This window comes from Sulfurimonas sp. (genome assembly GCF_023228785.1).
Taxonomy (GTDB): Bacteria; Campylobacterota; Campylobacteria; order Campylobacterales; family Sulfurimonadaceae; genus Sulfurimonas.
Genome location: NZ_JALOAN010000012.1, coordinates 1 through 57,671, shown reverse-complemented (window position 1 = coordinate 57,671; position 57,671 = coordinate 1). Strand labels below are relative to the sequence as shown.

The following is a 57,671-nucleotide window of genomic DNA, read 5'->3' as shown; positions in this document are numbered from 1 at the left end:
AATATATATATAATAAATAGAGGTAAAAAACTCTCAAAAGGGCTTGATTACTATTTAAAACCATTTACACAGGAGCTCTCACAAAGGGATGGTTTTGGACTTGGACTTAGTATTGTGAGTAAAATCATAAATAAGCATAACTTTTCCTTGAGCTATTTACATAAAGATAAGGAAAACATTTTTTGCTTAGACTTTTCCTAACAACAAGAAGCCCTATGATAAAGAGCTTTAACAAAACTTACTTACTGAACAACAAATTCAGTAAAGTATATGCCTTTTATGCGACCATCTGAAGTCATTGCATTTAAAGTTTCCATGATTTGATCACTTACTTTTTGTTTACCTTTTTTAGAAGAGATCTCTTCTAGGGACTTTGATGTTAGTATTCTAATGACTCTATCTCTAATAACTGGAGACTTATTGTCAAGTTCCATACTTAACTCTTTTCCTTCAAGCTCAAGCGACATAGTAACTTTGAGATATCTACGACCTGAATCACTCTTTAAGTTTACTGTAAATGTATCTAGTGGATATAAAATACCAATATCATTCAGTTTTCTAGAGTCACTATACTCATCTGAACTTTGTCTAGTTGAAGGTGCTCTTTTTTCATTAGTTTGAGGTGCAACTTGGTTGTTTGCAGGTACATTATCATTTCCCATAAGCATAAATGCAACTATCGCACCAACGATAATAATGAGAACTAAAACAACTATGATAACTATTATCAACATATTGTTAGATTTTTTTTCTGTAACTGTATCTTGAATATTTTCTTCTTCTGCCATAATTTTTCCTTAAAATATTATTTTGCTAGTATATCGCAATATCTAAAATATTTATGAAATATCGTTCATATTAGCCAAGTCTTTTAGAGGTGAAAACTCATATGCTTCTGCATTGTAGTATTTGATCTCGCCAGTTTCTATATCATACAACCATCCATGAATAGAAAGTTCTGATGCTTCAAAAGCCTTTTTTACCAATGGATATGTTAAAATATTTTCTAGCTGCTTCATAACAGATAGCTTTTCTGTGAGTCTATATAGTTGGTCTTTGTTCGCATCAGCGCCTAGACTTAAGATTGCATTCATTTTAGCGCTATTTCCAAGTTCAAGCCACTTCTTTGTATGAATTAAGGATGGGTCACTTATATCTTTGTAAAGACTGCTAATAGCTCCACAATGAGTATGTCCACAGATAATTATTTTTTTTACATTTAAAACACCAACTGCGTATTCAATTCCAGATGCAGTGGCATGATAATCTTCATCCGGTTTGTATGGAGGAACAAAGTTTCCTACATTCCTGATAACAAAAAGATCTCCTGGATCTGACTGAATCATTAGATCTGGTATAACTCTAGAGTCAGAACAACCAATAAAAAGAGCTTTTGGGCTTTGTCCACTTGAAACTAATTTTAGTAAAGACTCTCTATTTTTTTTAAAATATGATTTGAAAAGTTCGTTGCCATGGGCATACTCTTCTAAATTCATCTATTTAAATACACTTTGTAATCTCTAAAGCTTTGATTATCTCTTCAAAGATACTTCCAGCTTCACGATTATTATCATCATGGTATTCTATTACTAAAACTTCTCTGCCACCAGAGATACTAGTTGTGTAAGTTTCAGGTTGTTTTTTATGCTTTTTAATTATATTTGCAACGCAGTAATTTACCCGTTGTTTCTCTTCATCGCTTTTGTAAGCCAATGATAGCCTAGAAAATCTTTCTTCGCTTCTAAATTCAGCATCTATCATCGATATCCTTTTTTTATATGTTTTGAAATTATAGTCAATATAGTTTTAAAAATCTACAAACGAGTAAAAAATCAATACCATTCTATAAGTTTTGTTACTTCATCTACTATAAAAACTTTCATACTACTTTTTTCAAGAGGTTTCTTCGCTACTAATGCCTTTGTAATATTTTGCATTTTAGCCTCTTTTAGTCTAACATCAAGACCATAAACATCTCTTACATCTCCAACTAGTGAGACTTCACCGATAAAAACAGTCTCTTTAGATATTGCACGATTTTTAAAACTACTGATGATGGCAGCTAAGACTGCCAGATCTGCACTTGTTTCTGTTATCTTAATGCCTCCAGTAATATTTATAAAAACATCATAACCAGATAGTGGGATCTCTAATTTTCTCTCTAGTAATGCTAAGAGCATATTTAGTCTGTTAGTATCAAAACCCGTAGCTTGTCTTTTTGAGTTTGGAGTATGAGACTCTGAGACTAGAGCTTGAACTTCAAGGATAATAGGACGAGATCCTTCCATTACTACGGTTAGAGCAGATCCAGCTTGCTCGGAATTTCTGTTGAAAAATCTTGAGGCTACATCGGTAGCTGAGACTAAACCATCACTTCTCATCTCAAAAACACCTATCTCACTAGTTGGTCCAAAACGATTTTTAAAACCTCTTAGTATTCGAAGTTCTTGAGATGAATCGCCCTCAAAATAAAGAACTGTATCGACCATATGCTCTAGCACTCTAGGTCCTGCGATCGAACCTTCTTTTGTGATGTGACCTATGATAAAAATTGCGATATTTCTCTCTTTTGCTACTCTCATAAGCTCAAACGTGATCTGTCTTACTTGTGTAACAGATCCAGGGGCAGAAGTGATGTTTTCTGAGTAGATTGTTTGTATGGAGTCGATGATTAGAAACTCATAAGATCTATGCTCGAGTTCAGATAAGATCTGCTCTAGTCTAATCTCACTTAGAAGATAGAGAGTGTTCTCATTTGATTTTAGACGATTTGCACGAAGTTTTATCTGTGAAGCTGACTCCTCTCCTGTTACATAGAGAACATTTTTACCACAAGATGCAATATTTGAGGCCACTTTTAAAAGTAGGGTAGACTTACCAACTCCAGGACTTCCACCTATGAGAGTGAGAGATCCAGGGACTATGCCGCCACCCAAAACACCATCGAGCTCAACATCTAAAGAGCTATATCTATAGACTTCATCTTCTATAATGTCGTTTATGCTTATCGCTTTTGAGGCTTGACTTGAACTAGTTTTTGTCTTTTTTACTACTTCTTGTTGATGTTCATTAAGCTCAATAAACGAATCCCATGCAGCGCAGTTAGTACACTTTCCCATCCATTTTGGAGTCGTTAATCCGCAATGCTGACACTCAAAGAGGATTTTTTTCTTAGCCATTTTACTCTTCTATAAAGATGGCATCAAGCAGAGTATCTACAAACTCATACTTATCAAAAGGAGTGAGATCTTCACTCTTTTCACCAGTTCCAACAAACAAAATAGGAAGCTCTAGCGCGTAAGCAATGGAGAAAACTGAACCACCTTTTGCAGTTCCATCTAATTTTGTGATGATGATGCCATCTATGCCTATCATCTCATTAAAAGCTTTTGCTTGTGAAATAGCGGAATTTCCTTGTGTTCCATCAAGTACTAAGATAGTTCTATGTGGAGCACCATTATGAGCTTTATCACAAATTCTTTTTATCTTTTTAAGCTCATTTGATAGGTTTGTTTGAGTGTGAAGACGACCTGCTGTATCGATGATAACATTGTCAAAACCTTTAGATTTTGCGGAGTCTATAGTGTCATATGCTACTGCTGAAGAGTCGTGCCCTTGAGATGATGCAACTATAGGTACATCTATCTTTTTTGCCCAAAGAGTTAGTTGTTCAATCGCAGCTGCACGAAAAGTATCACCAGCACCTAGGATAACTTTTTTGCCTTCATTTTTGTATTTAAGAGCTAGTTTTGAAATGGTTGTTGTCTTTCCAGCACCATTTACTCCAACTATCAGTTCAACAAAAGGAGCTGTAAACTCTGGCTCTTTGTAACTAGTGTAAGCTAGAGTTGCTAGAAGTTTTGAGCGAAGTATCTCTCTTGTGATTTTCTCTTGATAGGTCTCGTTTAAGATCTTCTCTATTAGTTCATATTCAACATCAGCTTCTAGTAAAATATCTTCTATCTCATCTTTTGAAAAAACTACTTTTTTCTTTGGTACTACGCTTTTTATGGCATCAGCAGTCTTAGATAGAGAATTTTTTATAAAGCCAAACATCTTTTTAAACCCTTACTTATTTATAGCAAGTTTGATATCACTCTCTATTAGTTCTTCTTCTATTGAGCCTATAAAGTGATTTATATATTTACCATCTTTATAGAGTGCCATTACAGGGATTGGGTATCTGTCTCCAAGTTTAAGTTCATTTACAATAGTGTCAGCTAAACGACGATTTTGATCTGAGTTTACAAGAGTATAGTTTGCGTTGTATTCATTTCTAAAGTCAAGTAGTTTAGAGTTCTCTATGCCTTCTTCTATAGATATTCCTATGACTATGAGGTCATCTTTATACTTCTCTTGAAGTGAAGTTAGATGAGTAGCAGCTCCACGACATGGTGGGCACCAAGTAGCAAAGATATCAAAAAGAACAACCTTGCCTTTTGCATCCTTGAGTATAAAGTCAGAGCCTTCTTTTTTTACAACATATTGCTTGTTATCAAGCGCAGTTAGAACAAACTCATTTTTTGAGATTAAGTTATTTGCTTCTACAGGTTTTTCATCGCTACATGCAACAAAAAACATAGCTGACGCTAAAAGAAGCGAAGTAATGGTTTTTTTGAACATTTAAAGTGCCTTTGTTGATTAATTATTGTAAAATATGCGAAATTATAACCGAAAGTTTTTATATGAGTCTTACAAAATCGATATTTAGACGCAATTGTATCAAAAAGATGAAAAATGCCCCAAGGTCAACTAAATACTATAGAGATGCAATAATAAATAAGCGACTCTTAAAAGAGATAAAGAGATTAAAACCAAAGTCTATTTTGTTTTACTATCCATTAGAATTTGAAGCAGATATAAGAAAAACACTCTTAAGCGTTCGTAAAGTTTGTGATGTTTATCTGCCATTTATGCAAGATAAAAGTTTTAAAGTAGTACCATTTAGATTACCGCTAAAGAGAAAGAATTTTGGTATTTACGAAGCGGGAAATACACTAAGAAATATAAATAAAATTGATATAGCCATAGTACCTGCGGTTGGGGTTGATGGTAAATTACAGAGAATAGGTTTTGGAAAAGGAATGTATGATCGTTTTTTTGAAAGATTGAAAAAAAAACCATATACCATCTTTGTGCAACCAGACATTTGTTTTACAAAAGAATATATATGTGATGAATATGACATCGCATGTGATTTACTATTGACACCAAAAATTATAAAAAGACGAAGTACTAAGGGCTAAGAGAACAGGAAAAAAAATGTTTAATGAGATACTAATAGGTGGCTCAGTTGCCACTATAAGTGGTCTTTTTGGTTTTTTTATCTCTAAGAAAATTACTCATGCAAATTTTGATGTTTTTGTTGATAAAGCAAAAGCAAAAGCTAGTGCTATAGAAAATGAAGCACAACACCTTTTACACAAGTCAAATCTAAGAGCTCAAGAGATTGAGTTTGAAGCTAAAAAAGAGTTTGATAGTGTAAAAGAGCGAGCGAAAGTTCACTTGAGTCAAAGAGAAGATGATGTTTCAAAAAAAGAGCAGAGTTTTAAGAGATATAAACAAAATGAAGAGAAAAGACTTCGTGATGAAGTAAGAGTTTTAGAAGCTAAAAAGATAGACTTAGATAGAAATGAAAAGTCACTAGAAGCCCTAAAGAAAAGGTATGAAGAGAAGATTGATGAAGCACTTCATGCGGTAGAAAATAGTGCGGGAATGACTCAAGATGAAGCCAAAAAAGTTTTACTTGAGAGTATAGAAGAGAAGAGCCGTGCTGATGTAGCGCACATAGTAAGGCGCTATGAAAATGAGGCGAGAGTTGAGGCTAAGAAAAAAGCAAACTATATTTTAGCTCAAGCTACAAGCAGATATGCAGGTGAATTTGCATCAGAGAGATTAACAAATATTGTTCACCTAGAAGATGATGAACTAAAGGGTCGCATCATAGGCAAAGAGGGTAGAAATATAAAGGCGTTAGAGACTCTACTTGGTGTAGATATTATTATAGATGACACGCCAAATGCTATTTTAGTTAGTAGTTTTAACTTGTACCGCAGGGCAATAGCGACAAAAACACTTCAACTTCTTATAGAAGATGGAAGAATTCAACCAGCTAGAATAGAAGAGATTTTTGAAAAAGTCTCAGAAGAATTTGAAGATAAAATATTAAGTGAGGGCGAAGAACTTATATCAGATATGGATATAGGATCTATGCATCCTGAACTTATAAAGCTTATTGGAAAGCTTAGATATAGAGCTAGTTATGGACAAAATGCATTAGCACATACTATAGAGGTGGCGTATTTAGCTGGAATTATGGCATCAGAGATGGGCGGAGATGTAAGACTTGCAAAACGAGCAGGCTTGCTTCACGATATAGGAAAATCTTTAACTCATGAGAGTGATGGAAACCATGTAGATCTAGGAGTAGAAGTTTGTAATCGTTATAATGAACATAGTGTGGTCATAAACGCTATATATGCTCATCATGGGCATGAAGACATGAACTCAATAGAGTGTGCGGCAGTTTGTGCAGCAGATGCACTCTCAGCTGCAAGACCAGGGGCAAGACGTGAAGTTTTAGAGAGTTTTCTAAAAAGGGTAACTCTCATTGAAGAGATAGCATCTGGATTTTCTGGAGTTAGGCAAGCCTATGCGATAAATGCAGGTCGTGAAGTAAGAGTTATTGTAAATGCTACTCTTGTAAACGATGATGAATCTGTACTTATCTCAAAAGAGATAGCAAAAGAGATAGAAGAAAAAGTGCAATATCCTGGCGAGATAAAAGTAAATGTTATTAGAGAGAGCCGTGCTGTAGAGTATGCTAAGTAGAGTTAAGACTTTTATGGCTTTAAAAAATCTCAAGAGACCCTGAATCAAGTTCAGGGTGACGAAGCGGTGGTTAGGATGCTGGAATAATGGAATTTATGGTGCTGGAGTGGTGACATTGTAAACTCGAGACCGTAAAATAAACTCCATAATTTTCGTCATTGCGGGCTTGACCCGCAATCTGATCAGGAACTTAAAGCCTATAGAAATTTTAAAATATATGAGACTCTAGCTACTGAGAGTCTAAAGTAGCCTATACTCAATATCGTTCTTCTTTAACTCATCTTCAAACATAGCGAAGTATTCTCTAACTTCATTCTTATCATATCCACTCAAAGACAATTCAACATTTGGTTTTTTATCTATAAACATTGGAAGTGAAGATAGTTCTATATGCGGAGGAAGTAGCCTCATTTTAGCTATTAGTGTCTCTTCGCTTGTTTTAGCTAGAAGTGTTACTCTATGCCTCAGTGGACTATTTGCACAAAGTTTTGAGATAACATCTCGTATCATTGGATGTGCCATCTCAGGAAAACCAGGAGTGAAAAAAAATCTATTTTCTAAAGAGAATCCTGACATATTATTTACTGGATTAAAAAGTAGATCTGAGTTTTGTGGTAGATCTGCCATCTGAACTCTGTTAGGATAAGCTCTCTCGCCAAATCTATCTAAGATATCTTTTAGAAATTCTTTGTGTCTCTCTAGAGGCTTTGATGTGAAAATGTCAGCTGCAATCTCTCTTGTAAGATCATCAGGCGTACAACCAATCCCACCAAATGAAAACATTACCGACTCTTTATCAGCTTTAATCAGCTCAAAACAGTTTTGAAGTAGTTTTGTCTCATCTCTTACAATAAATGATGCAAAGAGTTCATGACCATACTTTTTTAACTCATCACGAACAAAATTAAAGTGCTTATCTTCTCTTCTGCCGTTTAATATTTCAGTTCCAATAATAAGAGCGTAAAATTTCATATCTTTTAATATCCTTCTTCTGTATCATTTATCTCAGAATCATCATATGGATCCATGTGTATGAGTGTGTGTACAATTTTATCATCAAAAATAGCTTTAATCTTTGCTTCAACTCTATCGGCTACTAAATGTGCGTCATATAAAGATACGCTTACATTAAAAACAGCGTGAACAGAGACATAAACGTGAGAGCCTGATATTCTAGTTTTTAAGTAGTGATAGTCGTTTAACTCTTCTGCATCTAAAACATCTTGAATCTTTTGTATATCTTCTTGTGGAAGGGCTACATCTAAGAGCATAAGAACTCCCTCTTTTATGATAGGAATAGCAGAGTAGATCATATATATGGCTATAAGAATTCCTAAAATAGGATCTATTAACTGCTCACCAGTATATGCGATAAGACCTAGAGCTAAAAGAATGGCACCGTTTGAGAAGAGGTCTGTTTTGTAGTGAAGTGCATCAGCTCTTATAACCATGTTGTCTGTTTTTTTTGCAACATAATTTAAAAACAAAACAAGTCCTAAAGTTATAATAATTGAAGCTGCCATTACCCAAATACTGCTTTGCATAAACGACATCTCTCTAGGATGAGCAATCTTTACAAGGGCTTCATAAAAGATGAAGATAGCTGAAAAAGATATAATACTTCCCTCGACTACAGCGGCAAGAGGCTCTATCTTACTTCTTCCGTAGTTAAATTTATCATCAGGATTTTTCTCAGATGTATTTAAAGCAAAGTAGTTGAAGAGTGAAACAATAAGATCTAAACAACTATCAATAGCAGATGCTAAAACAGCGATAGAACCACTTAAAATTCCCACTGTCATCTTCATCAAAACTAAAACTGCTGCGACTGAAGTCGAGACAACAGTAGCCTTTTTTTCTAATCTCATTAAAATCCCTTAATTTTACTTTGTCACGGTATTGATAGTAATCCCGATACTTACGCCCTCTGGCTCCAACGCTCTGCGTGGGAGCCTATATATAACACCTAAAAATATAGATAAGTTCCAACGCGGAGCATTGGAACTAGCGAAGGGTTTCCTTCACTTTATTTTGTCACGCGATTTTGTATTATATTATTGTTCATTATAATTTTTGGTACAATTGTAACAAAATTTACTGATATAAAGATTGATATGAACCTAGATGAGATAAGAAAAGATAGACAAAAGTGGATGACATGGAAAAACATAAAGCCACTTCGTGATGCATTAGAGGCTTTGCCAAATGGTGGTTTTAAAGTTGAGTTAGAAGATGCTATAAAAATAAGTTCAGATAAGCCTTGTGATATTTATGAAGTTGCAAAACTTTTGATGCCGTGGAGAAAAGGTCCTTTTGATGTTTGTGGCACATTTATAGATGCGGAGTGGAGGAGCAACATCAAGTATAATCTGCTAAGAGGGCATTTTGATTTAAAAAATAGAAGAGTTGCCGATATAGGATGCAACAATGGATATTATCTTTTTCGTATGCAAGAGGACAATCCAAAGACTCTAGTAGGTTTTGATCCTTCTCCTCTTTATAAGACGCAGTTTGATTTTATAAACCATTTTGTAAAAAGCGACATTGTTTATGAACTCTTAGGCGTTGAGCATCTTGAGTTTTATGAAGAGAAGTTTGATACTATTTTTTGTTTAGGTGTTTTATACCATAGAAGTGATCCTGTTGCCATGCTTAAGTCTCTATATCGTGGACTTGATGAACAAGGCGAGGTTATTCTTGATACCTTTTATATCAAAGGAGATGAAGAGATGGCACTCTGTCCAAAATCTTCTTACTCAAAGATACCAAATGTCTACTTCGTTCCAACAATCCCAGCTCTAAAAAACTGGTGCCATAGAGCTGGGTTTAGTAATTTTGAAGTTTTAGAGACTATGCAAACAGATACAAGTGAGCAGAGGAAAACTTCGTGGATAGAGGGGCAATCATTAGAAGATTTTTTAGATCCACAAGATAATACGAAAACTGTAGAGGGTTATGATGCTCCTGCTAGAGTATATGTACGACTGATAAAATAAATAAGGTTAATTATGAATGAAGAAAATGACAAAGATCTAGAACTAGATGACTATAGAGAAGACGAACAAAACTCAGTAATACTTAACACACATGAGAATATAAATCGTGATTTGTGTGGAGAGATTATGAGGATAGAACAAGGTTATGTAGAACTTCGTCTGACTACAAGTTCTGAGATGGTTGCAGATGATCAAGGACTTATTCATGGTGGTTTTATCTTTGGAGCTGCTGACTTTGCGGCGATGGCTGCAGTGAATGAAAAGAATGTTGTCTTAGTTGGTGCTGATACTCATTTTCTCTCACCTGTAAAATTTGGAGATGAGATTAACTTTGTGGCTAGAGTTAGACATAAAGAGGGAAGAAAAAGAAATGTTTATGTTGAGGCTCATGTCTTAGATATAAAGATATTTCATGGAGAATTTAGAACAGTAATAACTGAAAAACATGTCTTAAAGCTTAAGCTTCTCGACATAGAGAAGTCTTAAACTTTAAAGGGTTTGGATCCAGTAATCTGTATAGGCTTGTTCTTGTTTTATGGTAGTAGTTCCTCCATGACCAGGATACAAAGTCTTGTCAAAATCTAGCTCTTTAAATCTTTGTAGAGATGTTTTCATATCTTCTGGTGATGAGTATGGAAAGTCTGTTCTACCGATAGATCTCTCAAAAATAAAATCCCCACTAAACATTGCATCTCCTATCTCTATCATAGAAGTACCACCACTGTGACCCGGGAAATGATGGAATTTTACCTTTACTCCATCAAAATCAAACTCTTCATTTGGTTTAACCTCTACATCTGCAGTTGATGGCGGAAGTGATGGCATCCAAGAGCTATCTTGAAGCATCATTACATCATCTTTTGGTGTATAGAGTGGTATCTTTAAACTTTTTTGCAATTCATTATTTGACCAAACATGATCAAAATGACCGTGAGTGTTAAGGATAGCTACTGGATTTTTAACATTTTGCTCTACCCAAGAAGTTGCATCAACTCCTGGATCTATAATGAAGTCTTTATTGTCAATCGTTACAATATAACAGTTGGTTTGGTAGTCTCCCATGGCTTGAACTTTTATTTTCATAATATCTCTTTTTTGTTTGGATTGTAACAAAATAATATAAAAAATAAAACTAAATATTCATTTGTGCAAATTGTGCATTATTTTTGATATAATAATTTTAGTTAAAGATTTTTAAAGGTTAGCGAAAAAAATATGAATAAATATGCCCACATAGCAGAATCTTTAAAAGGATTTTTAAGAGCTGAAGTTACAAAAAGAGGTTTTGATAGAGTCATTGTTGGACTTAGTGGTGGTCTAGATTCTGCTGTTGTTGCAGTACTAGCGCAGAGAGTTTTTAAAGATGATCTCTTGTGCGTTAAAATGCCATCTCAATACTCATCACAGAGTTCATTGACAGATGCAGATACACTATGCAAAGACTTCTCTATAAAAGCCGTTGCAGCTTCTATAGAGCCGATGCTAAGAGCATATGAAGAGTTAAATCCAGATATGGATAGGTTAAGAGTAGGGAATTTTTCAGCTCGTATGAGAATGTCTACTATCTTTGATATATCCGCTAGAGAAAATGCTCTAGTTTTGGGTACTAGTAACAAAAGTGAGTTAATGTTAGGTTATGGAACTCTTTATGGAGATCTAGCTTGTGCGATAAACCCCATAGGAGATCTATATAAAAGTGAGATCTACAAGTTAGCTAAGTATTTAGGTGTCTCAAAAGCTATTATCAACAAGGCTCCCTCTGCCGATTTATGGCAAGGACAGAGCGATGAGGATGATTTGGGTTATACTTATGCACAGATTGATATTGCTTTGAGACTTTTGGTCGATGAGAAATTAAGTAAAGAAGATATTTTAAAAAAGGGCATAGATAGAGAGATGTTAGAGATGATTACAAAAAGAGTCACAAACAATAGCTTTAAATTAGAGATGCCAAAAATTGCAAAAATCAATAGAGAAGAGTTTAGAAATTAACTTGAAGGAAGATATGATGAAAATAACTTTTAGTAGATATGAAAGTGGACGAGAAGAACATGGAAATGTAGCAGATGTTTTAGATGCTGAAGATTTAGATCAAGTATCAAAACTTGAAGATGAATTTTCATCTTATATAGGTTGTAAATATGCACTTGCAACTTCTCATGGAACTTCAGCCTTGCATTTAGCCATGATAGCACTTGATTTAAAAAGAGGCGATAAAGTAATCTGTAGTGTAAATGCTTTTGTAAATGTAGCTGAGGTTGTAAGACACTTTGATGCTGAGCCAGTTTTTGTGGACATAGAAGCAAAAAACTACAATATAAACTTAGATCTACTAGAAGCTTATTTAGAAGATAACCAATCAAAAAAATTAAAAGCAGTTATAGTTACACACATAGCTGGTTTTAGCGTGGATCTTGACAGATTATATTCTATTGCTAAGATTTATAATGTCAAAATAGTAGAAGATGCAAGTGAGGCTCTAGGTGCTTCATATCAAGGTCAAAAGATAGGTTCAACCGGTGCTGATATAACTTGTTTTAACTTCTCTCCGCATTTAAAGAAAAATGTATGTAATGGTGGAATGTTAGTTAGTGATGATGATGAGATTATAGATAGAGCTAAACTTTTAAGAAAACATGCAATAGTTAGAGATGAAGATGCACTCGAATATATCTATGATGTTGTAGATATTGGAAATGATTATATTATGAGTGAGCTTAGTGCTGCATATATTAGAGCGCAACTTAAAAAGCAAGACTCAAATATAAAAAGACAGCAAGAAATAGCGAAAATATATAGCGATGCACTTGCATCAACTGCTCATGTAACTATTCCAGATATGAGCAACGAAGAGCACCCATTTTCACTCTACATTATAAAAGTAGATAAAAATCGTGACTCTTTTGCCCTAGAGCTTAAAAAAGTTGGTGTTGAGTGTGGACTTCACTATATTCCACTACATCTTTTATCTTATTATAAATCAAAATATTCTCTAAAAATAAATAATTTTCCTATAGCACTTAAAAGTTTTCAGCAAGTTCTCTCTCTGCCAATTTATGCGAATATGAATGATGAAGAAGTTAAATTTGTTTGCCAAAAGGTAAAACAAATAGCCAAAACAAGAGTTTAAGAGAGTTGAAGAAGAGGTTAGTTTTTTGGGTTGAGAGATACTTCTACAAGCCAACTCTTTTTGATAATCTTCTCTCTTTTTTACTTCTTCCTCTTAGTTGGATCTACTGCTTTGCTATGTTTGTTCGCTTTAAGAGCAAAGAAGTAAAAGATTTTAACATCGATATAGTTAGTGTTGGAAATCTAAGTGTTGGTGGAAGTGGAAAAACTCCTCTTGTGACAGCTCTCGCCTCAAGATATGAAAATTCAGCAGTGATTCTTCGTGGTTATGGGCGAAAAAGTAGAGGGCTTTTTGTAGTAAAAGAAGATGATAAGATCTTATGCGATGTGAACATTAGCGGAGATGAAGCTATGATTTATGCAAAAAATCTCTCCTCTGCCATAGTAATAGTAAGTGAAGATAGAAATATAGCTATACAAAAAGCTAGAGATCTAGGAGCAAAGATAATTTTTTTAGATGATGCTTACTCAAAGCATGATATAAAAAAACTGGACTTTCTTATAGAAGTAGATGCAAAAAACAAAAGATGTTTGCCCTCAGGCGCATTTAGAGAGAGACTTTGGGCTAGTAAAGATGCAATAACTTTAAAAGAAAACAGAGATTTTAAAAGAGTAGTGCATCTTAGAGATAAAAGTGATAAAATGTCACTTGTAACTGCAATCGCAAGACCCTCGAGACTTGATGAATATCTACCAGCGAATGTAGTGCAAAAACACTACTTTGAAGATCATCACTCATATACAAAGAGTGAATTAGAAGATATCTTGAAAAATGATGGCTCAGAGACACTTTTAGTGACGTATAAAGATTTTGTAAAAATTGAGGCTTTTAATTTGCCTATTTCTTTACTAGATCTAGAAGTAGAAGTAGATGACGCAGTATTTGATTTTATTGATAATTATAGGATGAGAGATTGAAAAAAAAGATAGAAACAGTAAAAACACTCCTTGATGCACTACCCTTTATAAAAGAGTTTAGAGATGAGATAGTTGTTATTAAATATGGCGGTTCAGCTCAAACATCAGCACAGTTAAAAGAGAAATTTGCAGAAGATATACTGCTAATGTATTTAGTTGGGATCAAGCCAGTCATAGTTCATGGTGGTGGATCTAAAATAACAGAGATGCTAGATGCTCTGAGTATTGAGTCGAAGTTTATAGAGGGTCAAAGAGTTACAACTAAAGAAGTTATGCGAATCGCTGAGATGATACTAAGTGGAGAGATAAACAAAGAGATAGTCTCACTTTTAAACTCCCATGGTGCAAAAGCCATCGGTATTAGTGGTAAAGATGCTCATTTTATAACAGCAAAAGCAAAAGACTTTGCAAAGTGGGGACTAACTGGAAATATAAATGCAGTAAAACCTATAGTCATAACTAAACTAATTGCTGATAATTTTGTTCCTGTTATTGCTCCAATAGCAGCAGGTCAAGAGATGGGACACCCTGGATTTAACATAAATGCAGACTTGTGTGCATCATATGTTGCAAAAGCGATAGGTGCAAATAAAATCATCTTCTTAACAGATACCCCAGGTGTTTTAAACAAAGATAAAGAGCTACTAGAGACTCTAACAAGAGATGAGATAGAAGCCCTAAAAGCTGATGGAACTATCCACGGGGGGATGGTGCCAAAGGTTGATGCTTGTCTTGAAGCTATAGAGGGTGGAGTTAAAAAAGCCCATATCATAGATGGGAGAATAGAACATTCAATGATTTTAGAACTCTTCACTACAGAGGGTGTTGGAACACAAATTATTTTGTGAAAGAAGTAGTTAATAAATGAATTGTATAATCAAGAAATATATAAAAAAAACCAAGGGATTATAAAATGTCAAAATACAGTGCACTATTTGAAGATGAAGATGATGTGTTTTTAGGTTCACCTACAAGTAAATTAATGGATATACTTTTTAATGCTAATAATGATGTTGTTAGATTTGATTTGGAAAACTTTATGAAAAAAAGAGCTGCGATGGAACTACTTTTAGAAGAGCATTTAGGCGAAGATTTTCTTAATAAAGTGGATCAGTTTATACTATCAAATCAAGATGAAGTAGAAAATAAACTAAAGAGTCTTAGTATAGAGTTGATGGGTGAGATAGTATCTAAAAGTGAATAGGTTTTAGATGAAATTTTTACAAGTTTTTTTTCTTTTAGTCCTTATCTCTAGCCTAAGCCTTGGCGATGAGCAGAGAGAAAAAAGGACAATATCCCTAGCAAAGGATGAACAAAAGAAAATTCTTGTAAAATACGAAGGTAATTCAAAACTCTTTAAATTTAGCTGGACACTATACAAAAACCGAGGATTGGTAGTTCATCGCTCATATGATAAAATTGTAGCTCAAAACATACTCTATAATAAAGCGAGAAGTCGTTTCTTTAGAGTTGAGCTAAGAAGTCGTGGAGCAAATAGTTTCAATCCTCCATATCTGCTAGTTAAATTTAAAGAGTTTGATTATGAAACAAAAAAAGCCATATTTGAGCTTTTTTTGTATGACAGAGATCTTGAGATAAGACTCGAAGATCTTAATAATTCTTAAAGAGGTGTGAATGCAAAGAGTTGAGCGTGAAATTGCTAAGCTTATAAAAGAGGTTGATTATGATGAAGTTACTCATCTGTTTAATAAACTCACAGGTGGAAAAAGACTTCGTGCAAAACTAATCCTAAAGATAGCACCAGAACATGAGAAAGCCCCGCTATTAGCGGCTATAGTTGAACTTATCCACGCGGCTAGTCTGCTTCATGATGATGTTATAGATGAAGCTAGTACTAGAAGAGGCGTTAAATCTGTAAATGCAACTGATGGAAGTAAAATAGCTATAATGCTTGGCGATATCTTGTACTCGAAGGCTTTTACTGCACTAGTGGAGTTTGATAAAGAGATCGCAAAAGCAATATCTTCTTCTGTTACTTCACTTAGTAAGGGTGAGATGAAAGATGTAAAAATGGCGGAAGAGTTTAATGAAGATGAAGATAAATACTTAGATATGCTCTACCTAAAGACTGCAACTCTTATAGAAGCAGCGGCATACGCATCTGCTCTTTTAGCAAATAAAGATGCACAAAAACATGCTATATATGGTCGAAATCTTGGACTCTCTTTTCAGATAATAGATGATATTTTAGATATTACCTCAGATGCAGCTACTCTTGGTAAACCATCTATGAATGACTTTGTAGAGGGAAAATGTACACTCCCTTATATATATCTCTATAAAGAACTAGAAGACAAAGACAAATCAAGACTAAAGAGTTCACACGCAAAATCTATTGATGAAGACGAAACTCTTTGGATAAAAATTAAAATGCAAGAGCATGGAAGTATAGAAAAATCCTTTCTTCTTGCAAAAAAACTATCTTCAGATGCTATGGATGCTGTAAAAGGCGATGAAGAACTAACCAAAATCTTACAAACTATGATAAAAAGAAGTTACTAATGCACTACTTAAATATAAGCTTTTCACACAAAAATTCAACTATGGAAATTAGAGAAAAACTCTCTTACCCAGATGATGAGCATCTCCATGCTTGTTTGAGTAAGCTAAACGAGAGCGAAGCTATAAGTGAATCGATACTTATCTCAACCTGTAATAGAATGGAGATATTTTGTAGTTGTAGTGATATAGTGGCAGCTACACAACATATCTTTGAAAAACTTACAGCTCGAGCTGGGATCTCTATGGAGGAGCTAGAGGGTCGTGCTGATATATTTGATGATAGTAGCGCTATTCATCATCTCTTTAGTGTTGCATCTTCACTTGATTCTATGGTTGTTGGTGAGACTCAAATAGCTGGACAACTCAAAGATGCATTTAGATTCTCTTACGATAAGGGTCACTGTGGTCAAAAACTAGCTCGTGCAATGCATAATGCTTTTAAGTGTGCAGCACAGGTTAGAAATGCAACTGATATCTCTTCAAAACCAGTCTCAATTGCAAGTGTAGCCGTCGCTAAATTAAAGTCAGTCTTAGAGAGTGTTGAAGGAAAAAAAGCTTTAGTTATTGGTATTGGAGAGATGTCAGAGATAACTGCAAAGCATCTAGTCTCAAACGGTGCAGATGTATATATAATGAATAGAACAAAAGAGACAGCATTTGTCTTAGCTGCAGAGTGTGGCGCTAAGGTTTTAGACTTTGACCAACTCTCAAAAGTTGTAAATGAGTTTGAGATTTTATTTACTGCAACTTCAGCACCTGGAGCTATTATCACTGATGAGATTATCAAGTCTTGTGATTTTGATAGATATTGGTTTGATCTAGCACTTCCTAGAGATATTAACTATCACAAGGGAGAGAGAATAAACCTCTACCAAATAGATGATCTAAGAACTATAGTTGATGAAAATAAGGGGCTTAGAGAGGATGAGGCTAGAAAGGCTCATACAATTGTGGGAAGAGCTACGGTTGCTTTTTTTGAGTGGTTAGATACTCTAAATATTGAGCCAATGATAAAAGATATCTACTCAAAAGCATATGAAGCTGCAAAGATAGAGAGCGATAGAGTTATAAAAAACAAATACATTCCAAAAGAGTATGAACAAGAGATCCGCAAGATGTCAGAACAGGTTATAAAACGCTTCTTGCACGATATGACTTCAAAAATGAGAAGCGTATCACAAGATTCAAAATCAGACATGATAACGGGAGCGATGCAGTTCTTGATAAAAAATGAAAAACAAGAGTTACCAGATAAATATAAATGTGAACATGCACTAAATGTTGCACAAAAGGGAAGCAAATGAGAAGAAGTAGAGCTTTCATACCAACTACAAAAGAAGTACCAGCCGATGCAACCCTGCCAAGTCACCAGTTTTTAGTTAGAGCTGGCTTTATAAACAGCCAAGGTGCTGGGCTTTATAACTTTTTACCTCTTGGAAAGATTGTACTAGAGAAGATTAGAACTATAGTAAAAGAGGAGTTAGATAGGGCAGGATGTAATGAAGTTCAGCTTAGCTTTGTAACTCCTATGAGTCTTTGGGAGCGAAGCGGAAGATGCGAGACTATGGGCAAAGAGATGCTTCGCATCAAAGATAGACATGAAAACTCGTTTGTTCTTAGTCCTACAAATGAAGAGGCTATGGTTGAACTTGTTAAAAACAGAGTAACAAGTTATAAAGATTTGCCGATAAATCTTTACCAAATAAATACAAAATTTCGGGATGAAGCAAGACCTAGATATGGGCTTCTTCGAGGTCGTGAATTTCTAATGAAAGATGGATACTCTTTTCATGCATCTGAGGATGATATGATAAGAGAGTTTCATCTTATGCAAGATACTTATAAAAAAATCTTTACAAGACTTGGGCTCGATTTTAGAGTAGTTGAGGCTGATAGTGGAGCTATTGGTGGAAGTGGAAGTAGAGAGTTTCATGTGCTGGCTGATAGTGGAGAGGATACCTTAGTAGTTTGCCAGAGTTGTGAATATGGTGCAAATATAGAGACTCTTTATGAAGATGAGCAAAAAATAGATGAGTTACAAGAGAAAAGTTACGAAGATCTACAAACTCAAAGTATTGAGGAGAGATGTTCATGTGGTGCAAAGTTAAGTTTTAAAAAAGGTATAGAAGTTGGACATATATTTCAACTAGGAACTAAGTACTCAGAGGCACTAGATGCAAATTTTAATGATGAGAATGGAAGAGCAAAACCATTTGAAATGGCAACATTTGGTATTGGAGTAAGCAGGTTAATAGCTGCTGTTATTGAGCAAAACCATGATGAAAATGGCTGTATTTGGACAAAAAGTACAACTCCATATATGGTAAATATTTTAGTCTCAAATATCAAAGATGAAGCTCAGGTAGAAGCTGGTGAAGAACTTTATAGCAAGCTAGTAGATAGCGGTGTTGAAGTTATGATAGATGATAGAAAAGAGAGATTTGGTTTTAAGATGAAAGATGCAGAACTTATAGGTTTTGTTTATACTATCATCATAGGTAAAGAGTTGTCAAATGGTTTAGTTGAGATTTATGATAGAAAAACAAAAGTAAAAACATCTGTTGAAGTAAGTGATGTTTTTGCTAAGATAATGGAACTTATATAAGATGATTTATTTTTTAATATATCTTTTTTTAGAAGTCTTGATCTCTGTAAATATATCTTCAACTATTGGTGGACTTTTTACTTTTTTTGAGATAGTTATAACTGCTCTTATTGGTATTCTTATACTTCTTAACTTCAGAGAGACTCTTTTTCAAAATATCACAGCAGTCTCTTACAATGCGATAGATCTACAAGAGTTTCAAAAGCTTAACCTCTTTACAATAATAGGTGCTTTTTTGCTAATACTGCCAGGATTTATGACAGATATAATAGGTGCTTTAATGCAGTTTAGTGTCTTTACGAGTATGCTTGTTAACCGTTATAATGTACAATCCTCAGGCAAGTATAATAGTGAAGATATACAAAAAAATATAAAAAAGGATTCAGATGTCATTGATGTTGAAGTTATTACTAAGCACCCTGATAGTAAGTAGTTTTTTAAATGCAAATACAAACGCGGAGATGGAAGCTTTTTTAACAAAGTCATTTTCTGCTAACCCAAATATTCTAAAACTAGATGTAAAAGTTCACAAAAAAATTAAGCTACAGCAAGTTGATGGTTGGAGTGCTTTTATACTAAATGTAGATGCCAGTGTAAAAGATAAAACTGGTAGTAGAGATGTCAACCAAAAGATGATTTGGTTCTCAAATGGAACTACAATCTCGCCAGATCTAATAGATTTAAAAACGGGGAAATCTTTAAAAGACTCGGTATCTCCATCTTTTGAATTAACTCACTACAAAAAGCAAAACCTTATATATGGAAATGCTAATGCAACTCATAGAGTAGCAATTTTCTCAGATCCACTCTGTCCATTTTGTAGAGACTTTGTCCCAAAAGCAATAGAGCATATGAAAAAAGATCCAAAAAAGTTTGCTCTGTATTACTATCACTTTCCATTAGAATCTTTGCATCCAGCAGCTCTTACCCTTGTAAAAGCCACAACTGCAGCTGAGTTAAAGGGTGAAAAAGATGTAGTTATGAGAGTTTATAAAGTTGAAGTAGATCCAAGAGAGAGTGATGAGAATAAAATTCTTGCAGCATTTAATAAAACTATGAAAACTAATATAACGCTTCAAGATATAAAGTCAAAAGCTGTACAAGATCACTATGCTAGTGATATGAAAATAGCAAATGAGTTAATGGTAAATGGAACTCCAACAATGTTCTTTGATGATAAGATAGATAAAACAAAAATAAAATACCAAAAAGTAAAGTAGATATATGAAAAAGTTAGTAATCGCCACTAGAGTCTCAGATCTAGCCCTTTGGCAGGCTTATCATGTTAAAGCAAGAATAGAAGAGAAATATCCAGATATAGAAGTTGTGTTAAATAAAATAGTAAGTAATGGTGATAAAGTTTTAGACAAGCCATTAGCTCTAATCGGTGGGAAAGGTCACTTTACAAAAGAGTTAGAAGATGCAATGCTAGCCTCTGAAGCTCATATGGCAGTTCATTCTCTAAAAGATGTACCGACTTATATCCCAGACGGTTTGGAGTTAGTTGCAGTTACGCAAAGACAAGACCAAAGTGATGTTTTTTTATCTCATAAATATAAAAATTTAAGCGATTTACCAAAGGGTGCGGTAGTTGGGACAACAAGTCTAAGACGAAGAATGCAACTCCTCTGCGAACGACCAGATCTAAAAGTAAAAGACTTACGAGGAAATGTAAACACGAGACTAAGAAAGTTACAAGAGGGGCAATACGATGCCATTATATTAGCTTACATAGGTTTACATAGACTAGATCTACTAAAAGATATCCCATTTAAAGATAAACTATCTCTAGATATGATGATACCGCCTATGGGACAAGCTGCTCTTGGAATTGAGATAGTTTGTGGGGATGAAAAAGTAAGAGAGATCGCAAAAAGCTTAAATGATGAAGAGACTTATATTTGTACGCAAATAGAGAGAGATTTTATTTCTAAAATAGGAGCAGGATGTTCAGCACCAGTTGCTTGTAATGCCGTAGTTGAAAATAATAAAGTAATATTTAGAACTATGATAGGCTTTAGTGATGGAACAAAAATCATGCAAGAAAAACTTATAGTAGATCTTAAAGAGAGTCAAAACTTAGGTCTAGAGATGGCTAAGAAAATGATAGATAATGGAGCAATACAATTGCTCGAAGATGCACAAAAACATGCGTTTAAAGATGAGATGCCACAAAGATTATAAAATAAAATATGATTCTCGCCGAGAGGCGAATTTTAAAAGAATTTACTTCTTTTAAAAAGGAGACAAAAAATGCATAAAACTATAGAGTTATTAAAGACGCACGATGAGTTAAGAATTATTGAGGATGAACTAGATATATATCTTGAGATCCCACATTTGGCATATGCAGAAGTTAAGAAAAAAGATGGTGGTAAAGCCATTCTTTTTACAAATGTAGTTGATAAAAAAAACAGTAAAAAATTTGATGAACCTATCCTTATGAATCTTTTTGGCTCATATAAAAGAAGTGAACTTCTCTTTGGAAGAACTATAGAATCAGTTGCGGATGAGATTACAAAACTTCTACATATGAAACCACCGGCAGGATTTATGGATAAAATTTCGATGGCAGGTGAGCTTTTTTCATTAAAGAATATTTTTCCAAAGAAGACCAATAAAAAAGGTGCTTGTCAAGAAGTCGTGTATATGAATGATGATATAGATCTCTACAAAATTCCAGTTTTAACGACTTGGGAGCAAGATGGTGGTCCTTTTATAACTATGGCACAAGTTTATACACAAAGCTTTGATGGTAGTTTAGTAAATGTTGGAATGTATAGACTTCAAGTTTATGATAAAGATCATCTAGGTATGCATTGGCAGATACACAAAGATTCGTCTCACTTTTTTGATCAGTACCAAAAAGCTGGGAAAAAGATGCCAGTAACTATTGCAATAGGTGGAGATCCACTCTATACTTGGTGTGCTACGGCACCTCTACCTTATGGAGTAAATGAGCTTTTAATGTATGGACTCATCACTAAAAAACAAGTAAAGTTGGTTAAATCTTTAACAACACCTCTGTATATTCCACAAGATGTTGATTATGTAATAGAGGGTTGGGTAGATACAGAAGAGTTGCGAATTGAAGGACCTTTTGGAGATCATACTGGTTACTATACGCTGGCAGATCCGTATCCTGTTATGCAGGTGAGTGCGATAACCACAAGAAAAAAACCTACTTACTTAGCAACAGTTGTTGGTAAGCCACCACTAGAAGATAAATATATGGGTTGGGCTACAGGAAAGATTTTCTTTCCACTTTTAAAGACTACCGTACCCGCTTTAATAGACTATCATATGCCAGAAAATGCTGGTTTTCACAACCTAATACTCGCTAAGATGCAACCGCTCTATAAAGGTCATGCAAAACAATTTATGCACGCTTTTTGGGGTACAGGACAGATGAGTTTTGTAAAGCATGCTATATTCTTAGATGAAAATGCTCCTAAATTAGAAAACTATGAGACATTAGTTTCATATATTTTAGATAGATTTGCTCCTAAGTCTCTTTTTATATCTGAGGGTGTATTAGATGCACTAGATCACTCATCTCCAGAAAATCTTGTTGGTGGAAAATTGGGTATAGATGCAACTGCTGCAAATAAGGTTGAAGCTCCACATCTTTTTGGTGATGAAGAGTTACTTGTAAAAATAAAAGAGTTGATTCCTGATGCTTCATCAGTTCACCAATATATGAGACGAACAAAAAATCCTATCACCGTAATTGGTGTAAATAAAACAAAGAGTGCAAAACACTATTTTGATGCACTAATAGAGCTTAGTCCAAACATAAGAATAGTAGTATTTGTAGATGAGAAGAAAAATGATATTATGAACCCATATATGCTAGTTTGGCGTGTGACAAATAATATGGATGCACAAAGAGATATATTTATATCTGGACTTATGGTTGGAATCGATGGTACAAATAAGAGCCAAATAGATGACTTTACAAGAGAGTGGCCAGATGATGTAGATTGTACACAAAATGTCGTTGAATCCCTTAAAAAAAGAGGTTTGTGGGATTTAGATGAAAAGTTAAATAAAAAATTTCAACTGTAGTTTTTAGTAATAAAAAATGAGTAGAAATTTTTATAAGCTTTTTGTAATATCTTCTAATGTAACATAGCTACAATTATACTTAAGGTTGTTTTATGAAAAAAATCTTTGTAGCTCTTACAATAACCCTTATCTTCTCTTCTTATGCAAATGCTGCAGTTTATAAGGGACAAAAGATTTTTATAAAAAAATGTGTGCAATGCCATAATCTAAGACGAGCATTTGTTTCTAGTAAAACAACTTATGAATGGGAAACGCTTATGCTAGATAATGGAAAAGAGTTAGCATATGTTCATCTTAAAGATGAAAAAGCAAAAAAATCGTGGGAATACTTCAAAAGTTCTTCTTATACTAAAAAAACAAAACATTTAGAAGATTTTTTATTAGAATATGCCAAAGATAGTGGGAATGTTCCTGCTTGTAACTAGCCTTCATTTTTAATTCAAATATTTTAGATAAAATACAAAACTTATTTCAACAAGAAAATCTACTGCAAAGTCAAGGAATATAAATGAAAAAAATGTGGTCAGGGCGCTTTTTAGCTAGCACGTCAAACCTATTAGATGAGTTTAATGCTTCAATCATGTATGATAGAAAACTCTATATCGAAGATATAGAAGGCTCACTAGCTCACGCGCAGATGCTAACACATCAAAATATACTAACTAAAGAAGAATTAACTCAAATAACAGATGGCTTAGCACAAGTAAAAGCAGAGATAGAATCAGGTGAGTTTGTTTGGAGTATCCATGATGAAGACCTGCATATGGGGATTGAAAAGCGTTTAACTGCTATTGTTGGCGATGCTGGGAAAAAACTCCACACTGCAAGAAGTAGAAACGATCAAGTTGCAGTCGATTTTCGTCGCTGGGTATTAAAGCGAAATCTGGACATAGTAGATGCTCTAAAACTTCTTATGAGTGAGATCTTAGTTGTAGCAAATGAGCATACAGAGACACTTATCCCTGGCATGACACATCTCCAACACGCTCAACCTACAAACTTTGGCTTTCATCTAGGTGCATATCTTGCTATGTTTAAGCGAGATATTGAGAGATTTGAAGATTCATACAAGAGATGCAATGTCTCACCTCTTGGATGTGCAGCCTTAGCCGGAACTCCGCATAAAATCGATAGAGATATGACAGCAAAACTTCTAGACTTTGATAGTGTGAGTGTGAACTGTTTAGATACTGTAAGTGATAGAGATTTTGCCTTAGAGATCCTCTTTAACATCTCAACTATGATGATGCACATATCAAGACTTAGTGAAGAACTTGTTATGTGGTCTAGTTATGAGTTTGCTTTTGTTGAACTTAGCGATGAGTACTCAACTGGCTCTTCTATCATGCCACAAAAGAAAAATCCTGATGTTCCAGAACTTCTTCGCGGAAAAACTGGTCGTGTTTATGGTTCTTTAATGGGACTTCTAACAGTTATGAAAGGACTTCCTCTAGCTTATAACAAAGATACTCAAGAAGATAAAGAGGGTGTTTTTGACTCAGTAGAGACTGCTTTGATTTCATTAGAAATTTTAAAAGAAGCTATAAAAACTATGGAAGTAAAAGCTCACAACATGAGAAGTGCTTGTTCTGTTGGACACTTAGCTGCTACTGATTTGGCTGATTATCTGGTTGAGAAATGCGCTATACCATTTCGTGAAGCTCACTTTATAACAGGTCGAGCAGTTGCAAAAGCTGAGGAGCTAAGCATTGATCTAAGTGATATAGAGTTTAAATATTTAAAAGAGATCGATGCAAGAATAGATGAAGATGTTTTAGAATATCTCATACTTAAAAACTCTATGAATGCAAGAACATCTGCTGGTGGAACTTCAACTATAAGAACAAAAGAGCAGTTAGAGTTTTTTAAAACTTTTTTAAAGGAGAATATGAAATGAAAGTAACTATTTCACACAAAGATGGCATGAAGTTTGAAGCTAAGACTTCAAAGAGTAGTTTTATAATTGATTGCCCGATTATCTCTCCTATAGAGTATTTTTTAGCTGGAATCATCTCATGTAGTGCATCAGATATAGTTTTAATTCCTAAAAATCAAGATAAAACAGTAACAAATTTAGTTGTAGATGGAGAGGTTGTAAGAAATGAATCTCATCCTTGTAAATTTAACACCTTACATCTATCGTATAGTTTTGATTCTGATGGAGATGATTTATTGGCTAAGAGGTGGGTTATGGCATCTTTGGAGACTTACTGCTCAACTATAAATACTATTAGAGATTCAACTGCAATATCTTACACTATCACTCACAACTCAAAACTAATTTGCCAAAATGAGCAGATGATTTCAGGTGGTGGTTCAAGTATAGATATGGGTGAAATTGAGTCTTGTCCATCTTGATTTTAACAAAATAAACAAATTTCATGACAAATTGCCATACTTTTAACATTTAAGACCTTTATACTCTAAGATATTAGAACAGATACAAAGGAGTTCATAATGTTAGAAATGGCAGTAGTTTTATTAGCAACATCGGTATTAATGGTAATAGCTTATGAGTTCTCATATGCTATGCAAAAAAGAGAGTGGGGCGAAAATTTTAAAAGTTTATTTTAAATATCTCTTTATACATAAGTGCGAAGTTTTTGCTCTGCACTTATAGTAGTGTTTAAACTCGTAGATCTACTAAATACCATAAAGTTTATGGTAAGAACCCATTCTAGAGTTTACTCTTTTTAAGTAGTGTTTAGGCTCATCATATCTCAAATCTTTTAAAAGTTTGTTGTAAACTTCCTCAGGTGTTTTGTTGTTTATAAGTGGGGCTGCTTTTTTCATGTTGTGTGTCTTTGTAAAAGCCCATGCAATATTTCCAGCACCAGTATTGTAAGCTGCGATTGTGCAGTAAAGTCTGCTTGTTGGATCTTTTATATCTTTTAAATATCTATAGTATAGAATGTGAAGATAAGCACTTCCCATTGTGATATTGTTAGTGCTGTTGTATAGATAACTTCCACTTACAAGTTTTTTCTCATTATATAAAAATTTATAAGTATCAATTCCAGCAGATTTAGGAACTATTTGCATCAGGCCATAGGCTGGGATGTGAGATCTGGCTCTTGGGTTAAAACTGCTCTCAGTTTGCATAACTGCAAAAACTAAGGATGCTGGAAGTTTTTGTTTATCTGCATGTTTTACTACATCATCATAATAAACTTTTGAGCGTTTAACCATAGTGTCTTTTGGAAGTGCTACATTTAAAGTGTAAACTTTGGCATCTTCTATCTTAGATGATTGCTTTACTTTTATATCTTTGTTTTGCACATGTGTTTGCACATATTTTTTTACATCATTTTGCGTAGGACTTTTATCAAAAACTACAGTTGAGAGGATAGGCTCAGCTTTGACTTTTGCATCTACAACTCCTGATGGTTTTTTTATCTTTTTAAGCTCCAACTCTAAAGGGTCACTCTCTTGGACAGTTTTAGTATCTACTATTATGGCTTTTGCAAGGGCAAGTTGGAGTTTTTCCTTTGCTTCTTCTGGATTTTTTGCGATTGCTTCTATGGTTATGGTCTCTTTTTCAAAGTCAACATCTGTTCTTGTTTTTTTGTCATCTTCATAAGAGACCCAATTTTTAGGAGTTGAGAGTTTAGGATCATCCCAAAAAACTCCAAGTTCTTTTTTATACTCATCATAAACTTTTTTTTGCTCTTTTGCATAAGCATCAAACTCACTCTCTTGAGTTTTTTTATAAGTCTCAAATTCTGTAGTTTGAGACTTAAAATTTTGCATTTGTTGATTCTTGTAATCTTGCATATCTTGTGCTAAAAGTGCAGATGAAAGGCAGATTAAAACCAATGCATTTTTATACATATTAGAAGTGACCTTTTGGATCTGCATCACTGAAGTGACCCCATTTTAATCTTGCACCACCTAAGATGTGAAAATGCAAGTGTGGAACTTCTTGAGCGCCATTTTCACCAATATTTGTAATGACTCTATAACCACTCTTTTGGATTTTTACAACTTTAACTACTTCTTGAATAAACTCCGTCATACCAGCCATTGTCTCACTACTAACTTCATCAAAACTATCAACATGAGCTTTTGGAATTGCTAAAATATGAACAGGAGCTTTTGGATTTATATCGTGAAAAGCGAGAAATTTATCATTTTCTAATACCACACTTGAGGGTAACTCTTTTTTTACAATTTTACAAAATATACACATTTTTTTCCTTTTATTTTTATGGGTGTAGATTAAATTATATCACATAATCAGGTAAATGAAGCTATATGTAAATTATAATTGACTATAATCATTTCAAAATTTAAGAGGTGTATTTGCCTTATGATTATGGAGACTCTATTGAAAGAGTGGTATGATAAAATTAACAAAGTCAAGAGTGTTGAAGCTCTTGAAGAAATCCGCATCAGTGTATTTGGAAAAAAGGGTGTCTTAGCAGCAGAATTTGCTAAGATGAAAGATGCAACGGGTGAAGAAAAGTCTAAAATAGCAAAAGATTTAAACACACATAAAAACTCTCTTATGAGTGAACTTAGTGCAAAAAAGATAACTTTGCAAACAGCAGAGTTAAAAAAAGCGATGCAAGCAGAGGCAATAGATGTTTCAATGTTTAGTGCGCAGAGTGAAATAGGGGCATTGCATCCTGTTATGGAGACAATGGATAAGATTGTAGAGTATTTTTGTGCTATGAATTTTGAAGTAAAAACCGGCAATATGATAGAAGATGATTTTAACAACTTTGAAGCTCTAAACTTGCCAAAATATCATCCAGCTCGTGATATGCAAGATACATTTTATTTTAAAGATGAGATGCTACTTCGCACTCATACATCTCCTGTTCAAATAAGAACAATGATGGCTCAAAAACCTCCCATCAGAATGATTGCTCCTGGTGCTGTTTTTCGCCGTGATTATGATATTACTCATACTCCTATGTTTCACCAAGTTGAGGGACTTTTAGTTGATGATGAGAGCAAAGTATCTTTTGCTAACTTAAAGTATATTTTAGAAGATTTTTTGAAGTATATGTTTGGTGATGTCGAGGTTCGTTTTCGTCCATCATTTTTCCCTTTTACAGAGCCATCAGCAGAGGTTGATATCTCTTGTGTTTTTTGTAAAGGCGAAGGCTGTAGAGTCTGCTCTCAAACAGGTTGGTTAGAGGTCTTAGGCTGTGGAATAGTTGATCCAAATGTTTTTAAGGCAGTTAAGTATAACAACGTAAGTGGTTATGCTTTTGGTTTGGGAGTTGAGCGATTTGCTATGCTTATCCATCAGATTGGAGATCTTCGTTCACTCTTTGAGGGAGATATAAAGTTGCTGGAGCAGTTTCAATGATAGTTACAAGAAGTTGGTTAAATGAGTGGATAGATCTTAGCGCTGTCACAACTGAAGATTTGGCTAAAAAGTTAAATTCTATAGGCTTAGAAGTTGATCGTATCCATAGTTATAATATTGCTAAAAAAATAATAGTCGGAAAAGTTTTAGAGTGCGAGAAGCATCCTGATGCTGATAAATTAAATGTTTGCAAGGTTGATATTGGTACTAGTATCCGCCAAATTGTTTGTGGCGCTTCAAATGTAAGAGCAGGTCTGGATGTTGTAGTTGCAACTATCGGTGCAGTTATGCCAAGTGGAGTTGTGATAAAGCCTGTTAAGCTTCGCGGTGTTGAGTCTGAGGGCATGATTTGTAGTGCTACAGAGATAGGACTTGAAGATGCACATGATGGTATCTTAGAGCTAGATAGTAGTATAGGTGTGTATGAACTAGGTCAAGAAGTTTGTACAATAGATGCACTAAACGATGATCTTATAGAGATAGAATTAACTGCAAATCGTGGAGATTGTCTAAGTATCAGAGGTATTGCAAGAGATCTTAGTGCAGCTTATGATAAACCTCTTATAGAGACTTTGATAAATGAAGATGAAGATAAAAGAGTAGGAATAGGGCGAATTTTAAGCCTCTCACACGAAACTCAACTTGATGTAAATCTTCGCTATAGAGCAGTAGATATAAAAGAGTTAACTATTCCTCTTATTGTGAAACTAAGATTAGCTCAGATAGAAGAGTCAAGAAGTACAGATATAGAGTCATTAATGCTTTATGTAACACATAGTAGTGGTGTTATTTTAAGAGCTTATAAGTATGAATTTTTCTCTAGTGATGGAGAATCTATTGCAAAGATTGAACTTAAAAAAGATGAGAATTCTTACGCTAGTATATACTCTAGCGTAAGAGCTGAAAAAGCTTCAACAATTGGGATCATACAAGAAGATGTATCTAAGGCAAAAGATGAAGAGCGTACGGTGCTTATAGAAGCTAGTTATATTCCACCAGATATTATTTCTAAAAAAATGCAAGAATCAAAAATTGAGTCTGGACCGATGTATTATAGAACATCAAGAGGAAGTGAACCTGAGCTTAATCAAGGACTTGATTTTTGTTTAAATATGATAGAAACATACTCTTCTTCGCTTGTTTATGGAGGAACTATAGAACTTTGTGACTCTTATGAAGACAAAATTATTACAGTTACAAAAAAAGAGATAGAAGAGATTATAGGCGCTAAGATAGACCGAGTTAGAATTACTAAGATACTGAGAAACTTAGGCTTTGATACAAACAAATCATCACAAGATAATTTTGTTATAACTGTTCCTAGATTTCGCCATGATATCACTCATAAACAAGATATAGTTGAAGAGATTGTTCGCCTTGTTGGGATCGATAATATCGCTTCAAAGCCTTTTGTTTTTGCTGAGTCTTCTAAGCTTCAAGATGATTATTTTGCATACAAAAAAAGAAGTATCTACCGACATAAAGCTGCGCAGAGTGGTTTTTTTGAAAATGTTGCTTTTGTTTTTGATGAGAAGAAAGTTTTACTAGAGTGTGGATTTGAGACCACTAATGAAGAGTTAGAACTCATAAATCCTATAGTAAATACTCTTGATACTCTTAGACCAACGCTTATGACTGGACTTCTAAAAGCTGCATCACATAATGTTAAAAATGGCATAAACTCCGTAAAACTATTTGAAGTTGGATCCATCTTTAGTCCAACTAGAGAAGAATCTTTGAAGATGGCTTTTATCTTTAGTGGTGATAAAGAAAAAGACACTCTTTTAAATGCTGGTAAACCTCGTAGTATTGATTTTGCCCATTTTACTCAAAAAATTTCAGATATTATAGGTGAATTTGAGCTGAAAGAACACGAAACTAAGCATAATCTTTCACATACATATCAATGTGCTTCAGTTATACAAAATGATGAAATAATTGGAGAGCTTTTTCGCTTACATCCTAGCGTGCAAGAGAGTTATGACCTTGAGTCTACTTACCTTTGTGAGCTTGATTTTATTAAACTTCCTTATGGACTAAAAACGGCAAAAGCATCATCAAAGTACCAATCTTCTATAAGAGATCTAAGCATCATAGTGCCAAAAACTATGAAGTATGAAGAGGTTAAGAGCGTTATAGAGAAAAATGCAACAAAAGAGCTTATAAGATTTTATCCAGTAGATAAATATAGTGATAAAACTTTAGGCAAAAACATGAGTCTCTCTATTCGTTTTGTGCTTCAATCGAATGAAAAAACATTAGAAGAAGAGGATATAACATCAACAATGGAGACTATTTTAAAATCTCTAAATGAAGAGTTGAAAGTAGGACTTAGATGAGAGAAGTCATAGTTAGCAGTGCGGGTAGTTTTTCTCTTAAAATAGATAATATAGCATCTGATAAATCAATATCACATCGCTGTGCTATGTTTGCAATGTTGGCTAGTGGAACTAGTGAGATAAAAAACTTTTTAAGAGCTGAGGACACTCTAAACTCTTTAGCGATTGTTAAAAATCTTGGTGCAAAAATTGAAGATGATGGAGAGACTATTAAGATCACTTCAAGTGGTATAAAAGAGTCTTTCGAGATTTTAGATTGTGGAAACTCTGGAACTGGTATCAGGCTTTTTTGTGGACTTTTAAGCTCTGCAAAGGGTCACTTTATCTTAAGTGGCGATAAATATTTGCGTAAACGTCCTATGAAAAGAGTAACTGAGCCTCTGCGCAAAATTGGTGCTAAGATAGATGGTAGAGATGAGTCAAATTTAGCACCGTTAAGTATTCGTGGAGCTACACTTAAGGCATTTGATTATGAGAGCAAAATTGCATCTGCACAAGTTAAATCTTGCATGATTTTAGCAGCTCTTAGTGCTGATGGAGTCTGCTCATTTAGCGAGCCAGAACTCTCGCGTGATCATACTGAGAGAATGCTTAGTGGCATGGGAGCGGATATAAAAATAGATGGGCTAAAAACTATAATAACTCCTATGAAAAAACTATTGTCTCCACTAAGTATAAGAGTTCCAGCTGATCCATCAAGTGCTTTTTTCTTTGCAGTAGCTGCTGCTATTACTCCAGATGCAAATATAGTTTTAGAAGGTGTTACGTTAAATCCTACTCGTATAGAAGCTTTTAAAGCACTTGAGAGAATGGGTGCAGATATTAGTTATAAACTAACTGATAATAAGTACGAACCAATAGGCGATATACATGTAAAGTACGCTCCGCTTGAGGGTATTGTAGTAGAAGATAATATCTCATGGTTAATAGATGAGCTTCCAGCTCTCTCTATTGCTTTTGCATCTGCAGAGGGCGAGAGTCTTATTAAAAATGCCGAGGAGTTGCGTGTAAAAGAGTGTGACAGAATCTCTACCGTAGTTGAGGGATTGAGAGCAACTGGCATAGAAGTTCATGAGTACAAAGATGGATACAAAGTTGTTGGTGGCGAGATGAAGAGTGCAAGAGTTGACAGCCATGGAGATCATAGAATCGCTATGAGCTTTATCATTGCAGGGCTTAGGTGTGGGATGAATGTAACTGATATAGAGTGCATCAACACATCTTTTCCAAACTTTTTTGAACTACTTCAAAAGATAACCAAAGTAGAATTTAAGTAAGCAAGAGATAAGTTTCATTTAGATACGGAATCTAATAAGACACCAAGGAGATCCTGAATCAAGTTCAGGCTGATGAAGCAAGAGTTTTTAATCAAGTTTAGAATGATGAAGTTATGTTTAAAGAAAAGGAGACAAATAATATGAAAATTGAACTAGCTGAAAATTATGGGTTTTGTTTTGGAGTTAAACGCGCTATTAAGATAGCAGAAGAGAATAAAAACTCTGCTACTTATGGGCCTCTTATCCATAACTCAAAAGAGATAGCAAGACTTGAGAGAGACTTTAAAGTAGGTCTTACAGATGATCATAAGAGTTTTAAAACAGGTGATAAAGCAGTTATACGTACTCACGGCATCCCAAAAAATGAACTTGAAGAGTTAAAAGAAAATAGAGTCGATGTTGTAGATGCAACTTGCCCCTATGTAACAAAACCACAACAAATTTGTCAAGAGATGAGTGAGGCTGGTTATGATATTGTTATCTTTGGAGACGAAGCTCATCCTGAAATCAAAGGTGTTAAAAGTTATGCTATTCATGGGGCTAAAGTTGTAACTTGCTCTAAAGATCTAGAAGATATAAAGCTAAAGGAGAGAGTCGCACTTGTAGCTCAAACTACAAGAAGAGTTGAAGATTATCTCGAAGTTGCAAACTATCTTATTCCAAGATATAAAGAAGTAAGAGTTTTTAACACCATCTGTAATGCTACTTTTGAAAACCAAGAGGCAGTTAGAAAGATCTCTAAGAGGGCTGATGTTATGATTATCATCGGTGGAAAAAATTCATCAAATACAAAGCAACTCTTTAGCATCTCAGAGGATTTTTGCCCATCTAGTTACCACATAGAAGATGAAAATGATTTGGATTACGAATGGTTTAAAGATAAAGAGTTTTGTGGCATTAGTGCTGGTGCATCTACACCTGATTGGATTATCCAAAATGTAGTAAACTCCATACAAAACAATGTTAACAAATAGCTTTATTATCAAAACTTCAGACCTAGACTCCTAAATTTATAGTAAAATAAACATAATTAAGGTACAATCACGCAATTTTTATGTAACAAGAGGATAGGTAATGGCGTTCGATAACGAATCATTTGAAGAAGAAGAAAATTTTGCAGAGATGTTTGCTGCAACAGAAAAGCAGCAGGAATCAAGTCGCATCGTAGAGGGTGAGATTGTTGAGATTCAAGCAGACGAAGATAGAGCATTGGTAGGTGTTGGCGATAAGTTAGAGGGTATTATAAGCCTTGATGAGATCCGCTCAAAAGATGGTAGTTTGATGTTTAATACAGGCGATAAGATAAAAGTAATGGTTATGGGATACTACAATGAGCGTCCTAAAATCTCTTACAAAAAAGTATTAGAGCTACAAAAGACTATTGACTTTATTGATGCACACAAAGAAGACTTTGAAGATTTAGTTATCGAAGGTGTTATAACTAAGAAAAATCGTGGTGGATATGTAGTAGAAGCTGATGATGTTTCTTTCTTTATGCCTCGATCACTTGCTGCTTTTAAAGAGACTGACGAAGTAGTTGGTCGCAAAATAAAAGCACAAGTTGTAAAAGTTGATGCAGAAGAGAACTCTATAGTAGTATCTCGTCGTAAGCTATTTAACGAAGAGAGAAAAAAGAAAAAAGAGATCATTGACAAACTAATGGAAGATGATATATTAGTTGAGGGAACTATCAAAAAAATCACTAGCTATGGAATGTTCGTAGATGTTGGTGGTGTTGATGGTTTAGTTCACTATAATGAAATCAGCTATAAAGGTCCAGTTAATCCATCAAAACTTTATAAAGAGGGAGATGTTGTAACTGTTAAAGCTATCTCTTATGATAAAGATAAAAGACATCTTTCTCTTTCTATCAAAGCAGTTCAACCAGATCCATGGGCAGAAGTTGAGAGTGAGTTAGATGAAGGTGATACTATCACTGTTACAGTCTCAAACATTGAAGCTTATGGTGTTTTTGTAGATTTAGGAAATGACATAGAAGGTTTCTTACATATTTCAGAGATTACTTGGAGTAAAAATGTTAAAAATCCAAATGACTACCTAACAGTAGGACAAGAGATTGATGTTGAAGTTATTGAGATAAATCCTAAGACTCATAAACTTAGAGTTTCACTAAAGAGACTACTTCCAAAGCCATTTGATGAGTTTATCAAAAACTTCCGTGAAGGTGATGTGGTAACTGGTGAAGTTACATCTTTAACTGACTTTGGTGCGTTTGTTCGTGTTGGTTCAGTAGAGGGCTTACTTCACAATCAAGATATCTCATGGGATAAAAACACGAAGTGTAAAGATGTTTTAAAAGTTGGTGAAGAGGTTGAAGTTAAGATTGCTAAGATCAATGAAGAAGATCAAAAAATATCACTTAACCGCAAAACTCTACTAGAGAGTCCTATTGATAAGTTTGCAACTAACCATAGAGTAAACACTGCTGTTAAAGGAACTATCCGCGATATCAAAGAGTTTGGTGTATTTGTCTCTTTAGAAGATGGTGTTGATGCACTTATTCGTGATGAAGATTTAGCTCCACTTGTAAAAGAAGAGCTAGAAGTAGGTCAAGAGATAGAAGCTGCAATCGCAGTAATAGACACAAAAAGAGACCGTATTCGTCTATCTGTTAAAAAACTAGACTATATTAAAAATCAAGAACTTTTAGATGAGATTAATGATACGACGTCAAACTCTCTAGGAGACCTTATAAAAGACAAATTCCAATAAGATGAAAAAAATATTAAAATGGTTTACTCCAGTCTTAGCACTTGGAGTTGCCATTTTTATCATCTTTTTCCTTATCTCTATAAATCCTTCACATGAACAAAACTATGGGCAACCACTTAGACATAAAAGTGAAGTCTTGCAGAAAAAACCTCAAGATGTTTGGTTAAATCATTTTTCAAAAACCCAAAAGTTAGGATATTTTTATCCTGTTAATGAAGTCTTTATAGAGCTAGACTTAGATGAAAAGATAGTTAGTAAAACTATATATAAACTCTCAGCTCCACTCTTAGATCCATATCAACTCTTTTGCTTAAAAGAGGAGCTAAAACAACATAGCTTGAAATATTATCTTGTGAGAGACAAAAATAGTGTAGAGTTGCTTATCTACTCTAAAGATGTAGCAAGACTCAACTCTTTAGTTAGAGTCTTGAAAAATTATCAAATATCAGCAAATATAGAGCTTTTCAAAGAAGATATATAAATGCTAAAATATAAAATTATATTTGGGGAGGCACTAAATGCCAAGTCGTAAAAAACATACAATAGTAGTCTGCGATCATATTCATGAAGCTGGTCTTGAGATGCTTAGAAATGATGAAAACATCAACTTAATAATGGCAGCTGATGAAGATAAGGTAAAACTTCTTGATATTATCGCTGGTGCAGATGTAGCAATAACAAGAAGTTCTACTGATGTAGATACTGCTTTTATCGCAGCTGCTAAAAACATGAAAGCAATAGTGCGTGCTGGTGTTGGTGTTGATAATGTTGATATAGAGGGGTGTTCAAAAGAAGGCATCATAGTTATGAATGTGCCAACTGCAAATACAGTAGCTGCAGTGGAACTTACAATGGCTCATATGCTCTCATGTATGAGAATGTTTCCATATTCACATGATCATCTTAAAAACCAAAGAATTTGGAAAAGAGAGAAGTGGTATGGCTATGAGATGAAAGGCAAAAAATTAGGTGTTATTGGTTTTGGTAATATCGGTTCTCGTGTAGCAATCAGAGCTAAATCTTTTGAGATGGATATCATCGCTTATGATCCATATGTAAGCCCATCAAAAGTTACTGATCTTGATATGACTTATACTAAAAACTTCGAAGATATTTTAGCTTGTGACATTATTACAATTCATACACCTAAAAATAAAGAGACTCTTAACATGATAGATGAAGAAGAAATTGCTAAGATGAAAGATGGAGTAGTATTAGTAAACTGTGCAAGAGGTGGTCTTTACAATGAAGAAGCACTCTATAATGGTTTAAAATCTAAGAAAATCCGTTTTGCGGGTATAGATGTTTTTAACAAAGAGCCAGCTACAGATCATCCTCTTTTAGATCTTGATAACATCATAGTCTCTCCACACTTAGGTGCAAATACTTATGAGTCACAGTATAACATTGGAACTCAAGCTGCACAAAATGCGATAGAAGCAGCTAAAGGTATCTCCTTTGCTCATGCGATGAACTTGCCAATAGATGAGAGTAAAATCCCACCTTTTGTAAAACCATTTTTAGAGATGGGACAAAAGATAGGATTTTTGGCATCTCAGATCAATCAATCTCAAATCGTAGCTATAAAAGTTAGCGGACAAGGCGAGATAGCTAAGTATGTTGAGTCTCTCTCTACCTTTGTAGCAGTAGGGGCTATGAGTGAGAGTTCAAGTGATACTATAAACTATGTAAATGCTGAATTTGTTGCAAAAGAAAAAGGCATAAAGATAGAGTCAGAAGAACTTAGCGATTCATCTGTATTTAAGAGCCTTATAACAGTTAAACTAACTACATCTGAGGGAACTACAACTATTAGCGCTACTATCTTTGATGATGGTGTTAAGCGTATAGTTGCGATTGATGGTTTTGATATTGAAGTGGCACTAAAGGGTAATATGATTCTGTTTAAAAACAGTGATGTTCCAGGTGTTATTGGAAGTATTGGTTCAACCCTAGCTAAGAACAATGTTAATATTGCAGACTTCTCACTAGCAAGAAACCAAGATTCAGAAGCGTTAGCTGTTATCTTAGTTGATGATGGCGTCGATGAGAAGACTCTGCAAGAACTTTCAGAGCTTGATGCTTGTTTGAGTGTTGATTACGCGAGAATCTAGTTAGAAATCTTTTCGGAAGCGAGGTTTTTAGGAACGCTAACCTGTGGCGTTCTGCACGATGAACCTCGTAGAAAGGATTTGAAAGCTGCTTACTAATTCAAAACCCACAGGGCGAAGCTAAAGCATCGCTTCCTAAAGCTGCGTATCAATCATTAAAAGAGATAAGCTGGGTATATTTTAGACGCATTGTCTTTACTATACTCACTATCTCCTCTTGGCTCATCTCATCCATAAAAGATAATTCTATACTATTTCTACTTTGTGTCTCACTATAACCCATAGCTTGTATGACTCTTGATGGTTTTGCAAGTCCTAGTGAGCATCCCTCGCCATTTGTAATGAAGATCTTACTTAGTGCTAAAGTTCTTATAAATTCTCTTGCTTTTATGCCTTTTAGTCCAAAATGTAGTGAGTACTCAAGCGTACTATTTGGATCTACGAAAAAGTAGAGATCTTCTTTAAAACTCTTCTTTAACTCTTTTAAAAACTTGCCCTTTAACTCAAAGTTAAAGCTTTGGATCTTTAGTGCATCAAAACATAACTTTAGAGCAAGAGTGTCCATAAAGCCTATGCTTATTAGATCGAAGATTTCATCATTAAAAAGTAAAACTCCACTAAGAGCAAAGCCTGTTAATTTGTAAGAGTCAAAATAGATCGCATCGCTATTTTCATTGTAATTTGCAGAGGCATTTGAGATAATTTTAGCGTCTGAAATCTTTTTAATTTGACCTAGATCTGTTTTTACAAAGGTATCCATTACATAAGAAGAGACAAAAACAAAATCTACACCATTTAAGTTCGATAGATCTACACTTCCATCTCTGTTTAACTCAAGCCATTTGACACTAAACCCAAGTTTTTCATAAAGTATTCCAGCCTCAACAACAGCTTGGCTCTCACCCAGACTAATTGCAATCTTTGCATCTAACTCAAGAAAAAGACCTAAAAATCCCTCTTTTGAAAATGAGAATGTTTTTAGCATCTTATGTTTGTATTTATCTTTAAAATCTAAGCAGAGTTTTTCATACTCTCGGTTTTCTTTGAGTGCATTTAGAGAGAGTGAGTTTGAGAGATCTATTGTTTGAAGTGAGTTGTATTGAAGTCTATTTAGATGTAGCATATTTCCTCTTTTTTAGTAGGTACTTCCTCTTAAACTAGGGGAAGCTAATGAGAAGTACCTACTTTTCTTATACTCCTATTCTAGCAGAATGAGTATATAGATTCATCTTATTTCCTCTTGCAAATCCAACAAGAGTTATGCCGTGCTCATTCGCGGCTTTTATACCTTGAAATGTAACTGCGGCTTTAGATATTACTATGGGGATCTTGTGCATTACACACTTTACAACCATCTCCATAGAGAGTCGGCCACTTGCGTATAAAACAGATCTCTCTATATTTTTTTTAGATAGTGTTGCAAGACCAACTACCTTATCAATAGCGTTGTGCCTTCCTATATCTTCAGCCTCAAAAAAGCTACCATCTTCTAAAACAAGTCTTGCTTTGTGGACACAACCAGTGTTATCAAATAGTTCAGATGGCTTTGAAAAATCTCTCATAGTTTTTAGTGCCTCATCAGCACTAAGAGTGTAATCTGTACTTACAAATGAGCATTTAAAAAGCTCCTCTGCATTACCAGTTACACCAATACAGCATCCTGATGTTAGAGTTTTTTCTTTAAAAAGATTATCATAACCCTCTTGTGAAATATCAGCATCTACATAGACGCTGAGTCCATCTTCGCTAACCTTTAGACTCTTAACATCATAAAGACTCTTTATGACAGCTTCTGAGAGTAAAAAACCTACAATGTGTGCGTCTTGATATTTCGCAATACACATAACTGAGAGGAATTTTACTCCATTTAGAAAAAACTTAACTCTTTGTTCTTTTATAACATAGTCTTCAAATGTGTCAATTCCATCTAGATCAAACCTTTCGATGATCACTCTTTTAGTGTGATCACCTAAGTTAGGATGTAGTTGTGGAATCTCTGTGCTTGTCATTAACTTAGTCATGTCAGACTACCTTTTTTCTTCTATATCTTTTAAAACATCTGGCGCTAATTGCTCAAGATGCTCTCTTGGATACTTTCCTGTTACTAAACCTTTAAGATTTCCTTTTACTGCGATCATAACCGAGTAAACAAAATCCATCAAGAAGAACATCATTAAAACACTAGCTCCAAAATGAAGATAGATCATTGCTCTCTTTAGCTGTATAAACTCACTATGAGTATATGCATCTGGATGAATATACCAAATAGTTATACCACTAAGTAAAAGACCAGCTCCCATAATGACAAAAACTATAAATATAACTCTTCTCATAGGTGAATAACCACCTCTGAGTATAAGCTTTTTAGTTATAGAGTTATTAAATAAAATCTTCGCATCTTTAAATGCGATAAGAGTCATAGCAAACCATAAAGGAAGCCAAACAAGACCTAAGATCTCATGTGAACCTCTAAGGAAAAATGCTATATCTCCACCACCTGAGCGCATACCCCATGTTATATTGAAGCCTGTAATTATTAAAGCAGATATTACGATAATGTTTAACCAAATCACAGCTCTATGAAAGATAGAAAAAACTTGAACTTTATCGTTTGGATCTCTAACTGTTGCAACTTTTCTTCCGTATTTCGCATACATAAAACAAAAGATCGCAATCTCTGCTACAAATACCCACCAAATAAACTCTTGTCTCTCATTGCTCGCACGAATAATCTCCGGAGCAATAGAATTATAACTAGGACCAAAAGCTGCATTTACCATCGCTTGGTAGTTTGAAGTTGGCTCAGTTAAAACTCCACTAGTATCTCCAGTTAAGAGGACATGGATGGGGTACTTTAAAAAGTACTCCCACTCTATAATCATTAAAAAACTAACAAATATAAGACCAACGACACCTAAACCTAAGAGGGTAAGTATATATGCTCTGTTTCTAGTAAAAAATGTATTACTTTGCATAATCTACTCCTACCAACCGTAAGACTGTGTTGATATGCCTTTTCCATGAGCTACAGATCTATATGTTTTAATAGCTGCTACTTCTGTTGAATCTCCAACTAACAACGCCTTAGTTGAACACATAGATGCACACATTGGGACTTTGCCTTCTGAAATTCTGTTTTGTCCATATTTATCAAACTCTGCGGGTGAATTAGTCTCTTCAGGACCACCTGCACACATTGTACACTTGTCCATCTTACCTTTTGTACCAAAAGCTCCATCTTGAGGGAACTGAGGCGCGCCAAAAGGACAAGCAAATAGACAATATCCACAACCGATACACTTATCTTTATCGTGAAGGACTATACCATCAACTCTTATATAGAAACAATCAACTGGACAAACTTGTTGACATGGTGCATCACTACAATGCATACATGCCATAGATATAGAGATCTCTTTACCTACAATACCTTCGTTGATAGTTACAACTTTTCTTCTATTTACTCCAACTGGGACTTCATGCGCTTCTTTACAAGCTACAACACAACCATTACAGTCGATACAAAGATCCTCATCGCAGTAAAATTTCATTCTCGCATATTTTGGCTTACTCATTTTACTTCTCCTATGCTCTTTGGATTCTTACCAAAGAACACTTAGTCTCTGGACAAGATGTCTGTTGGTCGTAACCGTAACTTGTAACTTGGTTTGAGTTCTCGCCAAAACTATGAGGAGCAGTTCCCGTTGGATATCTACTCTCTAGGCTCTCACCACTCCAAACTCCAGAGAAGTTTTGAGGTAAAAAGACTGAGTTTTCATCTACTCTATAAGAGTATTTACACTTGATCTTAATCTTACCTTCGCCAGTTCCATATACCCACATCATCTCGCCATCTTTAATGCCAAGCTTTGCAGCTAATTCTGGATGAAGTTCACCATACATCTCTCCTGAGAGTTCAGCTAAGTACTTAGATGCACGAGTCTCTGTTCCTGTTCCCATATGCTCAACTACACGTCCCGAGACTATGTTTATAGGATAATCAGCTACCCAGTTTTGAGCATTTTGCTCACTTGCATAGCGAACATTTGTTCTATAATGATTTGCTATATCTGCAACTGCAGGGTATCTTTTTATGAGATCTTGTCTGAATGAGTGCAATGGCTCTCTATGTTTTGGAATCTCATCTCTAAAGCCCCAAACAATAGTTCTAGCTCTTGCATTTCCATAAGGAGCAAGTCCAGCTGCAAGAGCATTTCTAACTAAAATTCCACTATCGTCAGTCTTCCAGTTTTTACCCTCAACAAGCTTTTTCTCTTCATCTGTTAGTTTAATGCCACTAAGCTCTTCAATATTTTTAAAAGTGATCTCATCGTATCCACCTTTAATGCGTGAACCAACAGGTGCAACGCCATCAGCGGCTAGTAGTGAAACACCATTTCGCTCAGTTCCAAATCTAGTTCTAAAGCCCATTCCACCTTGAGAAACTGGTAGTTTAACATTGTATAAAACTGGACTTCCTGGATGATCTTCACTCCAACAAGGCCATGGCAAGCCATAGTACTCTTTAGAAACTGGACCTCTTCCCTTTAATGAAGTGGTGTCAAACAAGTGCCAGTTTTCTGTATGCTTTTTAAGTCTCTCGGCAGTTCTACCTTGAAAACCAATAGTTTTTAGAGTTCTAGCTATTTCATTTGTTGCATCTTCTGGCCAAGTAAAATCTTTACCTTTGCCCATTCCAGCTACAAACTCATCGTAAAAACCTAATCTTTTTGCAAAGTCAAACAAGATCTCTTCATCAGGTCTAGCCTCATATAGTGGATCTATTACTTTACTTCTCCACTGAGCACTTCTTCCAGTGTTTACAACAGTTCCAGAACACTCAACTTGAGACGCTGCTGGTAGTAAGTAGAGATTGTTCTCTCTTGTAGTAATTACTGCCGCATCATTTACATATGGATCTATAAAAACAACAAGGTCAAGCTTATCAAGAGCCTCTTTTACTTTGTGTGTTTGAGTAATAGTGGATATTCCATTTCCTATACAAACTAGTGCTTTAAGAGGAGTGTCAGCATTGTTTACTGCATTTGATTCATCTAGCACACCGTGAATCCAAAGACTCAAACTAAAACCTTTATCTTGCATCATCTTTTGAGATTTAAAACGACCTTTTAACCAATCATAATCTACCTTCCATTGTGAAGCAAAGTACTTCCATGAACCCTCAGCAAGACCATAATATCCTGGTAGAGTATCAGAGAGACAACCCATATCTGTAGATCCCTGAACATTGTCATGACCTCTTAGAATGTTTGTTCCACCACCTGGCTTACCCATGTTTCCAAGAACAAGTTGTAGGATTGAACCTAGTCTTGTGTTTGATGATCCAACAGTATGTTGAGTCCATCCTTGGTTCCAAATCAGACAACCTGGATCTGCAGTAGCAAACGCAGTAGTAGCTTGGATCAGGATCTCTTTTGGACAACCAGTTACATCTTCTACATGCTCAGGAGTATATTCTTCACACTCTTTAAAGATCTCTTCCATTCCATAAACTCTATCGTTTATAAAAGATTTGTCATACCATTTGTTATCACGGATGAGTCTTATCATTCCGTACATAAAAGCGATATCAGTACCTGTTCTGATGCGACAATATACATCACTCTTTGCAGCAGTTTTTGTATATCTTGGATCTACCACGATTATTTTTGCACCATTTTGTTCTTTTGACTTTAAAATGTGTTGCATAGCAATCGGATGATTTGCCGCTGGATTCGCTCCAAAAATTATAATAGCTTTTGAGTTTTGCATGTCACCTAGATGATTTGTCATAGCTCCATAACCCCATGTATTTGCCACACCGGCAACTGTTGGACTATGTCAAATTCTAGCTTGGTGATCTATGTTGTTTGTTCCAAACATAGCTGCGAACTTTCTTATATAATAAGCTTGTTCATTACTACATTTTGCAGATCCTAAAAACTGAACTGCGTCTGCACCATATTTCTCTCTGATGCCGATTAATTGATCTGAAATTTGGCTCATTGCCTTGTCCCAGTCAAGTCTTGCCCACTTGCCATTTACTTTAGCAGTTGGATATTTTAGTCTGTTTGTACCTCTGACCTTATCAATCATATCGGCACCTTTACAACAATGCCCTCCGTGACTAATTGGGTGGTCATGAGCTACCTCTTGTCTAACCCACACATTGTTTTGAACTTCAGCTATAACACCACAACCTACTGAACAGTGCGTACAAATGGTCTTAATGAGTTTTGAACCTGGATAAGGATTTCTGATCTCATCCTTGGTTGCCCCTCTTAAGACGCTATTGCTAGCAAATGCAGAAGTTGCTGTTGTAACTGTTGCAAGCGAAGCCATTTTCATGAAACTTCTTCTTCCAAAGCTTTTAAGCATTTTCATTTTATTTCTCCTCCTTTTTTACTTTGCTGAGTTGTAAAACTCTTCCCAATTTTGAGTTTTTGTATACAAAATCTCTTTTTTATTTGAAGTTCCAGTTACAACACCATTTCCCTTGTTATCGCTGTTACCTCTGTGACCTCTGTGCTGACCTTCTGTAGTAGCAGCTACTGCGACTACTGATGTAGCAAGAACTGAAGCGGCAATTCCAGCACGCTTTAGAAAATCTCTTCTCTTTAATATCTCATCAGACATATTCACTCCTCTCATTTTTTGTGGTTAAAAGCCACCCTAAAAGCTCAAATAAACTCTTAGGGAGACTTTTAAAGTCTCCACATTTTAAGCAGCTTTGATTTTTGCTATATCTAAATATGCTCTCTCAAAGTTACAAAAGTTTCCTAAAATTGCTCCAACATAGGAGTAGATCTTTGTATCACTAGAGATCATTTTGTAAGCTATCTCATCGCAAAATGGATTTATGACCGCTTCAAAAAGCTCTTTTTGTAGAGATGCATCTAGTTCGCCCTCTATCTCTTGCTCTATAAGGTAAGACAAGAATGTAAAAATAAAACCAAAGTGATCTTCAGGTGCACTAAAAGAAGCTTCATCTTTTCTAATTTTAGTTCTAGCTAAAATATCTCTTACCTTTAAAAGCATAGTGCCACCTTCTCTTTGCTCATAGTAGTAAGAAGCACTAAGAGAGATAAACTTTGAAAAAGGAACTAAAAACAGTTCTTGATACTCAACATATAGATCTTCATCAGATCCACTCTCTAGGTTTTGCAGTATTGAGGCAGCTACCTCGCTTACTTCATCATCAAAGGAATTTTTAGAGAGAAGTTTTAGACTCTCTTTTATCTGTGGTAGTTGAGTTTTTACATGGTTCTCTACAAGTAAAAGAGACAATAAGTTGTATATAAAAAGTCTTGCTCTATCTATTTCTTTGTTACGCATTTAATAGTCCTTCTTTTATCATTAGTTTTGGTTTACAGTTCTCACAGCAGTAAAGCGTTCTCTGTTTTACTGGGCTAAATGCCGCAAATACTGGTCCCATCATCGCAGCAATCTTCTCAACTGACTTTGTTGTGGCAAACTCTACCCCGCACTCAACACAAGCAAAAAGAGTATCTTTTGCAATAGTTGTCTCTTTAAACCAAGATGGTTGCAATTCTATAATGTCACGCTCTAAAGTCAAACAATCTTTCTCAGGACAAGATGGCTCGCAGTAGCCACATGCAGTACAAAGCGAAGCGTTTAGTTTTAGCTCATAAGTCTTTGGATCTGCTACAAGAGCATCTACATTACAAGCTCCAACACAAGCCAAACAGAGCGTACATTTGTCTTGATCTACCTTTACTTTAGCGTAGTGAATATGCTCGCCAGTAGTGACACTCCCTAGATCTTCTTCACCTATCATGTATGAGAGACGAAGAGAGAAAACTTCTCTTTTTCTAGATCCAATCTCGTTGTATGAGTATCTTGAGTTTTCTATAAACTGGACTATTTGCATTGCATCTTCAAGTTCTTGTTTGTTTACTGCAACGAGGATCGCATCTTTGTTGTACTTTTTTTGGTAGATATGGTTTAGTATGCTAATTGAGTCTTTTACGCCCTTAGACAAAAAATCAGAGTAGAAAATCACTTGAGATCCAGACTCTTGAAGTAGAGTTAAAAATGTAGATTCATGTAGGAACTTTTCACCCTCTACTTTAAAAGGTAAAATATTCTCTTTGAGATCTACTTCTAAAGACTTAAGATCCATGATTTGAGGGACAACTAAAGGTGTGTGATAACGAAAGTATTTAGCCATCTCATAAATGCTCTCTCTTGTAGTTGGTGCATAATCTAAGGCTCCAGAAGGACAAACTGAGATACAGCCACCACAGCCGTGACAATCTATCTGTGAAAATTTAAGATGTTTGCTCTCATCGATCTTAATGATTGCAACAGTTGGACAGACCTCTTCACACTTTGAGCAGATCTCTTCTCTTCGCTCATGATATTGACAGATGTTTTGATCATAAATAGTAAACTTTTTATAGTCGTAGTTTGTAAGGTTAGATCTAAGAGTTGCAAGAGTTGAATCTATAGAACTCTCAAGAGGATCAAAGACTCCACTTCTCTCTTTTTTTCGTTTATCTCGGTCAAACCAAACTACTTGAGAGACTTTAAGAGTTGCATCTTTAAATGAATCATTAACAACAGCATTCAAAGCACCTATATGACCATCAATAGACTTTATGGCATCTGGAAGAACATGAAAAAGATTGAACTCATCTGGAACCATAGCTTTTAAGAAGTTCTCTTTTTGTTCTTTTGTAGCGATGAGTAAAACTTCTTTAGAGACATCTTGCTCAAAATTGATATCTTGCGCCATATCAAAGCGAATAGCATTTATCTCATATAGTTTTTCAACATTTTTGATCTTGTTTGCTATGGAATCTTTTGAGTTTGAGATGTAGAAGTCAATCTCATCAGCTATGACCTCCCCATGAACTTCATCAGAGTTTGAGACTATAAAATTGTTTTTTTGTTCATTTGTAGAAGTTACGAGAATATTCTCAGGAAGTGGAAAATCAAGCCCTCTATCACTATAGTAGATAAATTCTTGCATAAATAACCCCTTTTTGGTAAAAAAAATATTACCAAAGTTTAGCTTCATAAAACTTTCATAATACTTAAAAAGTAAAATAATTTTTACTTATTGTTGAGTTGATATAAATCAATTCATTTATGATATAATCAACATAAAAAAGGCTTATGGGTGATAAAGTACTTTCTATCTTTATTTGCTATTTTTGTTATTGTATATTTTGCTCTTAAAGATGAGAGCTTTGAGCAAAAGAACTTAAAGTTTGGTATATCTGTTCCTAATACAGGGATTATGAAAGCATGGGGCAGTGCAGTTTATAATGGAGCTGATGCTTACTTTTCTCATGTAAATGAGAATAATCTTTTAAAAGATAAAAAACTTTCTCTTGTAGTATATGATGATAAATATGAACCAGAACTTACTATAGAAAATATTAAAAAGTTAATTGATGAAAAAATATTTGCATTTTTTGGTTTTGTTGGAACGCCAACAGTTAAAAAAATATTACCTATACTTCAAGAAAAAAACATCCCCCTCATAGCTCCTTTTAGTGGTGCAGAGTTTTTAAGAGATAAAAAAAATAGACATTTTGTAAACTTTAGAAGCTCTTATGATCAAGAGATAGATGCTATAGTAAAATATCTTTATGAAAAAAAAGGGGTAAAAAGATTTGCAGTTTTTTATCAAAATGATGACTATGGAGAAGAGGGCTTTGTCTCACTTCTTGAGTCTTTAAAAAAAAGAGGCTTAAAGCTTGTTGGTGAAGGAACTTACAAAAGAAACACCCTCTCCATAAAACACGCACTATATGAGATAAAAAGTGTTCAACCTGAGGCAATACTAATGGTTGGAGCTTACAGAGCCAATGCCCTTTTTATAAAAACTGCTAAAGAAGATGAGATCTTTAAAGATACTTACTTTTGCAATATCTCTTTTGGAGATGCAGATGAGATGATAAAAGAGTTAGACAAAAACACAACAAACTTACTCTTTAGTGAAGTTGTACCAAACTACAAAACTTCTAAACTAAGTGTTGTTTTAGAGTACAAAGAACTGATGCAGAAATACTATCCTGAGCAAGCTTTAGGTTTTATATCCCTAGAATCATTCCTAGCTGCAAAAGCAGTGGTGGCGGCTTTACAAAATATAGATGGTAGCATAACAAGAGAGAAGTTTTTAAAAGAGATAAAAAATCTTAAAAGTAATTCTTTGGGTGGAATGGAGATAGATTTTAAAAATAAACAACTCCACAATAAAGTCTATCTTTACAAATACAAAGATTCAAATTTTATAGAAGTAAAAAATGAAGATTAAAAAACTACTTACAGCTATAGAAAAAATACCTTTTTCTTACAAAACATCTATCTTGATGTTTATCATCATTGGTGGGATGATGTCTATCATAGCTCTTTCACAGATCTCTATATATACTATCAAAAATGATTTTGATGTTTTGTTTGAAAAAAGAACAAAACCCATCTTAAAGCTTGAAGCTATAAAAGATGCCTATCTTATAAATATACAAGAGACCATACTAGATGTTTACAACAAAAATATAGAGCTAAAATACTCATACGATGTTATAACTCTAGGCGAGCAAGTTATAAAAGGAAACTGGGCAAAATATTTGGAGATTAGTTTTTCAGATGAATATGAATCCTCTTTTGTAACTAAGATTATAAAAAAGTTCTTTAGTATTGGAAACCAAAATCAAAACAAGGTTTTACAAAGAAGTATCATCTCAAATATAAATGAAAAAATAAAAAGAGTAGATGTTCTTGTGAGCGAGATTTTAGTTGAGCTAAAAGATCCACAAAGTAAAAAAATAGAAATACTTATAAAAAAAGTAAATTTTGAGATAAACGCAATCTCAATATATCTTACAAATCTTACAAATTACGACCTAAATATGGCAATCCGTGAGAAGGGTGATACTCAAAATATCTTTAACACTCTCTCCACCATACTAAATGTCTCCATAGTCTTTGTTTTTGTCTTTTCTATAATGCTCTCAGTTATGATAATCATGCACTTTAAAAAGATCCATTTTGGGCTTGAAGATGCGGTTGATGAAAAAACAAAAGAACTCTTAAAACTAAATGAATCACTAGAGAGACGCATAGCTGGGGAGGTTGCAAACTCAAGGAAAAAAGATCTCATAATGTTTCAGCAAGCTAGACTTGCATCTCTTGGTGAGATGATAGCAAATATCGCTCATCAGTGGAGGCAACCACTATCATCTCTTATGATGATAATACAAGGATTTGAGACAAAAATGGAGCTAGGAAAATTAACTCCAGAGTTTTTAAAACAAAAGGTTGATGATGCAACACTTTTAGGTGAAAATATGTCAAAAACGCTTGAAGATTTTCAAAACTTTTTTAAGCCAAGCAGAGCTAAAGAGAGATTTTCTGTAAAAAGATGTATAGAACACTCATTTATCTTATCTAAGTACTTATTAGAAAAAGAGAATATAGAATTTACACTAAATATAAAAGCTGATGAAGAGATCTATGGTTTTTACAATGAACTATCACATGTTTTTTTAAATATTATCTCAAATGCTATAGATGTACTAAAAGATAAAGAGTATAAAAGACTCATAGAAGTAGTGGTCAAAAAGTCAAAAAACAACATAAGAGTAAACATCGTAGATAATGGTGGAGGCATCGATGAAGAGGTGTTAGGACATATCTTTGAGCCTTACTATACTACAAAATATAAAAGTAGTGGAACTGGCATCGGGCTCTATATGTCACAACAAATAGTGCAAAAACATATGAACGGTAAAATTGAGTGTAAGAATGTTTACTATAAAATACAAAACGCAAACTTTCAAAAGTGTACGCTCTTTAGCATAAGCATACCACTTAAAGATGTCAAGGACGAAAATGATAACTAGAAACTTAAACATACTAAATGGATATAACATACTTTACTTAGAAGATGACGACTCACTTTTGCATCAAACTAAAGATATGCTTGGAGATTTTGTAAATGAGATCTTTGCCATAAAAACCTCAAAAGAGGCCTTTGAAATTATAAAAAGATATAGAGTCGATGTGATAGTATCAGATATTTTGCTAGAGGATGAGAATGGCATCGATTTTTTAAGAGAGTTAAAAGAGGTACACAATATACATATACCGACAATTCTAACAACTGCTCATACAGATACTAAGTACCTACTAGATGCTATAAAACTAAAGGTAGAGAACTATATAGTAAAGCCCATAAACTTAAAAGAGCTTTTAAATACTCTACACGACATAGTGCTTCCACTAATGCAAGAAAAAGAGATACGAAAAAACTCAAATATCATCAGAACTATCTCAGCCATAACAGACTCAAAACAGGTTGAAGTTATAAGGTTTATAGTAGAGAGCTTAAATGAAAAAGACCAACTCTTAGCATCATATAGCGACATTATGCAAGAAGTAAGTATCTCAAAACCAACTCTTATAAAACTCTTTAAAGATCTATCAAGTAAAAAAATCTTAACAAAAATAGCTTATAAAACATATCAGTTTGATCAAAGAGCTTTGGAATTTATATAGAGAAAATTAAATATAAATGATGCTAGTAAAAAAAGGAAGAGAATGAGTGAGCGTGAAAAAAACAAAAACAATCCCCTGCATGGGGTAAAATTAAAAGATATTTTAGAAGATCTTGTGAAACATTACGGTTGGAAAAAGTTAGGAAAACTCATAGAGATCAGATGTTTTTTGTTTGATCCAACAGTAAATTCGAGCTTGAAGTTTCTTAGAAAAACTCCTTGGGCTAGAGAAAAAGTTGAAGAGTTGTATATAAAGATGATAGAAGCGAAGTAGAGATAGTAAAAGGGGCACAAATGAATTACAGATACATTGGAAAAACTGGGCTTAGAGTTACGCCAATATGTTTAGGAACTATGGGTTTTGGTAGTTGGAGTGATGAGGTTGAGTCATTTAAGATAATGGACAGAGCGTATGAGAGAGGTATAAACTTTTTCGACACAGCTGAACTCTATCCTGTTCCTCCAAAAGTTGACTACGCAGGGGAGACTGAGACTATTGTTGGTAAGTGGTTAAAGACTAAACAAAGAGATAGCATCATCTTAGCTTCAAAAATTGCTGGAGCTGCAAATGGTTGGTTTGTTCCACCCATTAGGCATGGTCTTACGGCTGTTGATAAATTTCATATCAAAAGAGCGGTTGAGGGGAGCTTGAAGAGACTTCAAACGGACTATATAGATCTTTACCAGATGCACTGGCCAGATACTTTAGTTCCCATAGAAGAGTCGCTACTAGCCTTTGATGAGCTTGTAAAAGAGGGCAAGGTTAGGTACATCGGAACTTCAAACGATAGTGCTTATGGACTAACAAAAGCAAATGAGACTTCAAAGAGACTTGAGATCTCAAGGTTTGAGTCCATCCAAAACAACTTCTCTTTAAATAATCCACGATTTTTAGATGAACTCTCTTTAGTTTGCCAAAAAGAGCAAATATCACTTCTGCCATACTCGCCCATAGCTGGTGGAGTTTTAAGTGGAAAGTATAACGGTGCATTTTACCCATCAGATGCAAGATTTAGTGAGTATCTTAAAAGCAAAGATCCCCGCACAAAAGCGCAAGGTACAAGATTTGTAAATGAAAAGTCACTTGCATCTACCGCAAAGTATATGGAGATAGCAAAGAGTTTAGACATAAGTCCAGTAACCCTAGCAGTAGCCTACTCAAAGCAGTTTGACTTTGTAGCATCTACCATCATAGGAGCAGTAAACGCAGAGCAATTAGATGACTCATTTGCAGCAATGGATCTAGAACTTAGTGATGAGGTGATGCAAAAGATAAAAATTATACAAGAAGAAATTATGTACCCGATGGGCTAAACACTATTTGTCTTTCTTGCTTTAAAGGCTATAATAAATAAAAATTATTTTTTATAAGGTCACACCAAATAATGGCAAAAGCAAAAACAAAACAAAAGTCTATGGAAGAGTCTCTTTGGGAGAGTGCAAATAAACTAAGAGGAACAGTAGAATCTAGCGAATACAAACATATAGTTTTAGGGCTCATCTTTTTAAAGTTTGTGAGCGATACTTATGAGGCAAGAAGAGAGCAACTTATAGCTGATGGTAAAGAAGCATTTGTTGATATGGTTGAGTTTTACACCATGGAGAATGTTTTTTATCTGCCTGAGATCTCTAGATGGTCATACATAAAACAACATGCCAAACAAGATGATATAGCTCTAAAAATAGACACAGCCCTCTCAACTGTAGAGAAAAACAATCCATCTCTAAAAGGTGCACTACCTGACAACTACTTCTCAAGACTAGGACTAGACGCAAGTAAACTCTCATCTCTCATAGACACCATCAACAACATCAACACCATACAAGACAAAGGTAGCGATATAGTTGGGCGTGTCTATGAGTACTTTTTAAGTAAGTTTGCCATAGCAGAGGGTAAAGGAAAAGGGGAGTTTTACACTCCAAAGTCCATAGTAAATCTCATAGCAAATATGATAGAACCATACAAGGGCAAGATCTACGATCCTGCTTGTGGATCTGGTGGTATGTTTGTGCAGTCTGTAAAGTTTATAGACGCTCACAATGGAAGCAAAAAAGATATATCTGTCTATGGACAAGAGTACACTGCAACAACTTACAAACTAGCCAAAATGAACTTAGCCATCAGAGGCATATCTGCAAATCTTGGAAGTGTGGCTGCTGATACATTTAGCAAAGATCAACACAAAGACCTAAAAGCTGACTTCATCATGGCAAATCCTCCTTTTAACCAAAAAGACTGGAGAGGTGTAAATGAGCTAGTAGATGATCCACGATGGAGTGGATACGAAACACCACCAACCTCAAACGCTAACTACGGCTGGATCCTTAACATGGTCTCAAAACTCTCACAAAATGGAGTAGCGGGCTTTATCCTTGCAAATGGAGCACTAAGTGGTGGCGGTGAAGAGTACAAGATCCGCAAAAAGCTCATAGAAAATGACATGGTAGAATCAATAGTGATTTTACCTAGAAATATGTTTTATACCACAGATATAAGTGTCACTCTTTGGATACTAAACGCCAACAAAAAAGAGAGAACTTTTGAGCAAAATGGTAGAACTAAAGTACATAGAGATAGAACAGATGAGATACTCTTTATGGATCTACGCCAAAAAGGTGTGCCATTTGAGAAAAAGTTTATAGAGTTTGATGAAGAGGCAATAGACGAGATCTCTTCTACTTACCACGCATGGCAAAATGAGGCCTATAAAGATGTATCTGAGTACTGCTACAGTGCATCTAAAGATGAGGTAGAGAAAAAAGACTTCTCACTAGTTCCTAGCAAATACATAGAGTTTGTAAACAGAGATGAGAACATAGACTTTGATGAGAAGATGAAAACACTTCAAAGTGAATTTAAAATTTTGTTAGAAGAGGAAGAAAAATCTAAAAAAGAGTTGCTTAAAGTGTTCGAGGAGTTGGGTTATGCCATCGACTAAGACTTTTGCCAATAGTTCAGATAGAGGCAGAACTTTATGAGAAGTAGTTATAAAAAGCTAGGTCAATTTATAAAACAAGTTAGTATTAAAAACACTAATCTTAAAGTCACAAAGCTTTTAGGTGTAAGTATCACTAAAAAGTTTATCCCATCTATTGCAAATACTATTGGTACTGATATGTCAAAGTACAAGATAGTCAAAAAAAATCAATTTACTTATGGATCTGTAACTTCACGAAATGGAGATAAAATATCTGTAGCATTACTTGAAGATGATGAAGCCATTGTTTCTACATCTTATACAGTTTTTGAAGTGACAGATAGAGAAAAGTTACTGCCTGAGTATCTTATGATGTGGTTTAGAAGAGAAGAGTTTGACAGATATGCCAGATTTATGTCACACGGAAGTACAAGAGAATCTTTTGGATGGGATGAGATGTGTGAAGTAAAACTCCCAATCCCATCGCTAGAAAAACAAAGAGAAATAGTAAGAGAGTACGAAACCATCACAGACAGAATAAAACTAAACGAAGAGCTAAACAAAAAGCTAGAAGAGACAGCACAAAGCATCTACAAAGAGTGGTTTGTAAATTTTGAGTTTCCAGATGAGAATGGCAAACCATATAAATCAAATGGTGGCGAGATGGAATACTCAGATGAGTTGGATATGGAGATACCAAAAGGATGGAAAGGTACTACATCTGAGAATGTAATGAACTTTACTACAGGAAAGTTAAACTCAAATGCAGCTATAGATAATGGAAACTTCCCTTTTTTTACTTGTTCAGCAGAAACTTTTAAAACAAATACATATTCGTTTCAATGTGAAGCAGTTTTACTAGCAGGTAATAATGCCAGTGCAATTTATCCATTAAAATTTTATAGAGGAAAGTTTGATGCATATCAAAGAACTTATGTCATTACAACTAATCATAATCAACTATCAAATGAACAAATATATTTAGTTGTCAAAAGTGAATTAGAAAATTTCAAAGGATTGTCATCAGGAACAGCGACAAAGTTTCTAACTATGCAGATATTAAATAATTTGCCTATAGTTTTAGCAAATGAATATATTGCAGAAAAGTTTTATAAACTTTTAAAACCAATCTTTGATCATAAATTAACTTTACAGCATGAAATTGAATTTTTAGTTGAATTTGATACTACTTTACTTTCAAAAATGGCAACTATTGAAGGCTAGATTATGAACAACTACACCCCACCATACACCATAACTTCAAAAACAATAAAACTTCAGTTTGCTCAACTTGCAAAAGCAAATCTTATGCTAAGAAAAAAGAACTGCATTAAAACTTTGGCAGGTACTTTGGAGATAGAGGGAAAATATAATGGCTAAACAAATCATAAATACAACAGCTCAAGAGTTTTCAAATTTTGTTATTTTTAAGATTGAAGATGCAAAAGTCAACATTGATGTTCTTTTTGAAGATGAGACTTTGTGGCTTACACAAAAAAAGATGGCAGAACTGTTTGATACTACACCACAAAACATAACTTTGCACCTCAAGAATATCTATGATGAACAAGAACAAAGTGAAAATACAACTTGTAAGGAATTCTTACAAGTTCAAAAAGAGGGTTCTAGAGAGGTAAAACGACAAAGCAAACACTACAACCTAAAAGCCATCACAGCAGTAGGATACAGAGTAAACTCTCATAGAGCTCTAGAGTTTAGAAGATGGGCTACAGGCATACTTGAAGAGTACATAGTCAAAGGGTTTGCTATGGACGATGAGAGACTAAAAGCGGTCAAACACTTTGGGCAAGATTATTTTGATGAGCAACTAGACCGTATAAGAGAGATACGACTAAGTGAGCGAAGATTTTATCAAAAAGTTACAGATATATATGCACTAAGTGCGGACTATGATAAAAATGATGCTCTAACAAGAGAGTTTTATGCAACGGTGCAAAATAAAATGCACTGGGCAATTACAGGAAAAACGGCAGCCGAGACTATCTACAGTGAAGCTGATGCTCAAAAAATATATATGGGACTAAAAACATGGAAAAAATCACCAGAGAAAAAGATACTCAAAGCTGATGTGACAATTGCTAAAAATTATTTAGATGAAGAACATATTGAGCAACTTAAACGAATAGTATCTGCATATTTGGATCTTGCAGAAGATAGAGCACTCAGAGGTATTGTTATGAATATGAAAGACTGGGTAGTGTTTTTAGATAAGTTTTTAGCACTATCAGACTACCCTATACTTTTAGATAATGGCAAAATATCGGCACTAGAAGCAAAACTAAAGGCTCATGCAGAGTATGAAAAATATAGAGTGATCCAAGATAGAGAGTACTTGAGCGACTTTGACAAACTACTACTAAATATGGAAGAGAAAAATGAGTAAGTTTACAGAAGAAAAACTAGAACGAGCGTTTATAGATCTACTAGAAGAGCAAGGTATTGGTTATCAACATGCCAAAGAGATAGAGCGAGATGATAGTGAGGTGCTTATAAGAGATGATCTAAAAAAGTACTTGCAAAGTAGATACAAAGCTGATGATATAACACAGAGTGAAATCACTCAAATCATAAGAAAACTCCAAAGCTATCCATCTAGTGACTTGTATGATTCTAATAAAACTATCATGAAGTTAGTATCTGATGGTTTTATATTTAAACGCGAAGATGCAAATGCTAAAGATATTCATATAGAGTTTATAAACTATGAGGATGTACAAACAAACAATTTTAAGATAGTAAATCAACTCGAAATAGTAGGCTATGAAAAACGCATCCCTGATGGAGTTCTTTATATAAATGGGTTTCCCTTAGTTGTGTTTGAGTTTAAAAGTGCCATACGAGAAGAGGCTACTTTGCACGATGCATTTGTGCAACTCACAACTAGATACAAAAGAGATATCCCAGAGCTTTTAAAATACAACGCTTTTTGTATCATAAGTGATGGAGTGAACAACAAAGCTGGATCTTTGTTTGCACCTTATGAGTTTTTTTATGCATGGAGAAAGATAACTGGTAACGAAGTGGATGTTGATGGTATAGACTCGATGTATAGTATGATAAAAGGGATGTTTAACAAAGAGAGACTTGTAGATATCATCCATAACTTTATCTACATGCCAGATAAATCAAAAAAAGATGAAAAGATAGTTTGTCGCTATCCACAGTACTACGCTACTAGAAAACTTTATGAAAACATAAAGCTACACCAAAAACCTCATGGCGATGGAAAAGGTGGTACTTACTTTGGAGCAACTGGTTGTGGCAAGAGTTTTACTATGCTCTATCTTACTCGTATGCTGATGAAGAGTGTTGCATTTTCTAGCCCAACCATCATACTCATAACAGATAGAACAGATCTAGATTCTCAACTAGCTCAACAGTTTGGCAGTGCAAAGGGCTTTATAGGTGATGATGGTGTGGTGAGTGTTGAGAGTCGTGAAGATTTGAGACAAAAACTTCAAGGTCTTCAAAGTGGTGGAGTTTTTCTTACAACTATTCATAAGTTTACAGAGGATCTGGAACTATTAAGTGATAGAACAAACATCATCTGTATATCTGATGAAGCTCACAGAAGCCAGATAAATCTAGACCAAAAAGTAAAAGTAACAAAAGATGGTGTGAAAAAAACTTATGGGTTTGCAAAGTACCTACACGACTCTTTGCCAAATGCTACCTTTGTAGGTTTTACAGGAACTCCTATAGATGCTACGCTAGATGTTTTTGGTGCTGTAGTAGATAGCTACACCATGACCGAATCAGTTAGAGATGAGATAACTGTTAGAGTTGTCTATGAGGGAAGAGCTGCTAAAGTGGTGCTAGATAACGCCAAACTCCAAGAGATAGAAAACTACTATGAAGAGTGTGCTAGTGCGGGTGCGAATGAGTACCAGATAGATAAAAGCAAAAAAGCCATCTCAAGTATGAGTACGATCTTAGGAGATCCAGATAGGCTTAGAGCAGTTGCACGCGACTTTGTAGAACACTATGAAAAGAGAGTGGGTGAGGGTGCTAGTATCAAGGGAAAAGCTATCTTTGTAGCTAGTAGTCGACCAATCGCTTATGCTCTTTACAAAGAGATAGTAGCACTACGACCAGAGTGGATGGAGAAAAAAGTCAGTGATGAGGAACTTAGTGAGAGAGAAAAAAAAGAGATACTGCCACTAGAAAAAATCAAAATGATTATGACTAGAAATAAGGATGATGAAAAAGAACTATACGATATGCTAGGTACTAAAGAGTATAGAAAAACACTAGATACACAGTTCAAAAATGAAAAATCAAACTTTAAAATTGCCATAGTAGTTGATATGTGGCTAACAGGGTTTGATGTACCATGTTTGGACACAATCTACATAGACAAACCCATACAAGAGCACAATCTTATCCAAACAATCTCAAGAGTAAATAGAAAGTATAAGTCAAAAGAAAAAGGGCTTGTAGTGGATTACATAGGCATAAAAACAGCTATGAATAAAGCTCTTAAACAGTTCTCACAGATAGATAGTCAAAACTTTGAAGATATAAATGCTTCCATAGTAATAGTAAAAGATCAGCTAGATCTACTAGCAAAACTTTTTCATAGGTTTGATACAAGTGGATACTTTAGTGGAACTCCCAGAGAGCAACTAGAGACTCTTAACGATGCGAGCGAATTTGTACAGCTTACTAAAGAGTTAGAATCTAGATTTATCTACATAGTAAAAAGATTGAAATCCGCTTACGATATAGCTTGTGGTAGTGAGGTTTTTACAGAAGATGAAAAAGATCATATACATTTTTATATGGCTATAAGAACAATAGTTCTCAAACTAACAAAAGGCGATGCTCCAGATACTGCGTCTATGAATGCGAAAGTCTCTTTGATGATAGCAGAAGCTCTTAAAAGCGATGGAGTTCAAGAGATATTTAAGCTAGGAAGTGAAGATGAAGCACAGATAGATATATTTGATGAAGACTATATCAACAAGATAGAAAAGATAAAACTACCAAACACAAAGATAAAACTACTACAACAACTACTCTCAAAAGCACTAGAGGATTTTAAAAAAGTCAACAAAACAAAGGCGGAAGATTTTTCTAAAAAGTTTACCTCTTTAGTGCAAAAATACAATGAGAGAAAAGAAGAAGATGTTTTAGTTAGCGGAGTTTTAGAAGATTTTACAGATGAGATAATAGATCTTTACTATGAGCTAAAAAAAGAAAAAGACTCATTTAAAAGTATGGGCATAGATTTTGAAGAAAAAGCATTTTATGATATTTTAAAATCTATTGCCAAGAAGTTTGATTTTGCTTACCCTGAAGATAAATTACTTTTACTAGCAAGAGAAGTCAAAAAAATTGTAGATGATAAAG

57 protein-coding genes (1 of these 57 running past the window's edge) are annotated in these 57,671 nt (G+C 34.6%); 38 read left to right on the top strand and 19 right to left on the bottom strand.

The genetic code is table 11. The features are described from left to right. Nucleotides 1-201: the final stretch of an ArsS family sensor histidine kinase gene (locus tag M0Q24_RS04770; RefSeq protein WP_295047938.1), read on the top strand. 993 nt of this gene lie to the left of the window's left edge; the window shows 201 of its 1,194 coding nt (coding positions 994-1,194); its start codon lies beyond the left edge, outside the window; the stop codon is at nucleotides 199-201. Nucleotides 202-242: 41 nt separating this feature from the next. Here M0Q24_RS04770 and fliL read toward each other — a convergent pair whose 3' ends face one another. The 6 genes from fliL to M0Q24_RS04740 form a co-directional block, all read right to left on the bottom strand. Further along, nucleotides 243-788 (bottom strand): flagellar basal body-associated protein FliL, encoded by a 546-nt coding sequence (fliL, locus tag M0Q24_RS04765; RefSeq protein ID WP_295047936.1) that lies wholly within the window; start codon nucleotides 786-788, stop codon nucleotides 243-245. Nucleotides 789-839: 51 nt separating this feature from the next. Next, the gene (locus M0Q24_RS04760) at nucleotides 840-1,496 is read right to left on the bottom strand and encodes a carbonic anhydrase (protein ID WP_295047934.1); all 657 of its coding nucleotides are present in this window, start codon (nucleotides 1,494-1,496) and stop codon (nucleotides 840-842) included. Nucleotides 1,497-1,500: 4 nt separating this feature from the next. After that, nucleotides 1,501-1,761: a hypothetical protein gene (locus M0Q24_RS04755; RefSeq protein WP_295047932.1), complete on the bottom strand. Its 261-nt coding sequence runs from the start codon at nucleotides 1,759-1,761 to the stop codon at nucleotides 1,501-1,503. A gap of 71 nt (nucleotides 1,762-1,832) precedes the next feature. Beyond that, complete coding sequence (gene radA / locus M0Q24_RS04750; RefSeq protein ID WP_295047930.1) at nucleotides 1,833-3,179, bottom strand: DNA repair protein RadA; 1,347 nt, start codon at nucleotides 3,177-3,179, stop codon at nucleotides 1,833-1,835. A gap of 1 nt (nucleotide 3,180) precedes the next feature. Then, nucleotides 3,181-4,056, bottom strand: a complete 876-nt coding sequence (ftsY, locus tag M0Q24_RS04745; protein WP_295047929.1) for a signal recognition particle-docking protein FtsY — start codon at nucleotides 4,054-4,056, stop codon at nucleotides 3,181-3,183. A gap of 12 nt (nucleotides 4,057-4,068) precedes the next feature. After that, entirely contained in the window at nucleotides 4,069-4,623 is a 555-nt protein-coding gene (locus M0Q24_RS04740; RefSeq protein WP_295047927.1) for a TlpA disulfide reductase family protein, read from the bottom strand. A 62-nt stretch (nucleotides 4,624-4,685) separates the two neighbouring features. On the opposite strand from M0Q24_RS04740, the gene M0Q24_RS04735 reads away from it, so the two are divergent. Both M0Q24_RS04735 and rny read left to right on the top strand, forming a co-directional pair. Beyond that, nucleotides 4,686-5,246, top strand: a complete 561-nt coding sequence (locus M0Q24_RS04735; protein ID WP_295047925.1) for a 5-formyltetrahydrofolate cyclo-ligase — start codon at nucleotides 4,686-4,688, stop codon at nucleotides 5,244-5,246. 16 nt (nucleotides 5,247-5,262) lie between these two features. Then, a complete protein-coding gene (gene rny / locus M0Q24_RS04730; protein ID WP_295047923.1) occupies nucleotides 5,263-6,831 on the top strand; it encodes a ribonuclease Y in 1,569 nt (522 codons plus the stop codon). A gap of 240 nt (nucleotides 6,832-7,071) precedes the next feature. Here the strand turns inward: rny and M0Q24_RS04725 are convergent, their stop codons facing one another. Next, nucleotides 7,072-7,803, bottom strand: coding sequence for a molybdopterin-binding protein (locus M0Q24_RS04725; protein WP_295047921.1), 732 nt, complete (start codon nucleotides 7,801-7,803; stop codon nucleotides 7,072-7,074). A 5-nt stretch (nucleotides 7,804-7,808) separates the two neighbouring features. Continuing rightward, nucleotides 7,809-8,699, bottom strand: coding sequence for a cation diffusion facilitator family transporter (locus M0Q24_RS04720; protein ID WP_295047919.1), 891 nt, complete (start codon nucleotides 8,697-8,699; stop codon nucleotides 7,809-7,811). A gap of 246 nt (nucleotides 8,700-8,945) precedes the next feature. Between M0Q24_RS04720 and cmoB the strand changes: the two genes are divergently transcribed. After that, a complete protein-coding gene (gene cmoB / locus M0Q24_RS04715) occupies nucleotides 8,946-9,827 on the top strand; it encodes a tRNA 5-methoxyuridine(34)/uridine 5-oxyacetic acid(34) synthase CmoB (protein ID WP_295047917.1) in 882 nt (293 codons plus the stop codon). 12 nt (nucleotides 9,828-9,839) lie between these two features. Beyond that, nucleotides 9,840-10,313: a hotdog domain-containing protein gene (locus tag M0Q24_RS04710; protein ID WP_295047915.1), complete on the top strand. Its 474-nt coding sequence runs from the start codon at nucleotides 9,840-9,842 to the stop codon at nucleotides 10,311-10,313. Between the two features lie 3 nt (nucleotides 10,314-10,316). Here M0Q24_RS04710 and M0Q24_RS04705 read toward each other — a convergent pair whose 3' ends face one another. Continuing rightward, on the bottom strand, nucleotides 10,317-10,910 hold the full coding sequence (locus M0Q24_RS04705) for an MBL fold metallo-hydrolase (RefSeq protein WP_295047913.1): 594 nt from the start codon (nucleotides 10,908-10,910) through the stop codon (nucleotides 10,317-10,319). Between the two features lie 132 nt (nucleotides 10,911-11,042). On the opposite strand from M0Q24_RS04705, the gene M0Q24_RS04700 reads away from it, so the two are divergent. The 16 genes from M0Q24_RS04700 (at nucleotide 11,043) to M0Q24_RS04625 (ending at nucleotide 25,428) form a co-directional block, all read left to right on the top strand. After that, a complete protein-coding gene (locus tag M0Q24_RS04700; RefSeq protein ID WP_295047911.1) occupies nucleotides 11,043-11,819 on the top strand; it encodes an NAD+ synthase in 777 nt (258 codons plus the stop codon). A gap of 16 nt (nucleotides 11,820-11,835) precedes the next feature. Then, nucleotides 11,836-12,957, top strand: a complete 1,122-nt coding sequence (locus M0Q24_RS04695) for a DegT/DnrJ/EryC1/StrS aminotransferase family protein (protein WP_295047909.1) — start codon at nucleotides 11,836-11,838, stop codon at nucleotides 12,955-12,957. Continuing rightward, nucleotides 12,918-13,874 (top strand): tetraacyldisaccharide 4'-kinase, encoded by a 957-nt coding sequence (locus M0Q24_RS04690; protein ID WP_295047907.1) that lies wholly within the window; start codon nucleotides 12,918-12,920, stop codon nucleotides 13,872-13,874. Before M0Q24_RS04695 ends, M0Q24_RS04690 begins: the two co-directional genes overlap by 40 nt. Beyond that, nucleotides 13,871-14,722, top strand: a complete 852-nt coding sequence (gene argB, locus M0Q24_RS04685) for an acetylglutamate kinase (protein ID WP_295047905.1) — start codon at nucleotides 13,871-13,873, stop codon at nucleotides 14,720-14,722. Before M0Q24_RS04690 ends, argB begins: the two co-directional genes overlap by 4 nt. Nucleotides 14,723-14,787: 65 nt before the next feature. Further along, nucleotides 14,788-15,078, top strand: a complete 291-nt coding sequence (locus tag M0Q24_RS04680) for a DUF2018 family protein (protein ID WP_295047903.1) — start codon at nucleotides 14,788-14,790, stop codon at nucleotides 15,076-15,078. Between the two features lie 7 nt (nucleotides 15,079-15,085). Next, entirely contained in the window at nucleotides 15,086-15,499 is a 414-nt protein-coding gene (locus tag M0Q24_RS04675; RefSeq protein WP_295047901.1) for a hypothetical protein, read from the top strand. A 10-nt stretch (nucleotides 15,500-15,509) separates the two neighbouring features. After that, complete coding sequence (locus tag M0Q24_RS04670; RefSeq protein WP_295047899.1) at nucleotides 15,510-16,397, top strand: polyprenyl synthetase family protein; 888 nt, start codon at nucleotides 15,510-15,512, stop codon at nucleotides 16,395-16,397. Beyond that, nucleotides 16,397-17,701 (top strand): glutamyl-tRNA reductase, encoded by a 1,305-nt coding sequence (gene hemA, locus M0Q24_RS04665; protein ID WP_295047897.1) that lies wholly within the window; start codon nucleotides 16,397-16,399, stop codon nucleotides 17,699-17,701. The genes M0Q24_RS04670 and hemA overlap by 1 nt, the downstream gene beginning before the upstream one ends. Next, nucleotides 17,698-19,002, top strand: coding sequence for a proline--tRNA ligase (gene proS / locus M0Q24_RS04660; RefSeq protein WP_295047895.1), 1,305 nt, complete (start codon nucleotides 17,698-17,700; stop codon nucleotides 19,000-19,002). Before hemA ends, proS begins: the two co-directional genes overlap by 4 nt. Nucleotide 19,003: 1 nt before the next feature. Further along, complete coding sequence (locus M0Q24_RS04655; RefSeq protein WP_295047893.1) at nucleotides 19,004-19,435, top strand: FxsA family protein; 432 nt, start codon at nucleotides 19,004-19,006, stop codon at nucleotides 19,433-19,435. Beyond that, the gene (locus tag M0Q24_RS04650; RefSeq protein ID WP_295047891.1) at nucleotides 19,389-20,222 is read left to right on the top strand and encodes a thioredoxin domain-containing protein; all 834 of its coding nucleotides are present in this window, start codon (nucleotides 19,389-19,391) and stop codon (nucleotides 20,220-20,222) included. The genes M0Q24_RS04655 and M0Q24_RS04650 overlap by 47 nt, the downstream gene beginning before the upstream one ends. Nucleotides 20,223-20,226: 4 nt before the next feature. Further along, nucleotides 20,227-21,186 (top strand): hydroxymethylbilane synthase, encoded by a 960-nt coding sequence (gene hemC / locus M0Q24_RS04645; protein WP_295047890.1) that lies wholly within the window; start codon nucleotides 20,227-20,229, stop codon nucleotides 21,184-21,186. A gap of 69 nt (nucleotides 21,187-21,255) precedes the next feature. After that, complete coding sequence (locus M0Q24_RS04640) at nucleotides 21,256-23,070, top strand: menaquinone biosynthesis decarboxylase (protein ID WP_295047888.1); 1,815 nt, start codon at nucleotides 21,256-21,258, stop codon at nucleotides 23,068-23,070. Nucleotides 23,071-23,162: 92 nt separating this feature from the next. Next, nucleotides 23,163-23,495 carry a cytochrome C gene (locus M0Q24_RS04635; RefSeq protein WP_295047885.1) on the top strand — a complete coding sequence of 111 codons (333 nt, stop codon included), beginning with the start codon at nucleotides 23,163-23,165 and terminating at the stop codon, nucleotides 23,493-23,495. An 83-nt stretch (nucleotides 23,496-23,578) separates the two neighbouring features. Next, nucleotides 23,579-24,967, top strand: coding sequence for an argininosuccinate lyase (gene argH / locus M0Q24_RS04630; RefSeq protein ID WP_295047883.1), 1,389 nt, complete (start codon nucleotides 23,579-23,581; stop codon nucleotides 24,965-24,967). Beyond that, entirely contained in the window at nucleotides 24,964-25,428 is a 465-nt protein-coding gene (locus M0Q24_RS04625) for an OsmC family protein (RefSeq protein ID WP_295047881.1), read from the top strand. The genes argH and M0Q24_RS04625 overlap by 4 nt, the downstream gene beginning before the upstream one ends. Nucleotides 25,429-25,713: 285 nt before the next feature. Here the strand turns inward: M0Q24_RS04625 and M0Q24_RS04620 are convergent, their stop codons facing one another. Then, nucleotides 25,714-26,901, bottom strand: coding sequence for a murein transglycosylase domain-containing protein (locus tag M0Q24_RS04620; RefSeq protein WP_295047879.1), 1,188 nt, complete (start codon nucleotides 26,899-26,901; stop codon nucleotides 25,714-25,716). Between the two features lies 1 nt (nucleotide 26,902). After that, nucleotides 26,903-27,289, bottom strand: coding sequence for a histidine triad nucleotide-binding protein (locus tag M0Q24_RS04615; protein ID WP_295047952.1), 387 nt, complete (start codon nucleotides 27,287-27,289; stop codon nucleotides 26,903-26,905). A 108-nt stretch (nucleotides 27,290-27,397) separates the two neighbouring features. Here M0Q24_RS04615 and pheS point away from each other — a divergent pair, with 108 nt between their 5' ends. The 7 genes from pheS to serA all read left to right on the top strand — a co-directional run bounded on the left by pheS (nucleotide 27,398) and on the right by serA (nucleotide 36,853). Further along, nucleotides 27,398-28,390 (top strand): phenylalanine--tRNA ligase subunit alpha, encoded by a 993-nt coding sequence (gene pheS, locus M0Q24_RS04610; RefSeq protein ID WP_295047876.1) that lies wholly within the window; start codon nucleotides 27,398-27,400, stop codon nucleotides 28,388-28,390. Continuing rightward, entirely contained in the window at nucleotides 28,387-30,729 is a 2,343-nt protein-coding gene (gene pheT / locus M0Q24_RS04605; RefSeq protein WP_295047874.1) for a phenylalanine--tRNA ligase subunit beta, read from the top strand. Before pheS ends, pheT begins: the two co-directional genes overlap by 4 nt. Then, nucleotides 30,726-32,006 (top strand): 3-phosphoshikimate 1-carboxyvinyltransferase, encoded by a 1,281-nt coding sequence (gene aroA, locus M0Q24_RS04600; RefSeq protein ID WP_295047872.1) that lies wholly within the window; start codon nucleotides 30,726-30,728, stop codon nucleotides 32,004-32,006. The genes pheT and aroA overlap by 4 nt, the downstream gene beginning before the upstream one ends. A gap of 140 nt (nucleotides 32,007-32,146) precedes the next feature. Then, nucleotides 32,147-32,980, top strand: a complete 834-nt coding sequence (locus tag M0Q24_RS04595; RefSeq protein WP_295047870.1) for a 4-hydroxy-3-methylbut-2-enyl diphosphate reductase — start codon at nucleotides 32,147-32,149, stop codon at nucleotides 32,978-32,980. A gap of 100 nt (nucleotides 32,981-33,080) precedes the next feature. Continuing rightward, on the top strand, nucleotides 33,081-34,739 hold the full coding sequence (locus M0Q24_RS04590; RefSeq protein ID WP_295047868.1) for a 30S ribosomal protein S1: 1,659 nt from the start codon (nucleotides 33,081-33,083) through the stop codon (nucleotides 34,737-34,739). A gap of 1 nt (nucleotide 34,740) precedes the next feature. Then, nucleotides 34,741-35,220 (top strand): hypothetical protein, encoded by a 480-nt coding sequence (locus M0Q24_RS04585; RefSeq protein WP_295047866.1) that lies wholly within the window; start codon nucleotides 34,741-34,743, stop codon nucleotides 35,218-35,220. 37 nt (nucleotides 35,221-35,257) lie between these two features. Beyond that, entirely contained in the window at nucleotides 35,258-36,853 is a 1,596-nt protein-coding gene (gene serA, locus M0Q24_RS04580; protein ID WP_295047864.1) for a phosphoglycerate dehydrogenase, read from the top strand. Nucleotides 36,854-36,998: 145 nt separating this feature from the next. Here the strand turns inward: serA and M0Q24_RS04575 are convergent, their stop codons facing one another. From M0Q24_RS04575 to M0Q24_RS04540, 8 genes are all read right to left on the bottom strand, one after another. After that, entirely contained in the window at nucleotides 36,999-37,973 is a 975-nt protein-coding gene (locus tag M0Q24_RS04575) for a cysteine desulfurase (RefSeq protein WP_295047862.1), read from the bottom strand. A gap of 67 nt (nucleotides 37,974-38,040) precedes the next feature. Continuing rightward, nucleotides 38,041-38,871: a formate dehydrogenase accessory sulfurtransferase FdhD gene (gene fdhD, locus M0Q24_RS04570; RefSeq protein WP_295047860.1), complete on the bottom strand. Its 831-nt coding sequence runs from the start codon at nucleotides 38,869-38,871 to the stop codon at nucleotides 38,041-38,043. 6 nt (nucleotides 38,872-38,877) lie between these two features. After that, entirely contained in the window at nucleotides 38,878-39,825 is a 948-nt protein-coding gene (locus M0Q24_RS04565) for a cytochrome b/b6 domain-containing protein (RefSeq protein WP_295047858.1), read from the bottom strand. Nucleotides 39,826-39,834: 9 nt separating this feature from the next. Beyond that, complete coding sequence (gene fdh3B / locus M0Q24_RS04560; RefSeq protein ID WP_295047856.1) at nucleotides 39,835-40,425, bottom strand: formate dehydrogenase FDH3 subunit beta; 591 nt, start codon at nucleotides 40,423-40,425, stop codon at nucleotides 39,835-39,837. A 10-nt stretch (nucleotides 40,426-40,435) separates the two neighbouring features. Continuing rightward, the gene (locus M0Q24_RS04555) at nucleotides 40,436-43,234 is read right to left on the bottom strand and encodes a molybdopterin-dependent oxidoreductase (RefSeq protein ID WP_295047854.1); all 2,799 of its coding nucleotides are present in this window, start codon (nucleotides 43,232-43,234) and stop codon (nucleotides 40,436-40,438) included. 18 nt (nucleotides 43,235-43,252) lie between these two features. Next, nucleotides 43,253-43,486 (bottom strand): twin-arginine translocation signal domain-containing protein, encoded by a 234-nt coding sequence (locus M0Q24_RS04550; protein WP_295047852.1) that lies wholly within the window; start codon nucleotides 43,484-43,486, stop codon nucleotides 43,253-43,255. Between the two features lie 84 nt (nucleotides 43,487-43,570). Continuing rightward, entirely contained in the window at nucleotides 43,571-44,185 is a 615-nt protein-coding gene (locus M0Q24_RS04545) for a molecular chaperone (protein ID WP_295047850.1), read from the bottom strand. Beyond that, nucleotides 44,178-45,845 (bottom strand): 4Fe-4S binding protein, encoded by a 1,668-nt coding sequence (locus tag M0Q24_RS04540; RefSeq protein WP_295047849.1) that lies wholly within the window; start codon nucleotides 45,843-45,845, stop codon nucleotides 44,178-44,180. Before M0Q24_RS04540 ends, M0Q24_RS04545 begins: the two co-directional genes overlap by 8 nt. Before the next feature lie 150 nt (nucleotides 45,846-45,995). Between M0Q24_RS04540 and M0Q24_RS04535 the strand changes: the two genes are divergently transcribed. The 10 genes from M0Q24_RS04535 to M0Q24_RS04490 all read left to right on the top strand — a co-directional run. Continuing rightward, the gene (locus M0Q24_RS04535; RefSeq protein WP_295047847.1) at nucleotides 45,996-47,138 is read left to right on the top strand and encodes an ABC transporter substrate-binding protein; all 1,143 of its coding nucleotides are present in this window, start codon (nucleotides 45,996-45,998) and stop codon (nucleotides 47,136-47,138) included. Continuing rightward, nucleotides 47,128-48,726 carry a HAMP domain-containing sensor histidine kinase gene (locus M0Q24_RS04530; protein ID WP_295047844.1) on the top strand — a complete coding sequence of 533 codons (1,599 nt, stop codon included), beginning with the start codon at nucleotides 47,128-47,130 and terminating at the stop codon, nucleotides 48,724-48,726. Before M0Q24_RS04535 ends, M0Q24_RS04530 begins: the two co-directional genes overlap by 11 nt. Beyond that, nucleotides 48,716-49,381: a response regulator gene (locus tag M0Q24_RS04525; RefSeq protein WP_295047842.1), complete on the top strand. Its 666-nt coding sequence runs from the start codon at nucleotides 48,716-48,718 to the stop codon at nucleotides 49,379-49,381. Before M0Q24_RS04530 ends, M0Q24_RS04525 begins: the two co-directional genes overlap by 11 nt. Nucleotides 49,382-49,423: 42 nt before the next feature. Then, nucleotides 49,424-49,654: a VF530 family protein gene (locus M0Q24_RS04520; RefSeq protein ID WP_295047841.1), complete on the top strand. Its 231-nt coding sequence runs from the start codon at nucleotides 49,424-49,426 to the stop codon at nucleotides 49,652-49,654. Between the two features lie 20 nt (nucleotides 49,655-49,674). Next, nucleotides 49,675-50,694 (top strand): aldo/keto reductase, encoded by a 1,020-nt coding sequence (locus tag M0Q24_RS04515; protein WP_295047839.1) that lies wholly within the window; start codon nucleotides 49,675-49,677, stop codon nucleotides 50,692-50,694. 71 nt (nucleotides 50,695-50,765) lie between these two features. Continuing rightward, nucleotides 50,766-52,319 carry a class I SAM-dependent DNA methyltransferase gene (locus M0Q24_RS04510; protein ID WP_295047837.1) on the top strand — a complete coding sequence of 518 codons (1,554 nt, stop codon included), beginning with the start codon at nucleotides 50,766-50,768 and terminating at the stop codon, nucleotides 52,317-52,319. Between the two features lie 36 nt (nucleotides 52,320-52,355). Continuing rightward, nucleotides 52,356-53,522: a restriction endonuclease subunit S gene (locus M0Q24_RS04505; RefSeq protein WP_295047835.1), complete on the top strand. Its 1,167-nt coding sequence runs from the start codon at nucleotides 52,356-52,358 to the stop codon at nucleotides 53,520-53,522. A 3-nt stretch (nucleotides 53,523-53,525) separates the two neighbouring features. Then, complete coding sequence (locus M0Q24_RS04500) at nucleotides 53,526-53,678, top strand: hypothetical protein (RefSeq protein ID WP_295047834.1); 153 nt, start codon at nucleotides 53,526-53,528, stop codon at nucleotides 53,676-53,678. Beyond that, on the top strand, nucleotides 53,671-54,702 hold the full coding sequence (locus tag M0Q24_RS04495; RefSeq protein ID WP_295047832.1) for a virulence RhuM family protein: 1,032 nt from the start codon (nucleotides 53,671-53,673) through the stop codon (nucleotides 54,700-54,702). Before M0Q24_RS04500 ends, M0Q24_RS04495 begins: the two co-directional genes overlap by 8 nt. Further along, the coding region (locus M0Q24_RS04490; protein WP_295047830.1) for a type I restriction endonuclease subunit R at nucleotides 54,695-57,671 on the top strand (2,977 nt) is incomplete at its 3' end. The genes M0Q24_RS04495 and M0Q24_RS04490, both read left to right, overlap by 8 nt.

What these genes read in the sequence shown, in the direction of transcription:
- fliL (WP_295047936.1), bottom strand. Translation starts at nt 788, where the DNA reads ATGGCAGAAGAAGAAAATATTCAAGATACAGTTACAGAAAAAAAATCT.
- M0Q24_RS04760 (WP_295047934.1), bottom strand. Translation starts at nt 1,496, where the DNA reads ATGAATTTAGAAGAGTATGCCCATGGCAACGAACTTTTCAAATCATAT.
- M0Q24_RS04755 (WP_295047932.1), bottom strand. Translation starts at nt 1,761, where the DNA reads ATGATAGATGCTGAATTTAGAAGCGAAGAAAGATTTTCTAGGCTATCA.
- radA (WP_295047930.1), bottom strand. Translation starts at nt 3,179, where the DNA reads ATGGCTAAGAAAAAAATCCTCTTTGAGTGTCAGCATTGCGGATTAACG.
- ftsY (WP_295047929.1), bottom strand. Translation starts at nt 4,056, where the DNA reads ATGTTTGGCTTTATAAAAAATTCTCTATCTAAGACTGCTGATGCCATA.
- M0Q24_RS04740 (WP_295047927.1), bottom strand. Translation starts at nt 4,623, where the DNA reads ATGTTCAAAAAAACCATTACTTCGCTTCTTTTAGCGTCAGCTATGTTT.
- M0Q24_RS04735 (WP_295047925.1), top strand. Translation starts at nt 4,686, where the DNA reads ATGAGTCTTACAAAATCGATATTTAGACGCAATTGTATCAAAAAGATG.
- rny (WP_295047923.1), top strand. Translation starts at nt 5,263, where the DNA reads ATGTTTAATGAGATACTAATAGGTGGCTCAGTTGCCACTATAAGTGGT.
- M0Q24_RS04725 (WP_295047921.1), bottom strand. Translation starts at nt 7,803, where the DNA reads ATGAAATTTTACGCTCTTATTATTGGAACTGAAATATTAAACGGCAGA.
- M0Q24_RS04720 (WP_295047919.1), bottom strand. Translation starts at nt 8,699, where the DNA reads ATGAGATTAGAAAAAAAGGCTACTGTTGTCTCGACTTCAGTCGCAGCA.
- cmoB (WP_295047917.1), top strand. Translation starts at nt 8,946, where the DNA reads ATGAACCTAGATGAGATAAGAAAAGATAGACAAAAGTGGATGACATGG.
- M0Q24_RS04710 (WP_295047915.1), top strand. Translation starts at nt 9,840, where the DNA reads ATGAATGAAGAAAATGACAAAGATCTAGAACTAGATGACTATAGAGAA.
- M0Q24_RS04705 (WP_295047913.1), bottom strand. Translation starts at nt 10,910, where the DNA reads ATGAAAATAAAAGTTCAAGCCATGGGAGACTACCAAACCAACTGTTAT.
- M0Q24_RS04700 (WP_295047911.1), top strand. Translation starts at nt 11,043, where the DNA reads ATGAATAAATATGCCCACATAGCAGAATCTTTAAAAGGATTTTTAAGA.
- M0Q24_RS04695 (WP_295047909.1), top strand. Translation starts at nt 11,836, where the DNA reads ATGAAAATAACTTTTAGTAGATATGAAAGTGGACGAGAAGAACATGGA.
- M0Q24_RS04680 (WP_295047903.1), top strand. Translation starts at nt 14,788, where the DNA reads ATGTCAAAATACAGTGCACTATTTGAAGATGAAGATGATGTGTTTTTA.
- M0Q24_RS04675 (WP_295047901.1), top strand. Translation starts at nt 15,086, where the DNA reads ATGAAATTTTTACAAGTTTTTTTTCTTTTAGTCCTTATCTCTAGCCTA.
- M0Q24_RS04670 (WP_295047899.1), top strand. Translation starts at nt 15,510, where the DNA reads ATGCAAAGAGTTGAGCGTGAAATTGCTAAGCTTATAAAAGAGGTTGAT.
- hemA (WP_295047897.1), top strand. Translation starts at nt 16,397, where the DNA reads ATGCACTACTTAAATATAAGCTTTTCACACAAAAATTCAACTATGGAA.
- proS (WP_295047895.1), top strand. Translation starts at nt 17,698, where the DNA reads ATGAGAAGAAGTAGAGCTTTCATACCAACTACAAAAGAAGTACCAGCC.
- M0Q24_RS04655 (WP_295047893.1), top strand. Translation starts at nt 19,004, where the DNA reads ATGATTTATTTTTTAATATATCTTTTTTTAGAAGTCTTGATCTCTGTA.
- M0Q24_RS04650 (WP_295047891.1), top strand. Translation starts at nt 19,389, where the DNA reads ATGTCATTGATGTTGAAGTTATTACTAAGCACCCTGATAGTAAGTAGT.
- hemC (WP_295047890.1), top strand. Translation starts at nt 20,227, where the DNA reads ATGAAAAAGTTAGTAATCGCCACTAGAGTCTCAGATCTAGCCCTTTGG.
- M0Q24_RS04640 (WP_295047888.1), top strand. Translation starts at nt 21,256, where the DNA reads ATGCATAAAACTATAGAGTTATTAAAGACGCACGATGAGTTAAGAATT.
- M0Q24_RS04635 (WP_295047885.1), top strand. Translation starts at nt 23,163, where the DNA reads ATGAAAAAAATCTTTGTAGCTCTTACAATAACCCTTATCTTCTCTTCT.
- argH (WP_295047883.1), top strand. Translation starts at nt 23,579, where the DNA reads ATGAAAAAAATGTGGTCAGGGCGCTTTTTAGCTAGCACGTCAAACCTA.
- M0Q24_RS04625 (WP_295047881.1), top strand. Translation starts at nt 24,964, where the DNA reads ATGAAAGTAACTATTTCACACAAAGATGGCATGAAGTTTGAAGCTAAG.
- M0Q24_RS04620 (WP_295047879.1), bottom strand. Translation starts at nt 26,901, where the DNA reads ATGTATAAAAATGCATTGGTTTTAATCTGCCTTTCATCTGCACTTTTA.
- pheT (WP_295047874.1), top strand. Translation starts at nt 28,387, where the DNA reads ATGATAGTTACAAGAAGTTGGTTAAATGAGTGGATAGATCTTAGCGCT.
- aroA (WP_295047872.1), top strand. Translation starts at nt 30,726, where the DNA reads ATGAGAGAAGTCATAGTTAGCAGTGCGGGTAGTTTTTCTCTTAAAATA.
- M0Q24_RS04595 (WP_295047870.1), top strand. Translation starts at nt 32,147, where the DNA reads ATGAAAATTGAACTAGCTGAAAATTATGGGTTTTGTTTTGGAGTTAAA.
- M0Q24_RS04590 (WP_295047868.1), top strand. Translation starts at nt 33,081, where the DNA reads ATGGCGTTCGATAACGAATCATTTGAAGAAGAAGAAAATTTTGCAGAG.
- M0Q24_RS04585 (WP_295047866.1), top strand. Translation starts at nt 34,741, where the DNA reads ATGAAAAAAATATTAAAATGGTTTACTCCAGTCTTAGCACTTGGAGTT.
- serA (WP_295047864.1), top strand. Translation starts at nt 35,258, where the DNA reads ATGCCAAGTCGTAAAAAACATACAATAGTAGTCTGCGATCATATTCAT.
- M0Q24_RS04575 (WP_295047862.1), bottom strand. Translation starts at nt 37,973, where the DNA reads ATGCTACATCTAAATAGACTTCAATACAACTCACTTCAAACAATAGAT.
- fdhD (WP_295047860.1), bottom strand. Translation starts at nt 38,871, where the DNA reads ATGACTAAGTTAATGACAAGCACAGAGATTCCACAACTACATCCTAAC.
- M0Q24_RS04565 (WP_295047858.1), bottom strand. Translation starts at nt 39,825, where the DNA reads ATGCAAAGTAATACATTTTTTACTAGAAACAGAGCATATATACTTACC.
- fdh3B (WP_295047856.1), bottom strand. Translation starts at nt 40,425, where the DNA reads ATGAGTAAGCCAAAATATGCGAGAATGAAATTTTACTGCGATGAGGAT.
- M0Q24_RS04550 (WP_295047852.1), bottom strand. Translation starts at nt 43,486, where the DNA reads ATGTCTGATGAGATATTAAAGAGAAGAGATTTTCTAAAGCGTGCTGGA.
- M0Q24_RS04545 (WP_295047850.1), bottom strand. Translation starts at nt 44,185, where the DNA reads ATGCGTAACAAAGAAATAGATAGAGCAAGACTTTTTATATACAACTTA.
- M0Q24_RS04540 (WP_295047849.1), bottom strand. Translation starts at nt 45,845, where the DNA reads ATGCAAGAATTTATCTACTATAGTGATAGAGGGCTTGATTTTCCACTT.
- M0Q24_RS04530 (WP_295047844.1), top strand. Translation starts at nt 47,128, where the DNA reads ATGAAGATTAAAAAACTACTTACAGCTATAGAAAAAATACCTTTTTCT.
- M0Q24_RS04525 (WP_295047842.1), top strand. Translation starts at nt 48,716, where the DNA reads ATGATAACTAGAAACTTAAACATACTAAATGGATATAACATACTTTAC.
- M0Q24_RS04520 (WP_295047841.1), top strand. Translation starts at nt 49,424, where the DNA reads ATGAGTGAGCGTGAAAAAAACAAAAACAATCCCCTGCATGGGGTAAAA.
- M0Q24_RS04515 (WP_295047839.1), top strand. Translation starts at nt 49,675, where the DNA reads ATGAATTACAGATACATTGGAAAAACTGGGCTTAGAGTTACGCCAATA.
- M0Q24_RS04510 (WP_295047837.1), top strand. Translation starts at nt 50,766, where the DNA reads ATGGCAAAAGCAAAAACAAAACAAAAGTCTATGGAAGAGTCTCTTTGG.
- M0Q24_RS04505 (WP_295047835.1), top strand. Translation starts at nt 52,356, where the DNA reads ATGAGAAGTAGTTATAAAAAGCTAGGTCAATTTATAAAACAAGTTAGT.
- M0Q24_RS04500 (WP_295047834.1), top strand. Translation starts at nt 53,526, where the DNA reads ATGAACAACTACACCCCACCATACACCATAACTTCAAAAACAATAAAA.
- M0Q24_RS04495 (WP_295047832.1), top strand. Translation starts at nt 53,671, where the DNA reads ATGGCTAAACAAATCATAAATACAACAGCTCAAGAGTTTTCAAATTTT.